Raw genomic sequence first — 55,754 nt, 5'->3', positions numbered from 1 at the left:
CCAAATTGCTGTCATGAACCCGGACCTCAGCGGCAGGGCCTACACCGGCGAAGTCCGGCTCACCGCGATCACCCCGGCGGGCACCCCGCCGGGGCAGCAGATCCTGCCGATCCCCGACGTTGAACTGTGAACGGTCACACGCCCGCCCCGACCATCGACGAATTGCTTGACCGCGCAGTACAAGCGATCAACCGCGGCGACCGCGCCACCGCCAACGCGCTCGCCGGGCGGGTACTCGAAGTCGACGACAACAACCTCGACGCCGAGGAACTGCTGGCCACTCCTGCCGGCGGCGGAACGATCCGGCGGCTGACCATCATGTTCGCCGATCTGGTGGACTCAACCGCCCTGTCGACCCGGATCGAACCGGAGACCTACCGCACGGTCGTCGGGCGTTACCGCGACGAGGTGCTGCGCAACGTCAACCGCTACGACGGCCATATCGGTTCCACGAAGGGCGACGGGCTGCTGGCGGTGTTCGGCCATCCCACACCGCATGAAGACGATGTCGGACGAGCGGTACGGGCCGGCCTCGACATCACCAACGACGTGGCTGCGCTGAGTGAACGGGTTCGCCGGCGGTTCGGCTTCGATATCGATGTGCGGGTCGGCATCCACCGCGGTCTGGTCTATCTGGACACCGAGCAGGACGACGTCTACGGGCTCGGCGCCAATCTCGCGGCAAGGATATGCAGCCTGGCCCAGCCCGGCACTGTTGCGGTGTCCGATGCGGTCGCACGACTTGTCCGGGACAGCTTTCAGCTTGAAGCGCGAGAACCGCAGGCAGTCAAGGGAGTTGACGGCTTGGTTGGCCACTATCGTGCGGTTGCCGAACTCGACCCGACGAGGCATGCGCTTGGCCCGCTGGTCGGTCGCCAACGGGAGGTCGACTACCTGCGTGATGCCTGGTCCCAAGCTGTGGTCGGCACGTTGAGAAATCCGGGCGTGGTTTTCGTCGGTGAGGGCGGAATCGGCAAGAGTCGCTTGGCCGCAGCGGCCATCGAGATGGCTGTGGCGTCGCACGCTGTCGTGCTGGAGATGTTCGGTTCGCCGTTTCACACCGACACGGGTCTGCGCCCGGTGCGGAAACTGCTCGAACGACGATGCGGTATCGACGCCACATCCGATCCGGCCCAGCGGCTCGCGAAACTCGAAGCAGAAATCACACACGTTGGGCTGGATCCGACGGCGATGGTCCCGATGTTGGCGCCGGTGCTCGCCATACGGCCCGAGGCAGGTTATCGACCAGCCCTGGTCGAAGGCAGCAAGCTGCACAGCCAAATCGCCACCGCCGTCTACAACTACCTACTGGCGTGCATGGGCAACGGGGCCGCCCTTATGGTGATCGAAGATCTGCACTGGTTCGATCCCGACACCATAGAAGTAGTCCACCAACTAATCGGCGCGGACACCGGTCGCCTACTGGTCGTCGTCACCGGGCGCGAGCATGTTGCGTGGCCGGACAATGTGCGCATCTTCGATCTGCGACCGCTCACCGACGAGCAAGCCGATGAGCTGATCCTTGCTCTCGATCCCGCGATGACGTCGCATGCACGCGACGAGGTGCGGCACCGCTGCGACGGGATACCACTCTACATCGAAGAGGTCATGGCCAAAATCCTAGAACAGCAAGTGGATTCAGAGGTGACCCAGGTTCCCGACACCCTGTATGAGGCGCTGTTGGCACGGCTGCCCTCGAACAGGAACGCCGTCCTTGTCGCGCAGGCGGCTGCGATCGTCGGTGGTGTCGTCGATCGCGGCTTGCTGCTATCGATCGTCGATCTGGCCCAGGACGACCTGGACCAGGCGATTGGCGAACTCACCGTTAGCGGCGTGCTTCAACCGGTGCGCAATGACGTGTGGCGCTTCCGTCATGAACTTCTGCGGGAGGTAACCACCGAGTTGGTCCCGCCCAGCCTGCGTGGCCGGCTGCACGGCCGGGTCGGCGACGTGCTGGCGGCGGCGTCGACCACAGGCAATCCCGAATGGCGTTTGGTGGCCCACCATTACGAAGAGGCCAAGCGGTATGACGCCGCAGCGTCAGCTTACGAACATGCATCCGCTGTGGCCCGGCAGCGTGGCGCTCTCGGCGAGGCCCGTAGCTACCTTGCTCGAGCGGTGGAGAACATCGAGCGGTCGGCACCGGGCCCTGAACGCGACGAGCATGAAATCGCGTTACGACTGCAGCGCGGGTTTCTCGCATCGGTGGCACTGGGACATGCCAGCGCCGAGGCCGCCGCTGATTTCGAGCACTGCTTGCGGTTGATCGGCACGAGAGTCAGTCCTCAGCTATACGCGACGTTGAGTGCGCTGTGGAGCTACTACACCGCGCGCGGCGAGCTGCGGCGAGCGACAAAGCTGGCTGAGTCGCTACGGTCCAGGCTGGCCGACATGCCGCCGTGGGCCCGTGCGGTGAACAAGCTGTTGTTCGGCGGCCTGGCGTGGTTTCGCGGTGATTTCGCGGATGCCCGAGCTCTTAACGAAGCGTCTGCGACGATGGCCGGCGAGATGGGAGAGCCCCGAGTCGAGGATGCGTGGTTCTTGCCCAACGAGCCGTTCGCGACGATCTACACCTACCTTGCGGTGTCGCGGTTCATGGAAGGTGATTTGGCCGGAGCCGAAGCCGCATTCGGACAGACCCGTCGCCGCTGCGAAATATTGAGCTTCCCGCACGGCATGTTCAGCCTGGCCTATGGAAAGTCGCTGGAGACCTGGCTGCGCATCGAGGCGGGCCAACTGGACCGTGCCGCTGAGCTTGTCGCAGAACTCGCCGAATTGGGCAAGCAGCACGGCTTCGACGAATGGATGATGGTGGCCGCGACGCAGGACGCCACCGTACGGTCGGTCGCTGCGCTGGCGAGCGACGAGCCCGACCCCGCGATGCTGCAGGCGCTTATCGAAACCATGACCGCGGTCGTGCAGACCTGGCGGGCCTACGACCTGAAGGTTTTTCTGATGTGCTACGACGCGGTCTTGGCACGGCTGCTCAGCGCCGCGGGCCGGCAGGACGCCGCCCGTGACCGAGTTCGGATTGCGTTGGAGCTGGCCGACGAGACCGAAATGCATTTCTACGACTCAGAACTGCTGCGGGTGCAAGCCCACACATCCGACGACCCGCAGGTATGCCATTCAGGCCTTCGCGAGGCCGTCGAACTGGCGCGTGTGCAGGGTGCGGTGATCTTCGAATTGCGGGCGGCCGCAGACGACTTCGAGCTTGTCGGGGAATCTGCGCGCGCCGCTTTGGCCGACGCGGTCGGCCGCTTCCCGCCCGAGCAGTCCTGGCCCGAGCTGACACGCGCACGGGCGCTGCTCGGGTGAGCCGGCCCGGGGGTCGGGTGGCCATCCTCGGCGCAGGTATGGCCGGATTGAGCGCCGCCTGGCGGCTCAGCGAGCCGGGCTGGCGGGACCGGTTCGATTCGATCACCGTCTATCAGCGGGGCTGGCGACTGGGCGGCAAGGCAGCGTCGAGTCGGGGCGAACACGGGCGGATCGAAGAACACGGCCTGCATGTGTGGCTGGGCTCCTACGAGAACGCGTTCTGGCTGCTTCGGCAGTGCTACGCCGAACTCGACAGGGCCGCAACCGATCCGCAGGCACCGATCCGCACCTGGGACCAGGCCATTGTCGCGTCCGACAATCTCGGCCTGGCCGACCGAGCACAGGACGACTGGTCGGTCTGGCTCGGCCGGTTCGCCCGCAACCGCGAACTGCCGGGCGAACCTGAGGGCACCGGCCGGGAACTCACGGTTGTCGGGTTTCTTCGCCGGGCACTTCAGCTGGTACTCGATTTCACCGACTCGATGGGTGAGCCAGCCGCAGTCGGTCTTGTGCTCTCCACGTCACCCGATCCGCCGGCGCATATCCGGTCGGTCGAGGTGGTGCGCCGCGGCGCGACGGCTGTACTGGCGGCGCTGGCCGATCCACCGCCAAGACGCGCTGAAAGCGGCCTCGTAGACCGGATTCTCAACGCGATTCGGGTCGCTCTCGACTACGACCATCGCCCCGACCACAAGCGGGCGTGGCTGCTGCTGTCGCTGTTGACGGCCACGGTCCGCGGGCTGATCGCCGACAACTTGGTCACCGACCCGCGCGGCTTTCGAGCGATCAACGACGAGGATTTCGGTGACTGGATCCTTCGTCATGGCGCTCACCCCGACGTGCTCGAATTCCCGTTGGTGCGTGGGCTTTACGACATGGTGTTCGGCTACCGCGACGGTGACCGGAGCCGGCGCGCGTTCGCTGCGGGGCTGGCCGTGCTGTGGACGGGCAACTTGCTGTTCCAATACAAGGGCGCGCTGTTTTGGAAGATGACGGCCGGAATGGGCGACGTCGTGATCGCCCCCTTGTATCAGGTGCTGCGACGTCGGGGTGTCACGTTCGAGTTTTTCCATCGCGTCGATGCCTTGCACCTCGATGCCGCGAATCAGGCCATCGACGCGATCACAATGGGACGACAGCTGCGCCTCGCCGATGGGGTCGACCATTACGAACCGCTCGTCATGGTGCGCGGCCTTCCGGTCTTCCCGAATGCGCCGGTGGCTGGTCAACTGAATCGAGACGCCGAAACCTCTTGGCTGGAATCGCATTTCGACAAGCGCGACGACGCCGAAACACGGGTGCTGCGCAGGGGCACCGACTTCGACCATGTTGTGCTCGCGGTGTCGCTGGGCATGATGGATGTCGTGGCCGGTGAACTCATCGCGGATCGACCCGAGTGGCGGGAGATGACAACGAAGGTCCGCACCGTCGCCACTCAGGCATTTCAGATTTGGCTGCGCCCAGACGAGGCCACGTTAGGGTGGCGCCATCCGGGAGTGACCACAAGCGGCTATGTGGCCCCGTTCGATACCTGGGCGTCGATGCCGCAGACGTTGTGGGCAGAGGACTGGCCCGACGACGACCGGCCGGGTGCTGTCGCCTATTTCTGCGGCGCGTTGCGGACGCCGCCGAACACAACCGAAGACAACCTCGAGTACGTCCGCCGCTGCGAAAGTCAGGTGAGCGCCGACGCCGTCAGATATCTCGACAACCACCTACGGCTCTACTTCCCCCGTGCAAGCACCGAGCGTGGTTTCGCTTGGCACCTGCTGGCCGGCGTCGACGGGCGGCGTGGCGCCGATGCGTTGGCAACACAGCATGTGAGCGTGAACATCGACCCGTCGGATCGCTACGTCCAGTCGGTGCCGGGAAGTGATCGGTACCGCCTGCGCCCAGACGAAAGCGGTTACGACAACTTAGTTTTGGCGGGCGATTGGACCGATTGCGGGATGAACGCCGGCTGCATCGAGGCCGCTGTGATGTCGGGCTTTCAAGCGGCGAACGCCCTATTGGGCCGTCACCGCTACCACCGGATACGGGGCTTCTACATTCCGTGAATTGTCATGCCGGCACCATAGGCAGGGTTAACCGGAAGGCCGCCCCGCAGGGCTGCGGAAGGCATTCCAACGTGCCGTGGTGCGCTTGCGCCAGTGCTCGGGCGATCGGCAGGCCGAGGCCGGCCCCGCCGGAGTCGCGGTCCCGCGAGTCGTCAAGGCGAACCAATCGGTCGAAGACCCGCTCGCGGTCAGCCTGCGGAATGCCCGGGCCAGAGTCGATGACCGTCACCACAGCGTTTTGATCGCGGGTTTCGAGGCACACCGTGATGTCGCCGCCAGGCGGGGTATATCGACGAGCGTTGTCCAACAGGTTGGACAGGATCTGCGCGATTCGGCTGGGATCCGCACGGATGGGCAGCTGGTCGTCGTCGCCGACCAGCCGCACGCTCAGGCTCGGGGCCAGCATCGCGGCTCGGTCCACCTCGGCGGCGACAATGTCAACGAGGTCAACCTGCTCGTTGGGCAGCAAAACCCCCGCATCGATGCTGGCGATGTCGAGCAGGTCGGAGACTAACCTGGTGGCGCGACGAGTTTCACGGGCCAGCAGTGCGGTGTATCGGCGTCGCCGAGCGCTCGTAGCGTCGTCGGCGTCGCTGGTTGCTTCGGTGCTGGCAGTGAGTTGTTGTGCCACCGCCTGGATGCCGGCCACCGGGCTCCGTAACTCATGCGCCGCGTCAGAGAGGAACTGCCGAGTCTTCGCTTCGGCTCGCTGAGCGGTCTCGGCGGCCTGCCGGGCGTTGGTCTCGGCGTCCTCAAGCGCGTCGAGCATGTTGTCGAAAGCGGCAGCTGCGTGGCCGAGCTCGGTTTTCGGCCGGTCCGGCCGGAGTCGGCGCCCCCGGTCACCGTAGGTGATCCGCTGGGCTGTTGAGGTAATCCGCTGGAGGGGGGCCAGCGCGCGTCCAACCGCGAACCTGACCAGCACGGCGACCACTACCAATGTGACTGCGCCGCCGACGAGTAAGTCGCGCCGCAGCTTGGCCTGGCGGGCATGGATCCCGGTCGTGTTCGCCACCATGGTGAGTTTCGAACCATCACGCAGAACGCGCGTCACCGTCTTGGTGGTCCGCTCGTGGCGGGACGCCGGTGGCGGTGGTCCCTTCGGCGGCACCGGCGGTGGCGCGTCGGGTACGAGCGTGCGGTCACCGTAGCTGGTGCCGTTTCGGTCGATCACCTGCACCCGGATTTGGCGTCCTTGCAGCTGGGTGACGATCTCGGCCGGCCCGACCTTGGCCTTGACGAGATTTGCGGCGCGGACGATGCCATCGTCCAGCCGGGCCTCGAGGTCACGGTTGAGCTGCACGCCGACCACCTCGTCGATAGTCACGCCGAGCACGACCAGCAAGACCGCGATCACACCGACCGTCGCCACCGTCACACGTCGGCGCAGCGACGGAGTCGGTGTGGTCGTGGCGGTCATGGATGACATGCCGACAACTGGTAGCCGATTCCCCGGACCGTGTGCAGCATCCGAGACCCGTGTGCCTCCAGCTTGCGACGCAGCGCGCTGATATAGACCTCGACGAGGTTGGCGTCGTATGCGTCGTATCCCCATACTGCCGCCAGGATTTGATCCTTGCTCACGGTCCGGCCCCGCTGTTCGACGAGGTAAGTGAGCAGCTTGAACTCGGTGCCGGTGAGATCCAGTACTGCACCGCAACGACTGACCACGCCGGCTTCCACATCCAACACAAGGTCACCGACCTGCATGGCCGACGGCACTCGTCCTCGCCGCCGCAGCACTGCGCCCACTCGCGAGACCAACTCGGCCACGTCGAACGGTTTGACCACGTAGTCATCAGCGCCGGCGTCTAGCCCACGTACGCGGTCATGAAGCGCGTCTTTGGCGGTGAGCAACACGATGCCGGTGTCACCGTAGCCGCGGACCACGTCGATGAGGGCGAAACCGTCTCGGCCGGGCAGCATCACGTCAAGCACCACCAAATCGGGACGAAACGCGGCCAGCACGTCCTCCAGCCCACGACCGTCCGTCCGTCCACCGCTGACATATCCGGCGTCGGCAAGCGCCTCGACGACCATCTCGCGGATGGCGCCGTAGTCCTCCACCACCAGCACCCTGGGCGGGCTTGTGTCCGAGTGATGCCGTGGGGCTTTCTGCACACCGCTATTGTGACCGCTTTCCTGAAAGGAGCCTGAGCAAAACGCGCCGTTCAGCCCTGTTTTCAGCTGCGCTTCAGCTTTGCCTCGGACCCTCTGCGTCTAACCGACCACCACAATCCCGGCGTGGGGTCTTCGCCGCATCTGAAGAGGAGGGAAAGCACATGTCATTCCTGACCATACAACCGGAAATGCTGACCGCTGCGGCCGGCGACTTGGACGGTATCGGCTCGGCGATGGCAGCCGCAAACACGGCAGCGGCAGCCCCGACCACTGGGCTGATTCCCGCCGCCGCCGACGAGGTGTCGGCGCTGACCGCAGCGCAGTTCGCTGCGCAGGGCGAGGTGTATCAGGCGGTCAGCGCCCAGGCCGCGGCAATTCATCAACAGTTCGTGACGACCATGACGGCCGCCGCCGCGTCGTATGCCGCCACTGAGGCTGCCAACGCGGTCGCGGCAGGGTGAAACCTGGAGGTGAGCAATGGATTTCGGAATGCTGCCACCAGAGATCAACTCCGCCCGAATGTACGCCGGTGCGGGATCGGGCCCGTTGTTGACCGCCGCGGCCGCCTGGGACGCGCTGGCCGTTGAATTGCACTCCACTGCCGCTTCCTATAGCTCAAGGATCGCGGCGCTCACAGCGGACTCGTGGTCGGGTCCGGCGTCGGCATCGATGACCGCAGCAGCCGCACCGTTTGTGGGATGGATGAGCACCACCGCCACCCAGGCCGAGCAGACGGCTAACCAGGCGCGCGCAGCCGCAGCCGCCTATGAGGCGGCGTTTGCGCTGACGGTGCCACCGCCGGTGATCGCGGCCAACCGCAGTTTGTTGATGACGCTGACCGCGACGAATTTCCTGGGGCAGAACACCCCGGCGATTGCGGCCACCGAAGCCCAGTACGGCGAGATGTGGGCACAGGATGCCGCCGCCATGTATGGCTATGCGGCCTCGTCGGCAACCGCCTCGACGATGAATCCCTTTGCACCGCCGCCACAAACCACCAACGCGGGCGGACTGGCCGGTCAGGACGCGGTGGTCGCCCAAGCCACCGGCACATCCGCCGCTACGAGCACGCAGATGACACTGGCCCAGACGATGTCGACGGTGCCGGCGACGCTGCAGGGGCTCAGCTCCCCCCTCTCGTCGACGTCGTCCTCACCGTCTACGCCCTCCACGGAGCTCACGTCGTCGATGAACAACCTGAAGAGCTTCATGTCGCCTATGCAGCAGCTGGCGATGATGCCGATGCGCGGCATGTCGATGATGAACTCGTTCAAGTCTCTGATGTCGACGAGCGGGGGTGCCGCCAAGGCAGCTCCGGCGGCGGCATCGGCTCTGAAGCGCGGGCCCAGTTCGTGGGCCGGTGCTTTGGGCTCGGCCGGCACGGCGGCCCCGGGTATCGGCGGGACCGGCGGAGCAGTGTCGGCGGGGGTAGGCCGGGCGACATCGATCGGTCCGCTGTCGGTTCCGCGGGCATGGTCGGCGGCGGCCCCGGCGATCAACCCTGTCGGCACCGGTTTTCCGAACACCGGCCTTGGCTCCGTCCAAGGGGTTTCGGTACTACCCATGACGCCGCTGAAGACTGTGGGCGGGCAGGACACGCCGACCCTGGACGACCTGCCGGAGAAGCTCCAGAGCCTGCTAGCGGGTTTCCCCGGGCACGGCGGGACCGGTTCTGGTCCTCGATACGGGTTCCGTCCCGCTGTGATCGCCCACCCGCCGGCCGCCGGATAAACAGAAGGGAGAACCATTCAGGCCGTTTCACATTGGCCACGTGTGGGGTGCATCGTATGCCGCCGATAGGCAGGCGCTGACCGAGATCATTCGTCGAAAGGAGGCAGTGAAATGACTACCCGATTCATGACCGACCCGAACGAGATGCGCTCGATGGCAGGTCGTTTCGATTTGCATGCTCAGACGGTGGAGGACGAGGCCCGCAAGATGTGGGCATCCTCGCAGAATATTGCCGGTGCCGGCTGGAGCGGGTCTGCGCAGGCCACCTCCTACGACACCATGGGTCAGATGAACCAGGCGTTTCGCAACATCGTCAACATGCTGCACGGTGTCCGTGACGGGCTGATCCGCGACGCCAACAACTACGAACAGCAAGAGCAGGCGTCCCAGCAGATTCTGAGCAGTTAACACATTGTTAGCCAAGCACTTTCACGTTAGGGGAAGACGATGACGATCAATTACCAGTTCGGCGATGTGGACGCCCATGGTGCCACCATTCGGGCGCAGGCCGCGGCGTTGGAGGCCGAGCATCAGGCGATCATCCGTGATGTGGTTGCGGCTGGGGACTTCTGGGGTGGCGCCGGATCGACGGCGTGCCAGGAGTTCATCACCCAGTTGGGCCGCAACTTCCAGGTGATCTACGAGCAGGCCAATGCTCACGGCCAGAAGGTGCAGACCGCCAGCAGCAACATGGCCAGCACCGACAGCGCTGTTGGCTCAAGCTGGGCCTAACGCTCAGCGATCGCGTGGCCCAATGTGGTTCACCCTGGTGACGATGCTGCGCGCAGCTCATTGGCCAGATCGCCACGGTCACCGACGGTGACGCCGCCCAAGCCAAGCCAGGAAGCCATCACCGTTAATTCACCGGCCAGTGCTGCGGCCACCTTCGACGGCGCGTGCTCCGGTTCGGCGAATGCACCGACGACGTGCAGGGTGTTCGCGGCACGGTCGGCCTTCAAGTCGACTCGCCCGACCAGCTTCCCGTCGAGCAGAAACGGCCACACGTAGTAGCCGTAGCGTCGCTGGGCCGCGGGCGTGTAAATCTCGATGCGGTAATGGAAGCCGAAGATCCGCTGCACCCGCGGCCGGAAAAAGACCAGCGGGTCAAAGGGGCACAACAACGCTGTTCCGCGATCACGCCGCGGGATCGGTTGTCGGGCATGAAGGTACGCAGGCGCCGACCAGCCGTCCACGTCGACGCGTTCCAGCTCGCCGTCGGCGACCAGCTTGGCGATCGCCGGCTTGACCTGGGCGGCGGACAGCCGGAAGTAGTCGCGGATGTCGGCCTCGGTGCCCAGCCCGAGAGCGCTGGCTGAGCGCAGGGTGAGTTCGCGGATTGCTTCGTCGTCGTCAATCTTTCGCGCCAATACGTCGGGCGGCAGCACCCGCTCGGTCAGGTCGTAGTGGCGGGCGAAGCCGACGCGGGTGGCTGTCGTGAGCACGCCGGCGGCGAAGAGCGCCTCGGCGACCCATTTGGTGTCGCTGCGGTTCCACCAGGGCCCTTTGGCGCGCGGCGACTCGGCGGCGAGGTGTGCTTCGATCTGTCCGGCGGTGCAGGGTCCGAGTTGCGCGACCGCGGCGACGATGTCGTCGGCAAGTCGTGGGTTGGCCTTGACGATGTGGGTGCCCCAGCGGCCGTGGCGGTACTGGCGCATCCGCCAGCGCATGAGCGGCCAGTCGTCGACGGCCATCAGCGCGGCCTCGTGTGCCCAATACTCCACCAGCAGCCGCGGACTGCGCGCGGAGTGGTCCCAGGCCGCGCGGTCGAGTACGTCGCGGTCGTAGGGCCCGAGCCGGCTGAACACCGGCGCATAGTGGGCGCGCACCACTACCGACACTGAATCCAGTTGCAGCACCTGGATTTTCGAGATCAGCCGCCGCAGATGGGCGCGGCTGATCCGGCTGCCAGGCACCCGTTCGCTAAACCCTTGGGCCGCAACGGCTATTCGGCGAGCCTGCGCCGCGGTCAACCTACGGTTTCGGACCAGCACGCCGCCGAGAATACCGATCGTTATCGGCTGCGATCAGCGGGCGTTACCCCGCGCTGGTTTTCTGCTCGAACGGCACGACGACACGGGTGCCCGACGAATCGTTTCGTTGCCGGTATGCCGACTCGAGCGTGGCCGGGACCGCTTCTACGTTGCGGTACACGTCCATCAGCTCCTCCAGGACCTTGATCCGTTGCAGATTCGCCTCGTCCGCCGCGCGCCGGGCCTGCTCACGGTAATCATCAGCCTCCCGCTTGGCGTCGGCGAGTAGCCGGTCGCGCTTTTCCGTAGCCTCCTGCCACGCGTCGTCAATCGCCGACTGTGCTTCAGCGCGCATCCGGGTCAGTTCCGCATCGAGATTTCCCCTGGCTTCAGCGCATTCGGCTTCTAGGGCGCTTCGTTGCGCTGCCATGTCCGCCAGCAGCTCGTCATGCTTTTGGCGCGCGGCCTCGGCCTCGGACTCAATTGCCGCGACCAGCGCCGCTACCTCTGCTTTTGCCTCTGCCTGCATCTGGGCAACCTCATCGACCGTATGCCGCACGATTTCCGCCATGCGATGCGCCATCGCGCGGGGAGATTGCGAGGTTTCGTTGAGTACGGCGATCTCTTTACGGAGCGCAGCTACTTCATCGCCGGATGCCTTCTGCTTGGCCCTTAGGCTCTCGACCTCGTCCAGCAGCGACTGCTGCTCGGTGGTCAACTCCTCGATATATGCCTCAACCGCCAGCGGATCGTAGCCCAAGAGGGAGCGCGGGAACGTGCGTGCGGGTCTGGCTCTCACTGCCGATTCCCCCTTCTGAAACCCCTGGTAGACACTCTAAAATCGACCCAAGCCGAGTATGTCACGGTTTGCCGGGTGCTGGTCGTAAACGCCGGTAGCTGTGGAACCGATATCGCAGCCCCGTGCGGCTGGTCAGCCACTCCCCCGTCGTGCCGATCCATGTCTCGTCGAGCACCGGCGCCAGCACGTCGCCGTCGTCGGGCACCAGATCGATCTCGACCTCCGTGACCTCACACCGGGTGGCCCGCGGCATCGCCAGCGCGTAGGTCTGTTGCCCGCCGATCACCCAGGTCTCCTCGTCGGTGAGGGCCTGCTCCAGGGTGCCAACCAGTTCTGCGCCGTCTGCCACATAGTCAGTTTCGCGGGTCAGTACGACATTTCTGCGGCCTGGCAGCGGCCGCACCGACGCGGGCAGCGACTCCCAGGTGAGCCTTCCCATCACCACGGTGTGGCCCATGGTCAGTTCCTTGAACCTGGCCTGATCCTCCGGCAGCTGCCAGGGGATTTTGCCGTCGCGCCCAATGATGCCCGACGTCGACTGAGCCCAAATTAAGCCCACGGTGCTCAACGGCGCCGCTCCTCCTCATCGTCCCCTCGCAGGCTGGGGACCCCCGCGCTCTGCATCGTCGCCGACGCGCGTCATACCGCGACGGGCGCTTTGATCGCCGGGTGCGGGTCGTAGTTCTTGATGACGATGTCGTCGTAGGTGTAGTCGAAGATCGAAGCGCGTTGCGCGAGAAGCAGTTCCGGATACGGCCGCGGGTCCCGGCTGAGCTGCAGGCGCACCTGCTCGACGTGGTTGTCGTAGATGTGGCAGTCGCCACCGGTCCAGATGAACTCGCCGACGTCGAGCCCGGCCTGTGCGGCCATCATGTGGGTGAGCAGCGCGTAGCTGGCGATGTTGAACGGCACGCCCAGGAACAGGTCGGCACTGCGCTGGTAGAGCTGGCAGCTCAGCCGCCCGTCGGCGACGTAGAACTGGAAGAGCACGTGACACGGCGCCAACGCCATCCGTGGAATCTCGCCGACGTTCCACGCGGAGACGATGATGCGCCGTGAATAGGGGTCGCTGCGCAGCAGTTCCAGCGCGTTGCTGATCTGGTCGATGTGATCGCCTGACGGGGTGGGCCAGGATCGCCACTGCACACCGTAGATCGGGCCAAGATCGCCTGTGGGAGAGGCCCATTCGTCCCAGATGGTGACCCCGTGTTCGTGTAGCCAGCCGATGTTGGAGTCGCCGCGCAGAAACCACAGCAGCTCGTTGATCACCGATTTCAGGTGCACCTTCTTGGTGGTGATGAGCGGGAAGCCGGCCGCCAGGTCATAACGCATCTGGTGGCCGAACAGGCTGCGGGTCCCGGTGCCGGTGCGGTCGGCTTTCGGCGTGCCCCGTTCCAGGACCAAGCGCAGCAGATCCTCGTAGGGCGTGGGGATGGGCACGCCCTTAAGCCTACGTTGGAGTCGAGGTAGTAGAACGGTAGCCATGCCGCACATCACCGACACCATCACCACCAACGACGGCACCTGCACCGTCCACCTGTTCACCCCCGAGGGCGAAGGCCCCTGGCCCGGAGTAGTCATGTACCCCGACGCCGGCGGGGTGCGTGACACCTTCTACCAGATGGCCGCCAAGCTGGCCGACTTCGGATACGCCGTGCTGCTGCCCGACGTCTACTACCGCCACGGCGACTGGCAGCCGTTCGACATGAAGACCGCCTTCAGCGATCCGGAGGAGCGCAAGCGGCTGATGTCGATGATCGGCAGCGTCACGCCCCTCAAGATGGACATCGACGCCGGTGCGTTCTTCGACTACCTCGCCGGCCGCGACGAGGTTCGCGGCGACCGGTTCGGTGTCTGCGGCTACTGCATGGGTGGCCGTACATCGCTGGTGGTGGCGGGTCGTCAGCCCAATCGAGTTGCGGCCGCGGCGTCCTTCCACGGGGGCGGCCTGGCGACCGATAGCCCGGACAGCCCGCATCTGCTGGCCGACCAGATCCAGGCGGCGGTGTACGTCGCCGGAGCCGAGAACGACGGCTCCTTCACGCCCGAGCAGGCCGAACAGCTCGACAAGGCGTTGACCGCCGCCGGCGTGGAGCACACGATCGAGACGTATCCCGCCGCGCATGGCTTCGCGGTTCCCGACAACCCACCGTATGACGAGGCCGCCGCCGAGCGGCATTGGGCGGCGTTGCGGGACTTCTTCGGCGCCAAGCTGTCCGGATAGTCGGCGCGCCGACCATGCACGTCGACGCGATGACGACGCCCAGACCGCTGGGCCAGATCGGTGACCTTGCCCGCCGAACGCAGTCGGCTGGCTTCTCCGGTCTGCTGTTTACCGAGACCGGCCGCACCGCCTATCTCAACGCCGCCGTGGCCTCGCAGGCCGCGCCCGGGCTGGAGTTGTCGACGGGTGTGGCGGTGGCGTTTCCGCGTAGTCCCTTCGTCACTGCGACCACGGCGTGGGAACTTGCCGAAGCAACTGGTGGGAAATTCCGGCTGGGTCTGGGGACACAGGTGCGCACTCACGTCGTGCGCCGCTACGGTGTGGCCTTCGATCGGCCCGGACCACGGCTGCGCGATTACGTGCTCGCGGTGAAGGCATGCTTCGCGGCGTTTCGGACCGGGAAGCTCGATCACCACGGCGAGTTCTACGACCTCGACTTCATTACTCCCCAGTGGAGCCCGGGACCCATCGACGCGCCCAACCCCAAAGTCGATGTCGCGGCGGTCAATCCGTGGATGCTCCGGATGGCGGGCGAAGTGGCTGACGGCGTGCATGTCCATCCGATTGCCGAGCCCGGCTACCTCAACCGGCATGCCGTGCCGGGCATCGCCGCAGGAGCGAAGAAGGCCGGGCGCCCCGCATCGGACATCGCCGTGATCGTGCCGGCGATGACGATCGTCGGCGACACCGACGAAGAGCGCGACAAGGAAAGAGAACAGGTGCGAGCCAGCCTGGCCTTCTATGGAAGCACGCCCAATTATGCGTTCATCTGGGACGAGGCCGGGTTCGAGGGCACGACCGCTCGGATTCGAGAGAAGCAGAAGGCCGGCGACTTCGCCGGCATGGCGGCCCAGATCACCGACAAGCACCTCGCCGTGTTCGCCACCGAATCGACGTGGGACGGCTTGGCCGACGCGCTGATCGACAAATACGCCGGCACCGCCACCCGGTTGGTGCTGTACAACGCGCTGACCGATGAGGATCGCGTCGAGCGGTATGGGGAGGTGGCCCGACGGATCAGCCGCCGATCAGCCGCTGCATGAATTCGGGGTAGCGCGCGCCCTGCACCGTGATCTGTGTTGCCGCGTCGTCGATTTCGCGGAGGTCGTCGGCGGTGAGCTCGACGTCGGCTGCCCCGATGTTCTCCTCCAGCCGCTCGAGGCGGCGGGTACCGGGAATGGGAACGATCCACGGTTGCTGCGCGAGCAGCCAGGCCAGCGCGATCTGTCCGGGTGTCGCGTGCTTGCGCGCCGCGATCGTTTCCAGTAGGTCAACCACGGCCTGGTTGGCGGCTCGGGCGTCGGTGGCGAACCGCGGAATGGCGTTGCGGATATCGGTGCGGTCGAATTCGGTTTCTGCGCCGATACTTCCGGTGAGGAAGCCTTTCCCGAGCGGGCTGTACGGCACGAAGCCGATGCCGAGTTCCGCACATGTGGGCAGCACTTCGGCCTCCGGCGCGCGCCACCAGATCGAATACTCGCTTTGCACTGCCGTGACCGGTTGGACCGCGTGGGCCCGCCGAATCATCTCGGCGGATGCTTCCGACATGCCGAAATGCTTGACCTTGCCGTCCCGGATCAACTCCTTGACCGTCCCGGCCACGTCCTCGATAGGTACTCGTGGGTCGACACGGTGCTGGTAGAGCAGATCGATGGTCTCCACGCGCAGCCGCTGCAGCGACGTGTCTGTGACCTGCCTGATGTTCTCTGGCCGGCTGTTGAGGCCCGCGATGCTACCGGTCGCCTCAAAGGCGAACCCGAATTTGGTGGCAATGACGACTTGACCCGCGAACGGCTCCAGGGCCTCCCCGACCAGTTCTTCGTTGTCTCCGTAAGCTTCGGCGGTATCGAAGAAGGTAACACCGCGCTCGACGGCTGCGCGGATCACCGCGATCATGTCGTCTCTGGGTCCCGACGGGCCGTAGCCGCGGCTCATTCCCATGCAGCCCAACCCGATGGCGGATACTTCGAGGCCGTCGCCGAGGATGCGCTTGTCGATGGTCAACTCCTGTCGTCGTGCGGCAGGTCGACCAGTTCGGCCAGCCAGGCGCGATGCCGATAGCCGGTGCCTAGCGCCAGCTGATCGCTTTTCGCCCGCTTCAGGTACAGATGCGCGGGGTATTCCCAGGTCATTCCGATGCCGCCGTGCAACTGAATGCATTCCTCGGCGGCATGCACCGCCACATCGCTGCAGTAGGTCTGCGCCATGGCCGCGGCGACGGCAGCGTCGAGATCGCTCCGCGCGCAGGTGTCGGCGGCGTAGCGGGCTGCCGCGGCAGCGGAGCTGACTTCCAGCCACAGATCGGCCATCCGATGCTTGATCGCCTGATATGACCCGATCGCACGGCCAAACTGCTTGCGCTGCTTGATGTAGTCGAGAGTGGTGTCGAAACACCACTGCGCGACGCCGAGCTGCTCGGAGGCCAGCAGCGCCGCACCAGTCTGCAGCGCCGCCTCGAGCGCCGCTTCCGCCGACCCTGTACCGGCCAGAGACGACGACGCCCCCGAAAACCGAACGTTCGCAAGGGGTCTGGTCATATCGAGCGCCAATATGGGCGACACCTCTACTCCCGCATCGGCGCACGAAACGGTGTGCAGTTCGAGTCCGTTAGGCCCTGTTGCCGGTACCACCAGCACGTCGGCTTCGGCTGCGCCCGCAACGCTGGTGACCTCTCCGGTCAGGCCGCCAGCACCTGTGCTGACGCCGGTTACCGAGTCGCCCGGCGCGGTGGACAGCGGCACTGCCAGCGCCGCGGTGACCTCACCGGTGGCCAGGCCCGTGAGGGTGTCGGTTTCGCCGGCCTGCAATAGCGCGACGGTCGCGAGTACCGCGCTGGACAAGTACGGCACCGAGGCTACGGCCCGGCCGATCTCCTCCAGCACCACGGCAGCCTCTCGAGCGCTCGCCCCGGCACCGCCCAGCTCGTCGGGCACCAACAATCCCGCTACCCCAAGGTCTGCGGCGAGCTCCTTCCACACACCCGAAAAATCCGGCGGCCCAGGGTCATACAAGCGCATCACTGCTTCCGGCGGGCACCGGTCGGCGAGTAGCTGGCGGACACTGTCGCGCAGCGCTTCCTCGGTGTCGGAGTACAGCAGGTCTGAGTTCATCGGTCCAGGTCCTTCCAGGCGACCTCTTTGTCGACGCGGTGTTCAGGCGGCAGGCCAAGAACCCGTTCGGCGATGGTGTTTCGCAGAATCTCCGACGTGCCACCCTCGATCGAATTGCCGCGCGCGCGTAGGTAGCGATATCCCGGCTCTCGCCCGGTCAGGTCGACCGTTTCCGGTCGGCGCATGGTCCAGTCGTCGTAGCGCAACCCGGCTTCCTTGTGCAGTTCCAGCTCGAATCCCGAAATCGCTTGCGCCAGACGGGCGAAAGCTATCTTCATTCCCGCGCCCTCGGGTCCGGGCTGCCCGGCGGCGAGTCGCTGGCGCAGCCGCTCACCCGTTAGCCGGGTGACCTCGGCTTCCACCCACAGTCGCATCAGGTCGTCGTGCATCGCGGAGTTGCGCAGCTGCGGTTCGTTACGCCAGGCTTCGGCGACCTTGCCGATCATTCCCCCTTCGCGGGGAACTCCGGGCCTGTTGCCGATGGCGACCCGCTCGTTGTTGAGGGTGGTGGTCGCGACCTTCCAGCCGCCGCCCACCGGGCCGAGCCGGTTGGCGTCGGGTACCCGGACGTCTGTGAGGAACACCTCGTTGAACTCGGCCTCGCCGGTAATCTGCCGCAGCGGCCGGATCTCGATGCCGGGGTCGGTCATGTCGCACAGGAAATACGTCAGCCCTTGGTGTTTGGGCACTGTCGGATCGGTGCGCGCGACAAGGATTGCCATCTGGGCGTGCTGCGCCATTGAGGTCCATACCTTCTGCCCGTTGACGATCCAGTCGTCACCGTCGCGCACGGCCCGGGTGGCCAGCCCCGCCAGGTCCGATCCGGCGCCCGGTTCGCTGAACAGCTGGCAGTAAAGGTGTTCGCCGGTGTAGAGCGGGCGCAGGAACGTTCGCTTCTGTTCGTCGGTTCCGAACGCAGCGATCGTCGGAGCCGCCATGCCCATTCCGATGATGTTTCGTCCCCCACCGGGCGGCGGCGCGCCCGCCGCGGCCAGTTGGCTTTCGACGCGGCGCTGGAACGTCCGCGGCAAGTCCAGTCCCCCGCAGCCGGGAGGGAAGTGCACCCATGCCAGCCCTGCGTCGAAACGTGCGCCGAGGAACTCCCGCGGATCGCTGGTCGCAGGGTCGTGTTGCTCGAGCAGTGTCCGCACCCGCGAGTCGAGGTCTTCGGCGATATCAGTGCTCATGTCGCTCTCCGTTCAGATTCCAGCGTCCTCGGCTACTTCGCGAGCCTTGCGGACCAACGCGTCGATTCGTTGCACAGTCGGCGTGCCCGCGGGGGCCTTGTTCTTGGGTTCGTCCATGGCGCGGCGCATCACGCCCTCGGCGATGATCGCAACCTTCCACAGCCCCAAGGCATGCCAATACTTCAATGTCTGCGCATCACGCCCGGTTTCGGCCAGATACACCGCTGTCATTTCGGCGCGGTCCGGGAACCCTTCGAGCGCAGCGGCGGCGAAGCTTCCGGCCCATTCGTCCTCTCCCGGTTCGGGCCAGTACGCCAGCAAGCTGCCCATGTCGGCCAACGGCTCACCGAGTGTGGACAGCTCCCAGTCCAAGACGCCAACCACTTCTCCGGTCGTGTGCGACGTAATGACGTTGCGCAGATGAAAGTCGCCGTGCACCAACGTCAGTTCCTGTCGCTGCGGCGCGGCGGCGATCAGCCGTCGGGTCAGCTCGTCGAGGTCGGGCAGCTCCCGGGTTTTCGACAGCTGCCATTGTCCGGCCCAGCGTTTGAGCTGACGCTGGGCGTAAGGTTTGTGGCTGGCCAGATCGGCCAGGCCGACTGCGTCGATGTCGACGGCGTGAATCTTGGCCAGAGTCTTCGCCATCGAGAGCCCGATTTGTCTGCGGCGCTGGGGAGTCAGCGATTCCGCTTTTTCCATCCGGTCGATCACCAGGCCGTCGACGTACTCCATCAACAGCAGCGGCACCTGGTTGGCGTCGCGGGTCAGCCCGTACACCTTCGGCGTCGGCACCGGCGTGTCCTGCAGCGCGGACAGAATCCGCGCCTCGCGCGCCACGTCGTGCGCCGACGCCAACAACTGTCCTAACGGCGGGCGGCGCAGCACCCACTCGCGGTTCTCGGCGTCGCGCACCAGGTAGGTCAGGTTCGACTGTCCCAGCCCGAGCCGCTCGAAGCTCAACGGGCCGGTGAACGCGATCCCGAGCTGTTCGAGCCAGTCGCCGATAGCCACTGGTTCGATGCCGAGGACCGCGCTAGTCACCAGAGCCGGTCCGGAACGCCTGCGCGTTGCCAAGGAGCTGGCCGCCGTCGATCACCATGGCCTCGCCGGTGATCCAGCTCGCGGCGTCGGAGACCAGGAACGCGACCGCGCCGGCAACGTCGACCGGATCGCCGACGCGGCCCAGCGGCGTGGTGGCCGCCAAAGCGTCTTCGTTGTTCTTCCACAGCGCCTCCGCGAGGCGGGTGCGCACCACCCCCGGGCAGATGGCGTTCACGCGGACTCGCGGTGAAAGCTCCAGCGCGAGTTGCTTTGTGACGTGGATCAGCGCGGCTTTCGTGGCGTTGTACATGCCCATGTACGGCGCAAAATGCATGCCGCCGATCGACGCCGTGTTGACGATGGCGCCGCCGTGCTCACCCATCCACGCCTTGACGGCCAGCGACGTCCACAACAGCGGCGCCCACAGATTGACGTCGAAAACCTTGGCGAAACGGCCGTGGTCCTGCTCGATCAGCGGACCGAAAGCCGGGTTGGTTCCCGCGTTGTTGACCAGGATGTCGATGCTGCCGAATCGTTCCAGTGCCAGGTCGATACAGCGTTGTGCCGCAGCTTCTTCGACGGCATGGGCCGCGACGCCGATAGCATTAGCGTCGACCTGTGCGGCGGCCGCGTCCGCATTCTCCTGCTTGCGTGACGTCAGCACCACATTGGCCCCGCCCTCGGCCAGTCGCTGCGCGACCGCCAGCCCGATCCCGCGCGAAGCACCGGTAACGATCGCGGTGCGGCCGGTGAAGTCTTCAGTGCTCATGTGCGCTGCTCCTCCTCATCGCTTCGCTCTGCATCGTCGACAGCGCGGTCATCGCGTGTCTCCTAACAGGCTGCGCTGGTAGCGGCGCATACCGCGCAGCCAGCGGTCATAGTCGGCGGCCTTTTGACGGTACATGTCCAGCACTTCCGGATGGGGAAGGATCAAAAACCGCTCCTCCTCGATGGCCGCCAGCACGCTGTAGGCGACGGCTTCCGGCTCCAGCACGGCACCTGCGGTGGTGACCGCGCGGGTGGCGAGATCGCCCAGCGGATCGCCCGACTGTTCGCCGGAGTAGAGCAGTTTGGTGTTCACCCCCATGGGACACAGACAGCTCACCTGGACTCCCTTGTCGCCGTAGGTGACGTTGAGCCACTCGGCGAAGCCGACCGCCGCGTGCTTGGTGACCGAGTAGGTGGCCGAGCCCAGTTGGGTAAGCAAGCCGGCCGCCGACGCGGTGCTGACGAAGTAGCCCTCGCCGCGCTCCGCCCAGCCGGGCACGAGCAATTGCGCGGCACGGATGTGTGCGCGCAGGTTGACGTCGAGGCTTCGGTCCCAATCGTTTTCGCTGACGTCGAGGCCGGCGGCGCCGGTGATGCCGGCGTTGGCGAAATACATATCGACGGGGCCGAATTCCGTTTCCGCGAGCTTGATCAGCCGCTGGATCTCGGCGGTGTCGGATACGTCGGCGCCCGTACTGACCGCGGCACCGGACCGCTGGGTGTTGACTTGTTCGGCGACCGCATCCGCGGCTTTGGCGTCCAGGTCGGCGACGACGACCCGCGCGCCTTCGCGCGCCAGTCTCGTGGCCAGTGCGCCCCCGATGCCGCCGCCACCGCCGGTGACGATGGCAATCTTCTGGTCGACTTTCACCGTTGAGTCCTTTCAGCGACGGGCTAACCGGGTGATCCACGCCCGGGAGTCGGCGGGATCGATGACGTCATCGAGTTCGAAGGTCGTGGCCGAGGTCAGCGCTTTGCCGTGCTGATAGGCCGCCTCGACCAGTTTCTCGAACAGCTGTTGCCGCTCGGCCGGGTCAGCGACGGCGGCCAGCTCCTTGCGGAAACCGAGCCGCACCGCGCCTTCCAGCCCCATTCCGCCGATCTCGCCGGTCGGCCAGGCAACGGTGAAGTCCGGCGCATGGAATGACCCGCCCGCCATGGCCATTGCACCCAGCCCATATCCCTTGCGCACGACGATCATTCCGAGCGGCACGGTCAGTCGCGCGCCAACGACGAACAGGCGGCCGAACCGCCGGACGGCTGCTTCCTTCTCCGCGTCGGGGCCCACCATGAATCCCGGTGTGTCGCACAGCGAGATGATCGGCAGACCCGATGATTGGCACAGGTTGAAAAAATCCGCGGTCTTGTCGGCGGCCTCGGCGTCGATGGCTCCGCCCAGATGGTGACTGCTGTTGGCTACCAACCCATATGCCACACCCTCGACCCGGACCAGCGCGGTCACCACGCCGACCCCGTAGTCGGGGCGCAGCTCGAGGACGGAGCCGACGTCCACGACTGATTCGATTACCCGGTGGACGTCGTAAGCACGCAGCCGATTCTCCGGCACCACATGGCGGGCGAGCCGCGGATCAGGGGCCTCCCAATCCCCAATGCTGCCTTGGAAATACGACAGGTACTGCTTCGCCAGCGACACCGCGTGCGCTTCATCATGGGCGACCAGGCTGACCACGCCGTTGCGTCGCTGCACGTCGATTGGGCCGATGTCCTCGGGCCGGTACACGCCAAGCCCACCACCTTCGATCATCGCCGGTCCGCCCATGCCGATGTTGGCGTCGGGGGTCGCGATGACCACGTCGCACACTCCGGCCAGCGCGGCGTTGCCGGCGAAGCAGCGCCCGGACACGATCGACACCAGCGGCACTTGGCCGTTCAGCGCAGCCAGCGTGCGGAAGGTCGGCACGTCGAGCCCGGCGATGTTGCCGAGGTCGGTGTCACCCGGGCGTCCTCCGCCGCCTTCGGCGAACAGCACCACCGGCACCCGCTTGCGTGCGGCCAGCTCCAAGACCCGATCGGTTTTGGCGTGGTTGCGCATGCCCTGCGTGCCCGCGAGCACCGTGTAGTCGTAGGAGAACACCACCGCCTCAGCCCCGCCGATGGTCGCAAGGCCTGCGACAAGCCCGTCGGCGGGCGTGTTGGCGATCAGGTCTTCTTCCGAGCGGCGGCTGCGCTGCGCGGCGATCGCGAGCGCGCCGTACTCGACGAAGCTGCCCGGGTCGACCAGATCGGCGATGTTCTCCCGCGCGGTGCGGCGGTTTTGTTTGTGCCGCTTGGTTACTGCCTCGGGTCGCGCTTCGTCGAGGGTGAGGAGGTGTCGGTGCCGCACCTCGTCGAGGTCGGCCCGTGGCCGGTCCAGGTCCTGTTCGGCGGCCGTGCTGGCGTCGGTATCCGCGCCGGTGCGACTGAATACCACCAACGGATCACCGGTTCCGACGACCTGCCCGGGCATCACGAGGTTACGAACAGTGCGGAGGGCGTCCGGCGCGGCGAGCGCGTGCTGCATCTTCATCGCCTCCAGCACCGCCACCGGCCCGCCCGCAGCAAATTCGGCGCCTTCGGGCGCGACCTCGATCACGGTGCCGGCCATCGGTGCGCGCAGCACTCCTTCACCCGGATACAGCTCGGGCGTGATAACTCGAATCTCCGATTGGCGGGCCATCGCGGTAGCTGCCAACTCGGGAAGCTTGGCGTCGAGAAAGCCTGTCGTGACAGCGCCGGATTGAATGTCGTTGGTGGACAGGATTTCTCGCAGCAGCGAGCTGTTGGTTCCGATGCCCTCGATGCTGAAGTCGGCCAGCGCTGTTCGCGCCTTGCGCAGGACCGCCGGAAACGACGTCCCGTGCACATGGGTGATCACTTTGGCCAGCAGTGAGTCGTAGCGCGGACTGGGAGTGAGCCCGGGCCGGCCGTAGGTGTCGACGCGCACCCCGGGGCCGCTGGGTGGCGTGAATGCGGTCAGGGTGCCCGCGGTCGGTATCACCGATCCGTCAGTGTCGATCGTCTCCATATTCACGCGGGTCTGGATCGCGATTCCCCGCGCCAACCCTGGCTCGCCCGTGACATCTGTGCCGTGAGCGGTGATTCCGGCGGGAAGACCCAGCTGCTCGAACGCGGCGCCGTCGGCGATGGCGAGTTGGGTCGCCACCAGGTCGATCCCCGTGACCTCTTCTGTGACGGTGTGCTCCACTTGGATTCGTGGATTGACTTCGAGGAACACGAAACGATCGCCGGCAACCAGGAATTCGACGGTGGCCAGCCCGCGGTAGTTGAGCTGGCCAAACAGCCGCGCTGCGTTTTCGTGGAGGGCGCGGCGCGTCTCGTCTGAAAGTGCTTGTGCAGGCGCGATTTCGACGAGCTTCTGGTAGCGCCGCTGGACGCTGCAGTCGCGGTCGCCGAGCGCGAGAGCATGCGGCCCGGTGGCGACGATCTGCACCTCGATGTGGCGTGCGTCGTCGAACAATGCCTCGGCGAAGACGGCGCGCTTGCCGAATCCGAGTTGCGCTTCGGCGGCGCAGTGGCGGTAGGCATCGTCGATCTGGTCTGCGCTGCGGACTACCCGAAGCCCACGGCCTCCACCACCGCCAAGCGCTTTGATCATGATCGCGCCGCCGTGTATGGCGAAAAACGCGTGAACGTCTTCGAGGCTGCTGGGCCCGTCGGTCGCGGCCAGCACCGGCACCCCCGCGTCGATCGCAGCGCGGCGGGCCGCGGACTTGTCACCGAACAGCTCGAGCAGGTCGGCATCGGGGCCGACAAACCGGTATCCCGCGGCGGCGCAGGCCCGCGCGAATGCGGCGTCCTCGCTGAGGAATCCGTAGCCTGGATGGATCATTGAGGCCCCGGACTTTTTGGCTGCCGCCAGGACCGCGGCATGATCCAAGTACGCGGCGGGGCCGGCGCCCGGCAAGCCGATCGCTTCGTCGGCCGCGTGCACATGCGGGCTGTCGGCGTCGTCCTCGGCGTATATCGCGGCGGTGTCGATGCCCAGTTCTATTGCGGTGCGGATGATTCGAAGTGCAATCTCGCCGCGGTTGGCGATCAGCAGCGTCATGTGGCTCCGTCACTCCATCAGTGTGGCGGCCAGCGTGCCGCCCAGCTCATAGGCCCGCTCACGCACCGCGGCGTCGATGCCGCCGACGACTTCCAGTACGTCGGCGGCTTTGGTCAGCGACAGTCCGGTGGCCACTTTTTCGACAGCCGTTGCGGCGCCGACGGTGTCGTTGTTGCCGTGCACCCACAGGCCGTACGGCCGGCCCGCGACGTGGTCGAGGCTCGGGTAGTAGACGGTGTCAAAGAAGTGCTTGAGCGCTCCCGACATGTACCCGAGGTTGGCAGTAGTCCCGAAAAGGTAGCCGTCGGCCTCGAGCATGTCCGGGACGGTGGCGGCCAGCGCCGGGCGGACCACCACGTCGACGCCTTCGATGTCCGGGTCGTTGGCGCCGGCGAGTACGGCCTCGAGCAGTTCACGCGTGGCGGGCGACGGCGTGTGGTGAACAACCAGAAGAGTTTTGCTCATCGTCCGCCCTGCAGCTGGACGGCCTTTTTCATGGCTTCGCGTGCGCGGCCGCGGTCACCGGCGTAGTCGTAGGCGCGGGCCAACCGGTACCAGCGCCGCCAGTCGTCCGGATTGTCTTGGATTTCGGCGCGGACGGTGTCGAACAAGACGTCGGCGGCCTGTCGGTCGATGCGGCCGGACGGCCGTCGTGGCAATGCGCTGACGTCGAGTTCCATTCCGTCGTCGGCAATGAGGCGGGCGAGTTTCTGGTGGGCGAACCCGGCGCGCAGGGTTGCGATCATGGCCCACAGGCCGATTGCCGGCAGAACCAGCAGCGCTACCCCGAGACCGATCGCGGCGCCTCGGCCGGAGCCGATCAAGACGACGGCGATCCGGGTGAGCAGCACAAGATACACCAGCAGCGCAGCGCACATGAACGCGATGAGCAGCTGGATGCGCAGGGCGCGTGGGGATTTCGTCATCGCAAGTTGAGCAAGGGCTCGATGCCGACCGTCAGGCCGGGACGTTCCTTGATGTGGCGCACCGCCAGCAGGACGCCGGGTACGAACGAGGTCCGGTCGAGGCTGTCGTGGCGGATGGTCAGCGTTTCGCCTGCCATGCCCAGTAGCACTTCCTGGTGGGCGACCAGTCCGGCCAACCGTACCGAGTGCACGGGGATTCCGTCGACCTCGGCTCCGCGGGCGCCAGGCAGGCTCGTGCTGGTGGCATCGGGGTTGGGCGGCAAGCCTTTTCGTGCTTCGGCGATGATTTGGGCGGTGCGCGTGGCGGTGCCCGACGGGGCGTCGGCCTTATGCGGGTGGTGCAGCTCGATAACCTCGACGGAGTCGTAGAACGGCGCCGCCTGCTTGGCGAAGTGCATGCACAGCACCGCCCCGATCGCGAAGTTCGGCGCGATCAGCGCGGCGGTGCCGGGTTTGGCGGCCAGCCATGAGCGCACTTGCTGGAGCCGCTCGTCGGTAAAGCCCGTGGTTCCGACGACCGCGTGAATTCCGTTGTCGATCAAGAACTCGAGGTTGTCCATGACGACGTCGGGGTGCGTGAAGTCGATGACCACCTCGGTGTGGCTGTCGGTGAACAAAGTGAGCGGATCACCGGCGTCGACTTCGGCGGATAGCGTCAGATCGTCGGCGGCCTGCACGGCCTGCACCATGGTCGAGCCGACTTTGCCTTTGGCTCCCAGCACGCCTACCCGCATAGGTGCAGCGTAGCCCGGTGACGATGCGGGTCGGGATGGTAGCGGGCCGCAGGCCTGGGGATAAACGCGGAACTGTGGACAAACCGACCAAAGGTGGCTTGGGCGGTGATCGATGTCGGGGGGCGCGGCTACTATCTCGAACATGAGTTCGACTTGCCTGGCTGCTCCGCCGGAGGTGACGGCCGCCTTAGAGGCGCTCGAGGCGGCGGTGGCCCGGGTTCGCGAGTTGAACTTCGACAACTACGAGCCCGCGGTGCGGCTGCGCGCCTTGGAGCGGCTGGAGACCTCACGGCGCCAACAAGCCGTGGCCAGCCATGACCTGATCGCGAGCCTGGCCAAAGAAGAGTTTGCCGATATCGGCGGGGTGCCCCACAAGGTCATCGCCGACTGGCTGCGCATCAGCTGCACCGAGGCCCGCCGACGCATCCACAACGCCGAACAGCTGGCCCCCCGCCGCACGCTCACCGGACAACCCCTGCCACCGCAGCTACCGGCCACCGCACACGCGTGGCGCACCGGAGTGCTCGATGAGCAGCATCTGCGCGTCATTCAAAGCTTCGTGCGCGACCTGCCCGAAATCACCCCGGCGACCACCGTCGAGCAGGCCGAGCGGTTCTTGGCCGAGCAGGCCGCCAACCTACGCCCCGACCAACTCGACAAGCTAGCCGACCGATACGCGGTCCTGATCAACCCCGACGGCAAATTCTCCGACACTGATCGGGCCCGCCAACGCGGCTTCACCTGGTGCGCGCAACGCCGCGACGGGATGAGCATCGGCAAACTCATAGCCTCCCCCGAACTGCGCGCCAACCTCGATGCCTGGCTGGCCCGGTTCGCCGCCCCCGGCATGTGCAACCCCGACGACGAAACCCCTTGCGTCAGCGGCCAACCCGAAGACGAGGCAGCGAGCAAGGATCGGCGCAGCCATGCCCAGCGTCAACACGACGCCCTCAACGCGCTCGTGCGGGGCCAGCTGGGCGACCCCAACCTCGGCGTGCACAACGGATTGCCGGTCACAGTGATCGTGTCCACCACGCTCAAGGAACTGAGCGCCGGCACCGGGCACGCAATCACCGGCGGCGGAACCCTGCTGCCGATGCGCGACCTGATCCGCATGGCCGCCCACGCCTACCACTATCTGGCCGTCTTCGACGACCACGATAGCCGCCCGCTATATCTGGGCCGCACCAAACGCATCGCCTCACCGGACCAGCGAGTGGTGTTGTACGCAAAAGATCGCGGCTGCACGGCACCCGGATGCGATGTGCCCGGCTACTGGTGCGAAGTCCACCACACCGAAGACTGGGCGCGCGGCGGGCACACCAACATCGACAAGCTCACCCTGGCCTGCCACCCCGACCACACCCTGGCCGAAAACGGCTGGCGCACCATCAAACTCGCCAACGGCCAAACCCAATGGATTCCCCCACCCCACCTCGACCACGGCCAACCCACAACCAACAACTACCACCACCCCGAACGCTACTTCGGGCGAGAAGAAGACGTGCAGGACGACCCATAGCGGTACTCAGCAGGGTCAGTGCGAAAGGTGATTCCCGAACCATGCCCTCAAAGGGCGAAACCGGCCGCGTGACGCGGTCACACGCCGGCCATTGAGCGGCCTCTAAGCACGAGTTCGACCCGATCTAATAACTCGCTTGGGTTTTCGTAGACGCCGTCTTTCCAGACCAAGAGTGCGTTGAGAAGGTTCATCGGTTGAACCGTCAGTCGCAGGCCGAGTACCACCGTCTTGCTGGTGTCACCGCCCACCTCCACCGAGCGGTAGGTGATTGCGACTTGCAACCACTGACCACTCACCGGCTGCGGGGTGAGCTTGGGCTCGACCGACTCGACCAGCTCACGGCGGATTTCGGTCAATTGACTACCGCGCTCGGCCAAACGGAAAATCAGGGTCGACGGGGTGATACGGAGAAGACATCGACGCCACATCCGAACGATGCCGTAGACGGTCAGCGGGGTCACACCCAAGATGATGATGCCGACCGGCCGTAGCCACCCCGGATTGCCGGGTGCGAACCCCGCCGCAACAGCGGCGACCCCCATGAGGGGAACCAGCACTAGCGCGCCGTACGCGTTGCCCTCAAACCAGGGAATGTAGCGGCAGATAATCTCGTTCCCGGAGCGGCTGACCGCGGCACGGAAAATTCGGCGCTGCCCGACGAGGATGATGCCGCCGGTCACAGCAATGCCGAGGCATAGGTACCAAGGCGACCCAATCAGCACATTGATGCCCGCCAACAGGCACAGGGCGCCGCCGAAGGCGTAACGGAGCACGGGCCTCCGACGGCTTTTCCTCCTGCCGCCGGCCATCAGTGATCATCTCGCGTTGCGATTACCGGGGCGCGTTGGTGACCGGACGGCGCTGGACCGGCCGCGGCACCCCTCCGGACGGTCAGCCGGACATGTGACCGGTCGACGGGTGAATCGTGTCGCGCGGTTACCGTCAGTTGCGCGATCAGCGTCTCATGGCCAGCCGTGATGATCCGGGACTGTGACGCGCTGTCGATGGTGCCGAGCTCATGAGTGATCTGCATTGCGAGTAATGCCTGAACCCCGACAGATTCACCGCCCGGGCTCATTTCGCGGCGTACCTCATGACATCCCGGCGCCGACTGCAACTGCTGCTCGGCCAGCATCGCGAACACTTCAGCGGGGTTCAGGGGAGCCTTCACGCGATGCATTGTCAACACCGCGTTGGCACAAAACACGTCGATGCACGGATCGTCGCGCCACGCCCACACTCGCACACCGGGGGCCGAATCAAAGGGCTCCCAGCCCGGCGGTACCCCCACCTCAACGATGAAACCGGCGAACTCGTCGACCGGTGAGACAGCGAGGCCATGCTTCTCTGTGTACTCATCGAATCGCATCGCCGTCGCCTTACCCGAGACTAAAGATCGACTCCACGCCGTGCACCGCAGTACCGACCGCATCCGCGACCGGATGCCACGCCGCTTCGACCCCCTTAGATGCCACGAAGGCGGCGACTGCTCCGGCACCGGCGCCGACCACCAGACCAACCGCGGTCCCTGCCCCGGGAAACGCCGAACCGATCAGCGCACCCGTCTCCGCGCCAGCCCACAGCCCGGCGGCGACACCTGCGCCCTCGCGGGTGACGGCCTCGGCCACCGAGTTTCCGTCATGGATGTCGGACATGACCGCGGGTACAGCGCTGGCCGCACCAACCACCCCGCCGATGCGCGAGAATCCCTTCAGTTCGAATCCGCCGACCTTTGGATTCTCAAACCACTTCAACAGGCCGGGATCAGCCTTACCGGGCCCCGTGCCAGGGGATTCGTTGATCGCCTTGAGCGTCGTCTGACGCACACCCTCGGCGGTACCACCGGCCACCGCACCCGCACCCCCGATCGCCACATCCCCCTTCGTCACGGCGAGCCCGGAACCCTCGCCGGGGTGGTCGGCCGTTGCCGGCGTCGGAGTTGACGGCAATCGCGCAGCGCCACCGTCGGCTCCAGCGCTTTGGGCCGTACCGTTCGCGGTCGGCTGCTCACCGGTCTGCTTGCGCGGCGGAGAGTTGGCGCCAGCGCCACCGTCGGTACCGAGCTCGCCGTCGCCGACGGCGGCGCGCATCGCGGTGGCAAGTTCGTGGTCGGTGGTGTGCGCCTTGACCTTCACCGTGTCGAGATCGGTTTGAAGCATCTGGCGCTGTAGCTCAGCTTCCTCCGGCCCACCGGTAACCTTCCATTCCTCGGTGATGGTGAAGCCCAGTGTCTTGGCGCTCTCATCGATCGCACTCATCATTGCCTTGCAGGTTTGTACGTCCGCCGAGGCCGTGCCCACCGCGGCGGCCACGTGCGTCGACTCGTGGCCGTCTTTGTCGATATCGGTGCGCAGCCTGCCCAGGCTGCTGTGAAACGCCGAACCCGCCTCGCCCTGCCACTCGGCAAGCAGCTGACCCGTCTGGCCCACGTTCTCCCCGAACACGCCCAGGGTCGTTGCCCGGTTGGTGGCGACCTGGAATACCTTCAGCACCGCGGCGGCGTCCCACCGACGCACGTCGTCGGGAGTCAGGTCGCTCACGGCTCGAGCGCCGAAAATTCCTGCGCGCTGTGTCCCTCGTTGGCGCTGAAGGCTGTCCCCGCCGTGGCCATGTGGTACGACAGCCCACCGACACGGCGCTTGTGCTCGGTGTGACGGGTCTCCCAGCGCGCCATCACTTCCGACAGCGCCTTAGCCGACTCGCCGATCCAGCCCGGCGCGGCATCAGCCAGCTGGTCCTCGTGAACGATGAAGGCAAGCGCGGCGTCGCCCACCGAGGCTTCCAGGTGGGTGCTGCCCGCCGCCACCGCCACCGGGTCGACGTTGACAAACTCCGCTGCCATCAGCTCACCTCCCACCATGACTACGGCGGATTGTAGCGATGTTGGTTATCGCCGGTGTACACGTGCGCTGCCGCTCAGCGCCTACCGCCTCACGTCGCGCAGGAGTGAGAGAACAGCAATACCGGCCACGAAATGAGTGCCGCCACTAAGGTCACCAATGCGTCGTGCCCCTGCTCGACCTGCGCTTGACGCAGTCCCTCATCGTGCGCGCCGGCGACGATCGCGCCGACCACCAGATAGGGGATCGCACCTAGCAAACCCATCTCGAGCAAGGCGCCGATACTGACTTGAGAGTTCACCAGGCGACGCAACATCGTGAGCAGATAGGGCGTCTGCCCGGGATGGGGGAGGTCGTGGTCGGGCGAACCGTGCATGGGCATCAGGAGTCCTCGCCGATTAGGTCAGGCAGACGCCGCCGAACGCGAGTGCCGGCCACAGCGCGATTGATCCGAATAGGGAGACCATCAGCCGCAGACCCTGCAGTTGTTCCAAGTAAGCGGTGTGGGTGCTGGCCCAGACAATGCCGACCGCGAGGTACGGCGCACCCAATAGCAGTGCGCCGCAGGCGAGTTCGACGACCGTGAGCTGAAAGTTCAACACGCGTTCGAGCAAGTTGAGCATGAACCCGCTTCCAGTTGAGCCAAGCTACAGACAGCCTTTACGTTAACGACCATTCTGAAGCCGCGGTCGACTTTCACATCCTCTAGATCGGCGCTCCCCCGCGTAGATGCTCGAAGATCAGTGATGTCTGGGTGCCCGCGACGTCGGCATCGGCATTGAGGTTCTCCACTACGAACGACCGCAGGTCTTCGGTGTCGCGGGCCGCGACGTGCAGGATGAAATCGTCGGGGCCGGCCAAGAAATAGACGTCCATCACCTGCGGCTTGCGCCGGATCTGCTGGATGAAGCTGCGGATCTTGCCGCGGGCATGGGATTGCAGGTTGACCGCGATCATCGCCTGCAACGGCAACCCAATGGCGACTGGATCCAGGTCGGTGTAAAACCCGCGGATCACACCGAGCTCCAGCAAACGTCGAACCCGGCCGTGACAGGTCGACGGGGCGAGACCCAGCTTCTCCGCGAGCGCGCTGTTGGTGATCCGGGCATCGGCGTGGAGCAGACTCAAGATTTTGCGGTCCACGGCATCGAGATCAACTGGCCGAATATCCTTCGCTGCCGCACCCCCAACGTGTGCTCGATCAGTCAAATCTGCAGGCATACGGGGCAGTCTAGAGAATTATCCACAGCAGGATTAGCGGAGCTGCCGAACTTTCTTCACAATTGAAGGAGGTCTTTTTCACCGAGCTCTGGCAAGGAGCGACCATGCGTGTCGGTATCCCGACCGAGACCAAGAACAACGAATTTCGGGTTGCCATCACCCCTGCCGGCGTCGCGGAACTCACGCGTCGCGGCCACGAGGTACTCATCCAGGCCGGTGCGGGCGAGGGCTCGGCCATCGCAGACACCGATTTCAAGGCAACAGGCGCGCAACTCGTGAGCAGTGCCGAGGAGGTATGGCCGGCTGCCGACCTGGTGCTCAAGGTCAAGGAGCCCACCCCCGTCGAGTACGCCCACATGCGGCGCGGTCAGACCTTGTTCACCTTCCTACACCTGGCGGCCTCGCGGTCATGCACCGAAGCGCTGCTGGCATCGGGAATCACGTCGATCGCCTACGAGACGGTACAAACCGCCGACGGCGAGCTGCCGCTCTTGGCGCCGATGAGCGAGATCGCCGGGCGGCTCTCCGCCCAAGTCGGCGCTTACCATTTGATGCGCACCCACGGCGGTCGCGGCCTGTTGATGGGTGGTGTTCCCGGCGTCGAGCCGGCCGATGTCGCGGTGATCGGCGGCGGCACCGCCGGCTACAACGCCGCACGGGTCGCCAGCGGCATGGGCGCCCACGTCACGGTCCTCGATATCAACATCGACAAATTGCGGAAAGTCGACGCTGCGTTCCGCGGCCAAGTCCGCACCCGATACTCCTCGGCCTACGATCTCGAAGACGTCGTCAAGCGCGCCGACCTGGTGATCGGAGCAGTCCTGGTGCCCGGCGCCAAAGCGCCAAAACTGGTGTCGAATCCCCTTGTCGCACAGATGAAATCCGGCGCGGTGCTGGTAGACATCGCCATCGACCAGGGTGGCTGCTTCGACGACTCACAGCCGACCACGCACGACAATCCGACCTTCGTGGTGCATGACGCGGTGTTCTACTGCGTCACGAACATGCCGGCTTCGGTGCCCAAGACGTCGACGTCTGCGCTGACCAACGCGACCATGCCGTATGTGCTCAAGCTCGCCGACCACGGCTGGCAAGCCGCATGCCAGTCCGATCCCGCACTGGCCAAAGGACTTTCGACGCATGACGGTGCACTGCTGTCCCGGCAGGTTGCCGCCGACCTGAATCTGGCATTCACCGATCCGGCGACAGCGCTCGGCTGATGTCACACGTCGCCGAGTGTTGCGACGATTTCCGCGGCCGGCCCGGAGCGGGCGGCCGCGAATCCCGTTCCAGCCCAAAGGTTCATCCCATGTGGGTCGTCAGCGGCGGCGGCAGCCTTGCGGATCGGCGACGTCATGTGGTTGACCTCTGGATAACCCAGCGGCGCGACGTCATCGAGCAGACGGGTGAAGTCATTTTCCAGTCCGCGCGCGTAGCGCCCCGAAAACGCCCGAGTCACCAGCGTTCTGCCGAATTGCGGGTTCTGAAGCGCGGTGCGATGCGCAGCGCTGGTGCCCGCTTCGTCACTCAACAGCAGCGCGGTGCCGACCTGCGCGGCGACCGCTCCCCTGTTCAGCACACCGGCGACGTCCTCGGCGGTACCCAGACCGCCCGCAGCGATGAGCGGAACATCGTGCGCGGCGCGGATTCGGCCCAGCAGTTCACCCAACGACTCGGTGCCCGGGCTCATGTCCGGCGCAAACGTGCCGCGGTGCCCACCGGCATCCGGACCCTGAACCACCAGGCCGTCCGCTCCGGCGGCCACGGCTATCCCGGCCTCATAGGTCGACGTCACGGTGACGAATAGCAAGATCCCCTGTGCGCCCAACCGCCGCAGCACATCCGGGGACGGGGCACCGAAGGTGAACGACACCACCTCAGGCCGGACCTCGGCGATCACGTCGAGCTTGTCCAGCCAGCCGTCGTCATCACCGAAACGGGGCTGACCGACCTCGACCTCGTAGTGCTCGGCGATCTCGTCGAGTTCGTCTGCGTAGCGGTCCAACTGCATGTAGTCGGCGACGCTGGGCTGCGGCACGAACAGGTTGACCCCAATCGGGCCCGTGGTGGCCGCGCGGGCTGCCGCGATGTCGTCGGCCAAGCGCTCCGCGGTCAGGTATCCGCCGGCAACGAAACCAAGGCCGCCGGCATTGGTCACCGCGGCCGCCAATGCCGGCGTCCCAGGACCGCCGGCCATCGGCGCCCCGACCACCGGTACGTCGAGATCCCAGAAGCCCAAGACCATGGGGTTACTGTACTATTGCTTGAAGCTGTTGGGGCACCGCTCGTTTCGAGTGATACGGTCCCAGAACCGCGACACCATAGGATTTGCGGAGTAGCCGGCGCGCGACCGCGTTGACCTCGTCGACGGTGACGTCGTCGAGCTCTTGCAACGTTCGTTCGATGCTGCGGTGCTCGCCGTAGTTCAGTTCGCTGCGGCCGATGCGGTTCATCCGCGAACCCGAATCCTCCAGGCCGAGCACCAACCCGCCGCGCAACGACCCCTTGGCTATCCGGCACTCGGCCTCGGTAATGCCGTCGCGTGCCACCGTATCCAGTACGTCGCACGTCACCCGCGCCACCTCACCGAATCGCTCGGGCAGGCAGGCGGCATATACCGACAGTGCTCCGCTGTCGGCAAAAATGTCCAGCGACGAGTAGACGGAATAGGCCAGCCCCCGGGTTTCGCGAACCTGTTGGAACAGCCGCGAACTCAAGCCGCCGCCGAGCGCGGTGTGCAACACCGACAGCGCCCAGCGATGCTGCCAATGCCGGCCCGGCGTGCGCACGCCCAGACACATATGGGTTTGTTCGGCGTCGCGGTTGGCCACGGCTAAGCGCGGGCGCCCGGTCACCCGGCTGGTGCCTTTGCGCGGCGCCACCGGCCGGCGCCCGCGGATCAACCGCGGTCCGAAATGTTCGCGCACCAACGCCACCACCTCGTCGTGGTCGACATTGCCGGCCACCGCGACCACCATCCGCTCGGGTGTGTAGCGGCGCAGATGAAACGAGTGCAGCTGAGCGCGCGTCATCGCCGACACCGATTGCACAGTGCCGATCACCGGTCGACCGACCGGGTGGTCACCGAACAAGGCACCCAAGAACAGATCGGCCAGAGTGTCCTCGGGATCGTCGTCGCGCATCGCGATTTCCTCAAGCACGACATCGCGTTCCAGCTCGACATCCTCGGCGGCGCAGCGGCCGTTGAGCACCACATCGGAAACCAGCTCGATCGCCAGCTCCAAGTCGCTGTCGAGCACATGCGCGTAATAGCAGGTGTGCTCCTTGGCGGTGAACGCGTTCAGCTCCCCGCCGACGGCGTCCATCTCCTGCGCGATGTCGACCGCCGTGCGAGTCGGCGTTGACTTGAACAACAAGTGCTCCAGGAAGTGAGCGGCCCCGGCGACGGTGGATCCCTCGTCACGCGAGCCGACACCGACCCACACACCGACCGACGCGGACCGCACCGCAGGCAGGTATTCGGTCACCACGCGCAGACCGCCGGGCAGTGTCGTGCGCCGTAGCGCGGTTGAAAGCTCGCCGCTCTGCTGGCCCCGGCGCAGGGCGCCCGCCTTAACTACTGGCCGTCGCGGCATCGGTTTCCGTCGGCGACGATGCGGGCCGGTCACCGGCCCGCTGAGGAGCCGACGCATCGGGAGAGGCGGCCCCCGAACTGGCAGCACGATCGGCGGATTCGTCGTCGCCGAGCGGGATCAACGAAATTTTGCCCCGCTTGTCGATGTCGGCGATCTCCACTCGCAGCTTGTCGCCCACGTTCAGGACGTCCTCGACCCGGGCGATGCGCTTGCCCTTGCCGAGCTTGGAGATATGCACCAGGCCGTCACGTCCAGGCAGCAACGACACGAACGCGCCGAAATCCGTTGTCTTGACCACGGTTCCGAGGAACCGCTCGCCGACCTTGGGCAGCTGCGGGTTGGCGATCGCGTTGATGCGCTCGATCGCGGCCTCCGCGGACGGCCCGTCGGTGGCACCGACATACACGGTGCCGTCGTCTTCGATGGAGATCTGCGCGCCGGTTTCCTCGGTGATCGCGTTGATGATCTTGCCCTTGGGCCCGATCACCTCGCCGATCTTGTCGACCGGCACCTTGATGGTGGTGACCCGCGGTGCGTACGGACTCATCTCGTCGGGTGAGTCGATGGCCTCGGCCATGACCTCCAAGATCGTCAAGCGGGCGTCGCGAGCCTGGGAAAGCGCACCGGCGAGCACCTGTGACGGAATCCCGTCGAGCTTGGTGTCCAGTTGCAACGCGGTGACGAAGTCGCGTGTGCCGGCGACCTTGAAATCCATGTCGCCGAACGCGTCTTCGGCGCCCAGGATGTCGGTCAGCGTGACGAAGCGGCGCTCGGTGCGGCCGTCAACCTCGACGTCGTCGGACACCAGGCCCATCGCGATGCCGGCCACCGGCGCCTTGAGCGGCACCCCGGCGTTGAGCAGCGCCAGCGTGGACGCGCACACCGACCCCATGGACGTCGAACCGTTGGAGCCCAACGCTTCCGAAACCTGGCGGATCGCGTACGGGAATTCCTCGACGCACGGCAGCACCGGGATCAACGCCCGCTCGGCCAGCGCACCATGCCCGATCTCACGCCGCTTGGGCGAGCCGATCCGGCCGGTCTCTCCGGTGGAGAACGGCGGGAAGTTGTAGTGGTGCATGTAGCGCTTGGTGGTTTCGGGTCCCAGCGAGTCGATCTGCTGGGCCATCTTGATCATGTCCAGCGTGGTGACGCCGAGAATCTGGGTCTCGCCGCGCTCGAACAGCGCGCTGCCGTGCGCCCGTGGCACCACCGAGACTTCAGCGGACAGCGCGCGGATGTCGGTGATGCCGCGGCCGTCGATGCGGAAATGGTCGGTCAAGATGCGTTGGCGCACAAGTTTTTTGGTGAGCGCCCGAAACGCAGCGCTGAGTTCTTTTTCCCGACCGGGGTAGGTGTCGGCGAGCCGCTGCAACACCTCGACCTTGATCTCGTCCGTGCGGTTGTTGCGTTCAGCCTTGCCGGAGATGGTCAGGGCGGCGGACAGCTCGTCGGTAGCCACCGAGGCCACCGAGTAGTAGACGTCGTCGCCGTAGTCGGGGAACAACGGGTAGTCACTGGTCGGCTTCGCGGCGGCGTCGGCGAGTTCCTGCTGGGCGGCACACAGTGTGGCAATGAACGGCTTGGCAGCCTCGAGGCCTTCAGCGACAACGCTTTCCGTCGGCGCTTGCGCACCGCCGTTGATCAGTTCGATGGCGTTTTCGGTGGCCTCGGCTTCCACCATCATGATCGCGACGTCGGATTTGCCGTCGTGGGTGCCCACGACCCGGCCGGCCACCACCATGTCGAACACCGCTTGCTCGGTTTGCTCGACGGTCGGGAACGCCACCCAGGTGCCGTTGATGAGCGCGACCCGGACGCCGCCGATGGGACCCGAGAACGGCAGCCCGCCCAGCTGGGTGGACGCCGACGCGGCGTTGATCGCCAGCACGTCGTAGAGCTCGTCGGGATTCAGGCTCAGGATCGTCACCACGACCTGGATCTCGTTGCGCAACCCGTCGACAAACGACGGGCGCAGCGGACGGTCGATGAGCCGGCAGGTCAGGATCGCATCGGTGGAGGGTCGGCCCTCCCGGCGGAAGAACGAGCCGGGGATGCGCCCGGCGGCATACATGCGCTCCTCGACGTCGACCGTGAGCGGGAAGAAGTCGAACTGCTCCTTGGGGTTTTTGCCGGCAGTGGTCGCCGACAGCAGCATGTTCTCCTCGTCGAGGTAGGCGACGACGGAGCCGGCGGCCTGCAACGCCAACCGGCCGGTTTCGAAACGAATGGTGCGGGTGCCGAAGCTTCCGTTGTCGATGACGGCGGTCGACTCGAACACGCCCTCTTCAATTTCTGTGACAGACATGAACGTCCGTGCAGCCTCTCTGGGTATTCAGCTGTTTCGCGAGGTCACGCAAAACCCGGAGGGACCAGGGAAAACCTGGAGATACTCAGCCTGGATGCGGCTACGGCCGTCGATCGAAGCGGCCGGTACAAGCCCGGCCGCCACTACCGAAGACCGTCCGATACAGACTCGACCTTCTCTCGTTGGTGGTCCTGTCGTGACCCGCTGGGACGGTGCGCGCGGATTGCGCGACCGCACCTGCTCGGACCGATACGGCCCAGAACGCCCCTACTCTACACCGCCTAGCTGCAGCTTCTGACCAAACCGGGCGCGGTGGGCTGGGGCGCTAGGTGACGTCTTCGACACACACGGCGAATCCGCGCTGCGCGTAGGCGTAACCCACGCCGCTGATGCACTGGTCGACGCTGACCGGGTCCCTCAGGCCGGTGAGAATCTGGGTGGCGCGCTGGCGGTGCGGCACGGACTTGTCATTGCAGTCCACCCGGAAGGGGTCGGTCGTGTGCCGCGGGTCGACACTCATGCAGCCGCCCACGACCCAGTCGACATCCAGACAGGCGGTGTTGCCGGAGTCGCGGAATCCGGTGCGCATCGAATAAGAGGAGTCGACGTCGCCCGGGCACTGCTCGCGGCTTGGGACCGTGGCTGCCACCTTGAAGTTGGACGTCCGGCTACCGCAGGCCACCTTGGTGGCCACCGGCCGCTGGGCGGTGCCGGCGAGCCGCAGGCAGTCGCCTACCCGCAGGTCGGCGGTGTTGGCCGCGGGAAAGCATCCGCACAGGGTAAGTGCGATTGCCGTGACGGCCGCCGCGGCCAGGGTGCGCATCGGCTAGGTCAGCGACGCAGACCCAGCCGCTCGATGAGCGAGCGGTAGCGCTCCACATCGATCTGGGCCACGTATTTGAGTAGGCGGCGGCGCCGTCCCACCAGCAGCAGCAATCCCCGCCGCGAGTGGTGGTCATGCTTGTGGACCTTCAGATGCTCGGTCAGGTCGGCGATACGTTTGGTCAGCAACGCGACCTGCGCTTCGGGAGACCCGGTATCGGTCTCATGCAGGCCGTAGGTGTTGAGGATTTCTTTTTTCTGCTCGGCTGTCAGCGCCACGAATTTCTCTCCATCATTCGGTCCGCGAGTTTCAGTTATCGCGTGGCGACCCGCTGCGCCCGGCAATGCCGCGCTTGCGATCGCCACGATCAGGCGCGGCCGCCGCGAACTGCAGCACGCACCGTGTCGCCGGGAAGTCTAGCAGCGGAAATCTAGCCCGTGGCCAGCAGCGTGCGGGCCCGGTCGGTGTCGTCGTTCATCGCGGCGACCAGGTCGCGCACCGATTCGAACTTGCGCTGTCCGCGGATGCGCGCCACGAAGTCCAGCGCCACATGCTGCCCGTACAGGTCGGCGGTGGCGTCGAGGACATATGCCTCGACCGTGCGGGTGCGCCCCGAAAACGTCGGGTTGGTGCCGATCGACACGGCGGCTTTGTAGCGCTCACCTGGCACGACGGTGCCGGTCGCCGGCCCGTGCCCCAGCACGGTGAACCAGGCGGCGTAGACCCCGTCGGCCGGGATGGCGGAATACACCGGCGGCGCCACGTTGGCGGTGGGAAAGCCCAGCTGCATGCCGCGCCCGTCGCCGCGGACCACCACACCTTCGACGCGATGGGGCCGACCCAAAGCCTCTGCCGCAGCCACCACATCCCCCGCGTCGACGCAGGAGCGGATATAGGTAGAGGAAAACGTCACGGTTTCACTGTCGTGGCGCTCGGCCACCAGCGACATCGCCTCGACCGCGAAGCCGAACCGCTCCCCGGCCCGTCGCAGGGTGTCCACGGTGCCGGCAGCTTTCTTGCCGAAGGTGAAGTTCTCCCCCACCACGACTTCCACCACGTGCAGGTGCTCGACCAGCAGCTCGTGGACGTAGCGCTCAGGGGTCAGCTTCATGAAATCGGCGGTGAAGGGCATCACCAGAAATACGTCGATACCGAGCTCCTCGACCAGCTCGGCGCGGCGGGCCAGTGTCGTCAACTGCGCCGGATGGCTGCCGGGGAAGACCACTTCCATCGGGTGCGGGTCGAAGGTCATCAGCACTGTCGGCACCCCGCGTGTCCGGCCGGCTTTGACCGCGTGCGCGATCAGTTCGGCGTGTCCGCGGTGCACCCCGTCGAACACGCCGATCGTGAGTACGCATCTGCCCCAGTCCGTGGGGATCTCGTCTTGTCCCCGCCACCGTTGCACAATCGCAAGCCTACGGCTCTGGGCAGTGTGCGGCGGCGCCTGGGAGTGCGTGCGCCGCGCCTGCGTCCAGCGCGTCGACTCTGCGCACATGTCGCGATCCGGCCGCTTAAGCACGCCACCACCGCAGTTTCGATGCAGCCGCGCGACGGCCCCGTATGAGGCCGGCGTTGCTTAAACTTCCTGTTGTGCGCCCCGACAACGAGCCTGGCGAGCTCACCGCGGTTGCCCAGGACTACCTGAAGGTCATCTGGAACGCGCAGGAGTGGTCGGTCGACAAGGTCAGCACCAAGATGCTGGCCGAGAAGATCGGGGTGTCGGCTAGCACCGCATCGGAGTCCATCCGCAAACTCGCCGAGCAGGGTCTGGTCAACCATGAGAAATACGGCGCGGTGACGCTGACGGAATCGGGGCGGCGTGCGGCGCTGGCGATGGTGCGCCGACACCGGCTGCTGGAGACTTTTCTGGTCAAGGAGCTCGGCTACAGCTGGGACGAGGTGCACGACGAGGCCGAGGTCCTCGAGCACGCGGTCTCCGACCGGCTGGTGGCCCGCATCGACGCCAAGCTCGGCTTCCCGCAGCGTGATCCGCATGGCGACCCGATACCGGCCACCGACGGACAAGTGCCGACGCCGCCGGCGCGTCAGCTATGGGCCTGCCGCGACGGCGACGCCGGCACGGTGGCCCGGATTTCAGATGCCGATCCGGAGATGCTGCGGTATTTCGACAGCATCGGGATCAGCTTGGATTCGCGGCTGCGGGTGCTGGCCCGCCGCGAGTTCGCCGGGATGATCTCGGTGGCCATTGAATCGGGTGAATCACCCGAGGGCGCGGCCAGCACTGTCGATTTGGGCAGCCCGGCCGCCCGCGCGATCTGGGTGGTGTCCAGCTAGATCAGCGCTCGGCGCGCTGATACGCGGTGACGACGGCGGCGCCGCCGAGCCCGATGTTGTGTTGCAGCGCCGCTTTCACGTTGTCGACTTGCCGCTTGTCGGCGGCGCCGCGCAGCTGCCAGGTCAGTTCGGCGCACTGCGCCAGGCCGGTGGCACCGAGCGGGTGTCCTTTGGAGATCAGGCCGCCTGAGGGGTTGACCACCCAGCGCCCGCCGTAGGTGGTGTCGCCGTTGTCGATGAGCTTGGGGGCCTCTCCCTCTCCGCACAATCCGAGCGCTTCGTAGAGCAGCAACTCGTTGGCCGAAAAGCAGTCGTGCAGCTCGATCACCTGGAAGTCCTGCGGCCCAAGGCCGCACTGTTCGTAGACCCGTTGCGCGGCCTGCACATTCATGTCGTAACCGATGAGGTTCTTGGCGGAGCCGTCGAAGGTCGAGGCGAAGTCGGTCGTCATCGCCTGACCGACAATCTCGGTCGCCTGGCCCGCCAGCCCGTGCTTGTCGACGAACGACTCGCTGGCCAGGATCGCCGCGCCGGAACCGTCCGACGTCGGAGAACACTGCAGCTTGGTCAGCGGATCGGAGATCATCCGCGCGGCCAGGATGTCGTCGAGTGTGTAGGACTCCTGGAACTGCGCGTACGGGTTGTTCACCGAGTGCTTGTGGTTCTTGAAGCCGATCTTCGCGAAATGCTCAGCGGTGCTGCCGTATTGGCGCATGTGTTCGCGACCGGCGGCGCCGAACATCCAGGGTGCGACGGGCATCGCGAACTCGTCGATCTCGGCCATCGCCTTGACGTGTCGGCCCATCGGCGACTCGCGGTCCTGGGCGCCACCGGACAGCGAGCCTGGTTGCATCTTCTCGAAGCCGAGCGCGATGGTGCAGTCGGCGAGCCCGCCGCGGATGGCCTGCGCCGCCAGGAAAAGCGCCGTAGAGCCGGTCGAACAGTTGTTGTTGACGTTGATGATCGGAATCCCGGTCATGCCCAGCTCGTAGAGCGCCCGTTGCCCGGACGTCGAATCGCCGGCGACATAGCCGACGTAGCCCTGCTCGACCTCGGTGTAGTCGATGCCGGCGTCCTCGAGCGCCTTGGTCCCAGACTCGCGCGCCATGTCGGGGTAGTCCCAGCCCTCACGACGGCCGGGTTTCTCGAACTTCGTCATACCGACGCCGACCACGTACACCTTGTTTGCCATTGCCCTAGCGTACGGCGGGTGTCTATAGGTTAGCCGGGCGGAGCACAACCACTGACTTCGTCCGCGGCCCGTCGTCGCACAGCAGCGCGATCACCCGATCACCAGCCGCGGCGGCGTACACGCCGTCGATCCCGGCGGCCGAAAGGGGGCGCCCGTGGCTGACCGCATCGGCCTCCTCGGCGGAGAGCTCGCGCCGCGGAAACACCAGCAGACACGTCTCATCGAGCGTGTGGCTGAGCCGCGGCCGCTCGGCGAGCTCGTCGAGCGAAAGCGCGTGCTCGATCCCGAAACGGCCGACGCGGGTGCGCCGCAGCGCAGTCAAGTGCCCGCCGACGCCGAGTGCGTCGCCGAGGTCGCGGGCCAGAGCGCGGATGTAGGTTCCCGACGAGCAGTCCACCTCGACGTCGATGTCGACCAGCTTGCCGTGGCGGCGGGTGGCAATCAGCTCGAACCGGTCGACATGCACCGGGCGGGCGGGCAGGTCGACGGGCTGGCCTTCTCGGGCTAGCCGGTAGGCTCGCTGGCCGCTGACCTTGACGGCGCTGACCACCGACGGCACCTGCATGATGTCGCCACGCAGCCCTGTCATCGCCGCGACGATCGCGGCATCGGTAACGTGCCCGGCTGAAACCTCTTGCACCAGTTGACCATCCGCGTCATCGGTCGACGTTGACTGGCCCAGTCGGATCGTCGCCGCATACGACTTGGAAGCGCCCGAGAGCAGACCGAGAATCTTGGTGGCCCGCTCGATTCCGATCACCAGCACACCGGTGGCCATCGGATCCAGCGTCCCGGCGTGGCCCACCTTGCGGGTGGCGAAGATGCGTCGACAGCGCCCGACCACATCGTGGCTGGTCATCCCGGCCGGCTTGTCGACGACGACGATGCCCGCGCTCATAGCAGGATCGCGGTGAGCACCAAGCCGTTTCTTACTAACCACCGTCCGCGCAGCGCCGTCAGCGGTGGCCCCGACAGGGCGGCGCCGTCGATGAGAACCTTGGAGACGAACACGCCGGTGCTGCCTTCGGGATCGACGTCGAAGACGATGTGGGCATCTTCGAAACCCAGCCAGCGCCGCGTCAGCGGAAACCACGCCTTGTAGGTAGCCTCCTTGGCGCAGAACAGGATTCGGTCCCAGTGCAGGCCTTCGGGCAGCGCAGCGATTTCGTGGCGTTCCTCATCGAGCGTGATCGCGTCGAGCACACCGTCCGGCAGGACGTCGTGCGGTTCGGCGTCGATGCCCACGGAACGAACCGCGGGACTGCGACCCACCACGGCGCCGCGGTAGCCGGTGCAGTGGGTCAGGCTGCCCACCACGCCTTCGGGCCAGCATGGTTCGCCCTTGTCGCCCTTGAGGATTGGTACCGGCGGCAGGCCGAGTTTGCCGAGCGCAATTCGGGCGCAATGACGTGCGGTGATGAACTCGTTGCGCCGCTTGGCAACTGAACGCGCTATCAGCGGTTCTTCCTCGGGCAGCGGCGCCAGACCCGGTGGGTCGGAGTAGACCTCCTCGAACGCGAGGTTGTCGGCATCGCCGGGCAATACCGACGACAACACGGTTGGCTCGGTCATCGCCGTTGCCGCAGCCGTTCCTGGAACCGCTCGGCCCGGGCTCGCATCTCCGGAGTGATCACAAAATGCCCGCCGAACTCGTTGAGATAGCCGGGCGCGTACTGCGGATCCGGCAGCACTTGGCGCAGCCAGGCATACGGCTTGCGGCGGCGCCACTCTCGCGGGTAACCGACCGACACCTCTTCGAAGCGCACCCCGTCATACCAGGTGGTGCGGGGAATGTGCAGGTGTCCGTACACCGAGCAGGTCGCGTTGTAGCGGGTGTGCCAGTCGGCGGTTTCCGTGGTTCCGCACCACAGCGAAAACTCCGGGTAGAACAGCGCGTCGCAAGGCTCACGCACCAGCGGAAAGTGGTTGACCAGCACAGTCGGCGTCATCCAGTCCAACTGTTCGAGCCGGGCGCGGGTGGTGGCCAGCCGCTCGCGGCACCACGCCTCCCGGGTGGGGTACGGTTCGGGTGAGAGCAGGAATTCGTCGGTGGCCACCACGTTGCGTTCCCGGGCGATCGCCAGGCCCTCGGCTTTGCTGGCCGCCCCCTCCGGCAAGAACGTGTAGTCGTAGAGCAAAAACATCGGCACGATGGTGGCCGGTCCGCCCCGCTCGGTCCACAGCGGGAAGGGATGCTCGGGTGTGACGATGCCCATCTCGTCGCACATGTTGACCAGGTAGTCGTAGCGATCACGGCCGAACACCTGCATCGGATCCCGACCAGTGGTCCACAACTCGTGGTTGCCGGGCACCCAGATCACTTTGGCGAATCGTCGGCGCAGCACATCGAGTGCCCAGCGGATTTCGTCGGTGCGTTCGGCAACGTCGCCGGCCACGATCAGCCAGTCGTCCGGCGACGAGGGATGCAGCGACTCGGTGATGGGCTTGTTCCCGAGGTGGCCGGTGTGCAGGTCGGAGACCGCCCAAAGCGTCGGCTGGCCGCCGTTTGTCTGGTCCCGGGATGCCACGACTCCCCAGCCTAACGGTCCGCCGGCCATACCCTCGGCCACGTCGTCCCTAGAACTAGAACAGGTTCTTGTTTCCGCTGTGCCTGCATCGACCCGGCTTGTACACCCCGACAATCAGATCGAGTCAGGGGATGTGATGGTCACCAAGCTGGGTCTGCTCGCGCTGGGTGCGCTGCTCACCGCCGTGGTCTTGTGTGGCAGAGCGCGCCGCCAGCGCCGCCCAGTACTGGGTGTTGAAGCCGACCTGGCGCAACAGCTACTGGTACATCTCCTGCATGGTGACGTTCAAGACCAGCTACGGGGTTATTCAGCAGTCGCTGTTCTATTCGACCGTGTACTCCTCGCCGGATGTCGATTGTCCATCGACGAATCTGCAGCGCGCACAAGATCTTTCGCCTTACTACGTCTTCTGACGCCACCCGCGCACAGCCATGTACCGGCGTCGTTGTGCTAGCCCCATAACCTGAGGTGGTGAGTTCCACACCCGCCGGACGTGCCAGTCGGATGCTGCGCGGGCGGGCGAATCGGATCGCCGGCCATGCACTCGGCCGGCTGTTGCGCCTGCCTGAGCCCACCTGCGGATACACGGTCAGCACCGTACGGATCCCGATGCGCGACGGAGTCGAGCTGCTGGCCGACCACTATGCACCCACGTCAGAGCCCGCTGGCACCTTGTTGGTGCGCGGACCCTATGGCCGCGGGTTTCCGTTCTCGCTGGTATACGCCGCGACGTACGCGGCCCGCGGCTACCACGTAATTCTGCAGAGTGTCCGCGGAACGTTCGGCTCGGCGGGTGTTTTCGAGCCGATGATCCACGAAGCCAGCGATGCTGCGGACACTGTCGCCTGGCTGCGTCAGCAGCCCTGGTTCACCGGTCGGTTCGCCACCATCGGTTTGTCGTACCTGGGATTCACCCAGTGGGCGCTGCTGCGTGATCCGCCGGCTGAGTTGGCCGCGGCCGTCATTACGGCCGGCCCGCACGACTTCAACGCATCGGTGTGGGGCACCGGGTCGTTCGCGGTCGCCGACTTCCTGGGCTGGAGCGATCTGATTGCCCACCAGGAAGATCGGGTGCGGCTTCGGATCGCCGTCCGCCAGCTGCTTGCTTATCGGCGGGTGTCGCGCGCGGCGGGCGGGTTGCCCATGGGCGAGGCGGCCCGCGCGCTGCTGGGCGAAGCGGCACCCTGGTATGAGTCCTGGCTGGAGCACACCGAACCCGACGACCCGTTCTGGGAGCCGCTGCGTTTCAACGCGGCGCTGGACCGCGTGCAGGTCCCGGTGCTCCTGATCGGTGGCTGGCAAGACATCTTCATTCGGCAGACGCTGGAGCAGTACCGCCACCTGGATCGGCGAGGTGTCCACGTGGCGCTGACGGTCGGGCCGTGGACCCACACCCAACTGCTCACCAAGGCGCTTGCCACCGTCACCCGCGAGTCGCTGAGCTGGCTGGATTGCCACCTTCGCGGCACGAGCGCACAACCGCGGCCTAGCCGGGTCCGGGTGTTCGTCACCGGTCAAGGCTGGCTCAACCTGCAGGACTGGCCGCCGACGACTACCGAGCACACGCTGTATCTACAGCCCGGCGGCGGTCTGAGGGCGACGCCACCTTCGACGACGGCACCGCCGGCGTCGTTCCGGTACGACCCGGCCGACCCGACGCCGACTATCGGCGGTCGGCTGCTGTCACGGGATGGCGGATACCGCAACGACAACCGGTTGGCGCGCCGCGGCGATGTGCTCAGCTTCACCGGCGACCCGCTCACCGCTGATCTGTGCGTGCACGGCGTTCCCGTCATCGAGTTGGGGCATACCTCGGACAATCCGCACGTCGACGTCTTCGTAAGGGTGAGCGAGGTCGACGCCCGGGGCCGATCAGTCAACGTCAGCGACGGCTACCGGCGGCTCTCCGACGGAGCGAATACGGTCCGCATCGAACTGGACCCCATTGCCCACCGGTTCCGCGCGGGCTCGCGCATTCGCGTGCTGGTGGCCGGCGGCTGCCATCCCCGCTATGCGCGCAACCTCGGCACCGGCGAGCCGCCGCTGACGGGCCGACAACTCAAGCACGCCACCCACATGGTGCACTTCGGCACCTCCCGGATTGTGCTTCCAGTCTCCTAGCCAGCGGGGTCAGCCGACGGCATCGCGGACGCGGCCGACAACCTCCTCTAGCGCGGCATCGTCGTGCACCGGGGCGGCCAGCTTCGGCGTCACCGCTAGCTGCACCCAGCTGCTGCAGCCCGCGTAGTCGGGTGTGCGAAGCAGCGACACCGGCTCAGCCAGTGGCGTGGCCGATACCACCAGCACCGCCAGCCGGTGCTTGGGCCGGAAGTCGAGCCGATCTGCGCGCACCGATTCGGCCGTCCAGATGTGCAGGTCGGCGATGGCGTCGATGTTCTCCGGCCGGTTAACCTGCAGTACTGCAACGACTTTCGCTGCGGCCCGCACCACGACGTGGTCATCGGTGCTGTCGGCGGCTGCGAGCGCAAGCAGGTCTTGGTGTTCGGGGCGGACGCGCTCGGCGTGGCTGTGCGCGACGGTCGGGAACAGCAGGAACTCCCGGGCCGCTACTTCGAAGCGCTTTTCGTGAATGCCGCCTTTACGCAGCAGCACGGTTTGGCGACCGTCGAGCAGCGCATGCACCACCGCGCTCCATTCCTTGAGCGCGGGGACGGTCGCGGTCTGGGTCATCGCGCCGCGAGCCGGGCTGCGATGTCCGGGCGGCGCAGCGGTGGAATGGTTTTCGGGGGCTGGCGCCGCGGTGGCAGGGCCTCCAGCAACCGGGTCGTCACCGCGGCGACCTCGGCGACCGCAGCCTCGAACACCTCAGTGTTGGCGGGTGACGGGTGGGTGATGCCGCTGATCTTGCGCACATATTGGCGCGCGGCCGCTTCGATCTCCACGGCTGTGGCCGGCGGCTCGAGTCCGCGTAATTCGGTGATGTTCCTGCACATGCCTCAACGATAGGTGCGCGGCTACCACACCGTGACCTGGCGCGGATGGCGGTGGCTCCGCAGCCGCCGGTCCTTGGTTACTAGACGCCAGCCATGTTCAATAGCCGTGGCATAAATTAACCGGTCTGCAGGATCGCCAGGAAACGACGAGGGCAGCGCCACCGCGGTGGCAGCGACGGCTGGAGTGATGCCCACGGTGCGGACGTGATCGGCGAGCTGCTGAAGCCAGGATGTCACCGGAATCGTCAGTTGGATGCGTTCGTGTTCGGCAAGCCACGCCAGTTCGAACCACGTAATGGCGGCAACCGCAAGCTCATTGGCCTGTTCGATGGCCCCGCTTGCAGCCTGACTCAGACGCCGGGGCTCGGCCGACCACCAATGCACCACATGGGAATCGAGCAGAATCGTGGTCATGGCAGGTTCCAGGACACCCCGGTACTGAAGAGCGCCTCTTCGTCGACGGCCGTCATCGCCACATTGGATAACCGGCCCTTGAGCGCGTGAGAACCGGTCGCTCCTATCAGCCGAGCCACCGTACGGCCGTGCTTGGTGATTTCGATTTCTTCGCCTCCCGCCACCTCGTCGAGCAAGGCAAGGATCTTCGCCTTCACTTCGGTAGCGGTCATAATCCTGGTCATATAGACAGAATACCGGTCCGCAACCGCGCGCATGGTAGTGGTCGCCAACCGGCGGCTACGGTGATGCGATGAGCAACATGCTGCTGATCGACACCGACGAGCGGGTCCGCACCCTGACCCTGAATCGACCCGAATCGCGCAATGCGCTCTCGGCGGCGCTGCGCGACCGGTTCTTCGCCGCCTTGGCTGAGGCCGAGACCGACGATGACGTTGACGTCGTCATCCTCACCGGCGCCGACCCGGTGTTCTGTGCGGGGCTGGACCTCAAAGAGCTCGGTGGGCAGTCGGCGCTGCCCGACATCTCGCCGCGCTGGCCGGCGATGACCAAGCCGGTGATCGGAGCTATCAACGGTGCCGCGGTCACCGGTGGGCTGGAGCTGGCGCTGTACTGCGACATCCTGATCGCCTCGGAACAAGCCCGGTTCGCCGACACGCATGCCCGAGTAGGGCTGCTTCCGACCTGGGGACTGAGCGTGCGGCTTCCACAGAAGGTAGGCGTCGGGCTCGCGCGCCGGATGAGCCTCACCGGCGACTACCTGTCCGCCGACCACGCGCTGCGGGCCGGCCTGGTCACCGAGGTGGTGCCGCACGAGCGGCTGCTGCCCGCCGCCCGTGAGGTCGCGGCATCGATCGTCGGCAACAACCAACAAGCAGTGCGGGCATTGCTGGCGTCGTATCACCGCATCGACGAATCGCAGACCAGCGCAGGACTATGGCTGGAAGCCGCTGCGGCACGGGAGTTTCGGACCAGCGGCGACGACATCGCCGCCAACCGGGAAGCGGTGCTTCAGCGCGGACGCGCACAGGTGCGGTAGATACGTCGGACTACTGTTGCCGGGGCAGGGGCTATTAACTCATGCGACCACAGTTATTTCCACTGACAAACAATCCCCGAGGACATATGCCTTCGGCCAATCGCCGACACGTACCGCTTGAGCCAGGGCTTCTACTAATGGGCTGCTGGCGCCGAGCTCAGCCAACCACGCAGACAACGTTGTCACTATGTCATCTTCCGACACTTGCACTGTGTGCCCATCATGCAAACGATCGGTCAACTGGTAGACAGTCGCCGTTCGCTTTCCGCCCGCCTGCGACTTGCCTTGCGCATCAAGCCCTATGCGGCCGCCCGACGTGATGGCGAGTCTCATAGAAACCGGCGTCGGACGGCCTGCCCGCCGGCCACGGCTCATCTTCTTCCTGAAGGACGACTTGGACCAGCCGTAGACCGATCGGGCAACACCGAATTTTTCATAGTGCTCGGTAGCCGTAGTGGGCGACCCGCCTGCGGTAGTAGTCATAAAGGCATCCTTCGAGGAAACCGGCGCCTTATCACGAGTAGTGCGCTACCCGACTTCGCAAATAGGACAGCCAGTGTCGCGCACGGTCGAGATCGAAAACGACAGCGTGGCGCTGGGGAGGCACCACTGGGTCAAGGCCGCTGCCGATAGATCGCAGTGGTAGCGATCACCCGACTGGGGTAAGTACCGCCAGGGCGCGGTAACCGTTGTGGCCGTGCGGCGTCAGGCCCCGTTGTCGAGCCACCGTAGCAAGAAGATCCCGTAGCATACTGCGCTCTTCGGGGCCAAGGCCGGCGGTGAGCTGGCTTTCGTGCTGTCGCCTAAGCCCGGAAAGCTTGCGCATCACCTTCTTTCCCTCATCCGTGAGGTAGAGGGCGTGCAGGCGGCGGTCACCGGGGTTGCGGCGGCGCTCGACGTACCCGCGCTCCTCGAGCTCGTCGACGTAGGCGACGAGACGACCGGGCAGCACGCCAAGGTGGGCGCTAAGGGCATGCTGGCTGCGGCCCGGCATTGCGGCGATGGCGCGCAAGATGCCCGCCTGCGTCATTGTCAGTTCGATCGTTGCCATCTGGTCGGCGAACAGAGTGGCGGCGTGATGGCCGAGTTGTGCCAGAAGAAAACCCACACCATCCGTCTGCGCCAGAGAAGATTCAGCCATTGTGGAACCATCACCTCCCGTTTCCCTCAGGGTCAGGTTCCGCTTTTAATGCCGGGATGTGCACGAGTAGTGCACTACCTATCTTCGGCCCGCCTGGCCACCTCAACTACGTGTTATGCATCGGGACTTTATGACCCCTTGAGCTAGTGTCAGCAGATTAGACACGGGTCGAGTGGTGGGGACGCCCAGATAGAGTAGTGGGCTCAGCCAGCAGTTTCGAGAAGCTTCGCAATCCGCTTCGCGCACTAGTTCTTGCGCACGAGGTCGATGACTGCCCATCGCCTGGTGTCGGCGAAGTAGCCGAGGAAACATGCTTGCAAGCTTTTCGCAAGTGCCTCTACGGTGAACAAATCGGCCAATGGAAAACTGCTGCACGGGAATTTCGTTTATACCAGTGCGTTTTCGGTCTGCTGCGCCCTGTCTCTAACGCGTGTCAGTTGGCCAGCTCCGGGATGGCCAAGACTCGTTGCCGAACGCTCGTCGCGACGTAGTAACAACGTTTTATATCCCTGACCGCTCCAGGCTAAGTAGGTGGATGAGCTGGTCGCGATGGTTGATGCTGAGTTTGACGAAGATGCGGTAAAGGTGTCCCTCCACCGTCCGCCACGAGACAACCAACGGGTCTGCTGCACAAACGGGTGACAGTTTCGGTTAGGCGGCCTGACGGACCGGTGTGGTCATGATTGCCTCGAATTCGACGGGGGTCAATCGGCCCAGACCGACCTGCCGGCGTCGGCGGTGGTAGGTGCGTTCGATCCAGGTGACGATGGCGATGCGCAGCTGCTCGCGTGTGTCCCAGCGTCGACGGTCCAAGACGTTCTTCTGCAGCAGGCGAAGAAGGATTCCATGGCCGCGTTGTCACCGGCAGCCCCGACACGGCCCATCGATCCGACCATGTCGTGGCGGCCTAGGGCGCGAACGAACTTTCGGCTGCGAAATTGCGACCCGCGGTCGCTATGCACCACGCAGCCAGCGACATCGCCGCGCCGTGCCACCGCACTATTGAGGGCCGTGGTGGCCAGTCGTGACTTCATCCGAGAATCGATGCTGTAGCCGACGATGCGGGTGGAAAACACGTCCTTGATCGCACACACGTACAGATTGCCTTCGTCGGTGCGGTGTTCGGTAATATCAGCCAGCCACAACTGATTTGGTGCATCCGCGGTGAAATCCCGACCCACCAGATCATCATGCACCGGCGGGCCGACTTTGCAGTTCTTGCCGCGTTTGCGCTTACCGAACACACTCCACCAGCCGTTGTTCGAGCAGATCCGCCAGGCGGTGCGCTCGGCCATCGGCTGCCCGGCGTCGCGGGCCTCGGCGAGCAGAAAGCGGTAGCCGAACTCCGGATCGTCGCGGTGGGCGTCAAACAGAGCGTTGGCCCGATGCGCCTCGAGGTAACCGGCGCCGGTCACGGGGTTGGCCAGCCCGCGGTAGTAGGGCTGGCGGGCGACCTTGAGAACCCGGCACGTCACCGCGACGGGGATTCCGTCGGCGGCGAGCTCTTTCACGACCGGGTAAAGCCTTTTCCCGGCAGGTTCGACTGCGACAAATATGCCGCTGCCCGGCGTAGGACCTCATCTTCCCGCTCCAACAGCCGGTCCCGGCGACGCAGCTCGCGTAGCTCAGCCGACTCCCCAGTCGTCTTGCCCCGGTGTGGCCCCGTCGTCGATATCGGCTTGGCGCAGCCATTTCCACAGTGTCATCGGGTACACCCCGCAATCAGTGGCGATCTGCTCGATCGTCACCCCGTCTTCGCGGTTGCGGGCGACCCGGACAACATCGTCGCGAAACTCCTTGGGATAGGGCCTTGCCATGGTGAGATCCTTCCAGCCCGCCCATGTGGGCAAGCCATCTCAGTTATCACCTATCCGTGCAGCAGACCCCAGCCTCGGCGAGCGCACGAGCTAGTGTCGATTTGCCGGTCCCGGCCTCGCCGACCAACAAGACGCGGTCAAATTCCGCGTCATCCTCGAGCGCCGCCAACGCCTGGCGGACCTCGTCATCGCGGCCCACCAGCGGCCACCCCGACCCGCTGCTGCGCGGTTGCACCCGAACGTCGAACCTCCCCGTCTCTGGGCAGACGCTACCTCGACTCCGCGTACGGTTTGCCCAGAATTCAAAACTGCTAGCAAAATTTGGCAAGCCGTTAATTCGACACCGGTTCAATTAAGCGCTTCGGCCGCAAGCCATTTGCAATGCATGGATCTCGTGACCACGATCTGGCGAAGGTCATCCTGGCGTCAAAGCAGTCCCGCGTCCCGGCGCCCATGGTCGACGTCACCGAGCGCGACAGCCATGACGTCACACGAGAGCCAGCGCCGCACTACCGGACGTTGAAAGGCCTCCGCTTCGGGAAGAAGGCAACTGTTCCACGTCGCTCGTAGAGTTCACCGGCGTGCGTGCGTCACCCACCTATCCAGGGCGTGGTAACCAGGGTCGGTATGCGGCGTAAGGCCCAGCTGCTGGGCTACCGTCGAAAGCAGATCGCGAAATGCGCAGCATTTTTCCGGGTCGAGTCCTGCGGTGAGCTGGTCGTCGTGCTCGCGTGCCAGACCCGCAACCTTGCGCATCAGCTTCCTTCCCGCCTCGGTGACGTGGAGGGCGTTCCGGCGACGGTCACCGGTGCTGCGACGACGCTCGATATACCCACGCTCCTCGAGGTCGTCGAGGTAGCCCACCAGGCGGCCGGGCACTAGGCCGAGGAAGGCGCTGAGGTCATGCTGGCTGCGGCCCGGCTGTGCCGCGATGGCACGCAGCATGCCGGCATGTGCCGCGGTCAAGTGGATGGTCGCGAGCTGTTCGGCGAAGACCGTGCTGGAGTAGCAGCCGAGTTGCCGCAATAGGAAGCCCACGCTCTGGCTGTAGTCGGGTACGGATAGCGCCCTCACCTGCTGATCATCTCATACCGAATGGTTCAGGAACGGTTATTTGTTGCAAACGATTGCCGTACCTGATCAATCACAAAATTACACGATAATGGACCAGTAACTCACATCGGTACTAATCGATGTTCGTTTTGCTATAGCGTTTGCTCCGCTTATTGGCTGCGGAAACTTTGCGACTCCTGTTACAGCGGCTCTTTACCGTGTTGACATATCCGTATTCCGGGATCTAGCATTCCGCCATTCAGACTGAACAGGTCGCCTAATGACTGGAGGCGGATGTGAGCCAGAACAAACGCGACGACCGTAGCAGCGACCGCTGCCGATGGGCGGCTGATGCTGAGGATGGCGATGGCAAGCTGCCTGCCTCGCAGGTCAGCGAGAGGTATCAGGGTGCTCGGGCATGCCATCCTCGCGGCCGGCCCAGCCAATTTCGGTTCGCCGGTCTGGCGCAGCCGACCGATGCTGCGACTTCGGATAAAACCTGGATAAGGGGAACAACTCAGTAATGCCGATTGCTGTTGATCCTTTGAAGGAGTGAGCCAATGCCGTCTCGAGCTGTCGTTCTGGAGAGTCTGTCGATGCGCAGAAGCAATTTGCTTCGTACTGCATGCGCGATTGCTAGCCGGAATTCGTCTACAACAGCATCGACGACGGAGGCCATTCGGGCGGCGGCAAATGAGGTGCCGGTGTTGACGGTGGCGCAATTTTCTGCGCATGCCGTCATCAATCGGGTGACGAGCGCCATGGCAGCGCAGGTCCACGACCTGTCGGGCAAGCCGGGGATGGTTCCCCGGACTTTTGGGACGCAGACGTCTGCCTTGGCGATTACGAGCGGGCCCGGTCGCGCAAACCGCGGCCGGGCTTGGCTCGCCTATCGCAATGAATGTCCTAGTGAGCGGGTCAGTGAGGAGGAAAGCACATGTCGTTTGTGACCACGCACCCAGAAATGATGACGGCGGCGGCCCTGGATTTGCAGGGCGTCGGTGCACAGATGGCGGCCAGTAATGCCGCGGTGGCAGCCCCGACCACGGGGGTGGTTCCCGCGGCTGCCGATGAGGTCTCGGCGCTGACCGCGACGCAGTTCGTCGCGCACGCCCAGATGTATCAGGCCGTCAGCGCACAGGCGGCGGCGATTCACCAGATGTTCGTCACCACGCTGGGAACCAGCGCCACCTCCTATGCGGCCACCGACGTCGCTAACGCGACCGGCTAACGAGAAGCGGTTTTAGCGATGGACTGGATGATGTTTCCGCCGGAGTTCAACTCCGCGCGGATGTATGCCGGTCAGGGCTCGGGGTCGATGCTCGCCGCCGCGGCCGCCTGGAATGGGTTGGCCGCCGAGTTGGAGATGGCGGCCAGCTCGTATCAGTCGGTGGTCTCGGGGCTTACCGCCGGGCCGTGGCTGGGCCCGTCGTCGATAGCGATGGCGGGCGCGGCCGCCATCTATGTCGGGTGGATGCACGCCACCGCGGCGCAGGCTGCAGAGACCGGCGGCCACGCCATGATGGCCGCGTCTGCGTTTGAGGCGGCGCATGCGGCAACGGTGCCCCCGCCGGTGATCGCCGCCAACCGTGCCCTGTTGATGGCGTTGGTGGCGACGAACTTCCTCGGGCAAAACACCCCGGCGATCATGGCCACAGAGGCCCACTACATGGAAATGTGGGCCCAGGACGCCGCGGCGATGTTCACCTACGCCGCGACATCGGCGGCAATCACAGCGAAGGTGACGCCGTGGCTGCCGGCGACGCAGAACACCAACCTGGGTGGGCTGGCCGCCCAGCACGCCGCGGCGGCAGGAGCCGCCGTCGGCGCCGCCGGCACCCATGCGCAGACCATCGCGATGGGCTCGCAGGTGCTCTCCGCGGTGCCCCAGGCTTTGCAGTCAGCGGCATCACCCGCGGCGTCGAGCTCGTCGGGGACCGGGGTATTGGGCGGCCTGCTTTCGTCGTCTATGGCGCAGTCCCTGCTGCTGCAATGGGCGAACCCCGCGACTCTTTCCCTGTTGATTTATCCGGCCACCTACGGCTTGATGCTGCCCACCCAGATGATGGGCACGTTCTGGCAGATGGCACACACGGGCGTGGCGGCGCCGATAGTCGGCGGTATTGGCGCCAATGCTGCCAAGCCGTTGCAACTGATGCTGCCCCGACTAGGTGGGCTCGGGCCGTCGGCGGCCCCGGCAGTGGCCGCAGGGATGGGTCAGGCCAACTCGCTGGGGGCGCTTTCGGTGCCGCAGAGCTGGACCGCGGCCACAACGGTTCCCGCGCCGATGCTGGGCGGTGTGCCGTTGGCGTCGCCGTCGGCGTTGGCGGCCACCGAGTTTGGCGCCGGATCAGGCTACCCCATGCTGTTCGGGGGGCTGCCGCGGGCCGCGGCCGCGGGCGCAGGGGGTACCGGCGGGTCTAAATACGGGGCGCGCGCTAGCAGCGTGGTGGCGCGGCCACCGGCCGCCGGATACCCCCCGCTGCCGGAATCTCCGCCAACTCCTGCTGCCGGACTTCCGCCAGCGGTTCCCGGATATCGGCCGGCCATCGTGTACCTGCCCACCAACGGACATGCGCAGCTGCCGACCAACGGACATGCGCCGGTTGACGCGCTGGCCGACGTGTGACGGGAAGGAGGGCCATTCATTTCCTTTCGAGATGCAGCGACCACATTTTTCCGATCAATCCCACTAAGGAGACATTGAAGTGCCTACGCGTTTTATGACCGATCCTGATCAAATGCGGGCGATGGCAGGCCGTTTCGACGTGCACGCCCAAACCGTAGAGGACGAGGCCCGCCAGATGTGGGCATCCTCGCAAAACATCGCCGGTGCCGGCTGGAGCGGAACCGCCCAGATGAGCTCCTACGACACCATGGGCCAGATGAATCAGGCGTTCCGCAACATCGTGAACATGCTGCAGGGTGTGCGCGACGGGCTGATCCGCGACGCCAACAA

The 55,754-nt window shown here is 65.7% G+C and carries 59 protein-coding genes and 2 pseudogenes (2 of these 61 running past the window's edge); 19 read left to right on the top strand and 42 right to left on the bottom strand.

Going from position 1 to position 55,754, the window contains the following annotated elements; genetic code table 11:
* The 3 genes in view from G6N15_RS16700 to G6N15_RS16690 are tightly spaced (each overlapping or abutting the next) and all read left to right on the top strand, a layout consistent with a single transcriptional unit that may run on beyond the window.
* Positions 1-130, top strand: the 3' end of a protein-coding gene (locus G6N15_RS16700; RefSeq protein ID WP_083087719.1) for a hypothetical protein. Its footprint begins 389 nt before the window's first position; only the last 130 of its 519 coding nucleotides appear in the window; the start codon falls outside the window, past its left edge; the stop codon is at positions 128-130.
* Positions 127-3,318 (top strand): ATP-binding protein, encoded by a 3,192-nt coding sequence (locus G6N15_RS16695; RefSeq protein WP_083087718.1) that lies wholly within the window; start codon positions 127-129, stop codon positions 3,316-3,318. The genes G6N15_RS16700 and G6N15_RS16695 overlap by 4 nt, the downstream gene beginning before the upstream one ends.
* Positions 3,315-5,375, top strand: coding sequence for an FAD-dependent oxidoreductase (locus G6N15_RS16690; protein ID WP_083087717.1), 2,061 nt, complete (start codon positions 3,315-3,317; stop codon positions 5,373-5,375). Before G6N15_RS16695 ends, G6N15_RS16690 begins: the two co-directional genes overlap by 4 nt.
* Before the next feature lie 4 nt (positions 5,376-5,379).
* On the opposite strand, the gene G6N15_RS16685 is transcribed toward G6N15_RS16690, so the two are convergent.
* Together G6N15_RS16685 and G6N15_RS16680 are read right to left on the bottom strand one after the other, a co-directional pair.
* The gene (locus tag G6N15_RS16685) at positions 5,380-6,792 is read right to left on the bottom strand and encodes a sensor histidine kinase (protein WP_083087716.1); all 1,413 of its coding nucleotides are present in this window, start codon (positions 6,790-6,792) and stop codon (positions 5,380-5,382) included.
* Entirely contained in the window at positions 6,789-7,493 is a 705-nt protein-coding gene (locus tag G6N15_RS16680) for a response regulator transcription factor (protein ID WP_232070259.1), read from the bottom strand. The genes G6N15_RS16685 and G6N15_RS16680 overlap by 4 nt, the downstream gene beginning before the upstream one ends.
* A 161-nt stretch (positions 7,494-7,654) precedes the next feature.
* Here G6N15_RS16680 and G6N15_RS16675 point away from each other — a divergent pair, with 161 nt between their 5' ends.
* From G6N15_RS16675 to G6N15_RS16660, 4 genes are all read left to right on the top strand, one after another.
* Positions 7,655-7,954 (top strand): PE family protein, encoded by a 300-nt coding sequence (locus G6N15_RS16675; RefSeq protein WP_083087714.1) that lies wholly within the window; start codon positions 7,655-7,657, stop codon positions 7,952-7,954.
* 16 nt (positions 7,955-7,970) lie between these two features.
* Positions 7,971-9,224, top strand: coding sequence for a PPE family protein (locus G6N15_RS16670; RefSeq protein ID WP_083087713.1), 1,254 nt, complete (start codon positions 7,971-7,973; stop codon positions 9,222-9,224).
* A gap of 111 nt (positions 9,225-9,335) precedes the next feature.
* Positions 9,336-9,632 (top strand): WXG100 family type VII secretion target, encoded by a 297-nt coding sequence (locus G6N15_RS16665; RefSeq protein WP_083087712.1) that lies wholly within the window; start codon positions 9,336-9,338, stop codon positions 9,630-9,632.
* 39 nt (positions 9,633-9,671) lie between these two features.
* Positions 9,672-9,956: a WXG100 family type VII secretion target gene (locus tag G6N15_RS16660; protein ID WP_083087711.1), complete on the top strand. Its 285-nt coding sequence runs from the start codon at positions 9,672-9,674 to the stop codon at positions 9,954-9,956.
* A gap of 29 nt (positions 9,957-9,985) precedes the next feature.
* On the opposite strand, the gene G6N15_RS16655 is transcribed toward G6N15_RS16660, so the two are convergent.
* The 4 genes from G6N15_RS16655 to G6N15_RS16640 all read right to left on the bottom strand — a co-directional run bounded on the left by G6N15_RS16655 (position 9,986) and on the right by G6N15_RS16640 (position 13,433).
* The gene (locus G6N15_RS16655; protein ID WP_372506487.1) at positions 9,986-11,215 is read right to left on the bottom strand and encodes a winged helix-turn-helix domain-containing protein; all 1,230 of its coding nucleotides are present in this window, start codon (positions 11,213-11,215) and stop codon (positions 9,986-9,988) included.
* A gap of 43 nt (positions 11,216-11,258) precedes the next feature.
* The gene (locus tag G6N15_RS16650; RefSeq protein ID WP_083087710.1) at positions 11,259-11,993 is read right to left on the bottom strand and encodes a DivIVA domain-containing protein; all 735 of its coding nucleotides are present in this window, start codon (positions 11,991-11,993) and stop codon (positions 11,259-11,261) included.
* A 61-nt stretch (positions 11,994-12,054) separates the two neighbouring features.
* A complete protein-coding gene (locus G6N15_RS16645; protein ID WP_083087709.1) occupies positions 12,055-12,561 on the bottom strand; it encodes a dihydrofolate reductase in 507 nt (168 codons plus the stop codon).
* Positions 12,562-12,632: 71 nt separating this feature from the next.
* Positions 12,633-13,433, bottom strand: coding sequence for a thymidylate synthase (locus G6N15_RS16640; RefSeq protein ID WP_083087708.1), 801 nt, complete (start codon positions 13,431-13,433; stop codon positions 12,633-12,635).
* A 43-nt stretch (positions 13,434-13,476) separates the two neighbouring features.
* Here G6N15_RS16640 and G6N15_RS16635 point away from each other — a divergent pair, with 43 nt between their 5' ends.
* Both G6N15_RS16635 and G6N15_RS16630 read left to right on the top strand, forming a co-directional pair.
* A complete protein-coding gene (locus G6N15_RS16635; protein ID WP_083087707.1) occupies positions 13,477-14,217 on the top strand; it encodes an alpha/beta fold hydrolase in 741 nt (246 codons plus the stop codon).
* Positions 14,218-14,231: 14 nt separating this feature from the next.
* Positions 14,232-15,260 (top strand): TIGR03617 family F420-dependent LLM class oxidoreductase, encoded by a 1,029-nt coding sequence (locus G6N15_RS16630; RefSeq protein ID WP_083087706.1) that lies wholly within the window; start codon positions 14,232-14,234, stop codon positions 15,258-15,260.
* On the opposite strand, the gene G6N15_RS16625 is transcribed toward G6N15_RS16630, so the two are convergent.
* Genes G6N15_RS16625 through dapB form a run of 10 tightly spaced genes read right to left on the bottom strand, consistent with a single transcriptional unit; the run spans position 15,235 to position 26,052 of the window.
* On the bottom strand, positions 15,235-16,215 hold the full coding sequence (locus G6N15_RS16625) for an aldo/keto reductase (protein ID WP_083087746.1): 981 nt from the start codon (positions 16,213-16,215) through the stop codon (positions 15,235-15,237). The genes G6N15_RS16630 and G6N15_RS16625 overlap by 26 nt on opposite strands.
* 2 nt (positions 16,216-16,217) lie before the next feature.
* Positions 16,218-17,327 carry an acyl-CoA dehydrogenase family protein gene (locus tag G6N15_RS16620; RefSeq protein WP_083087705.1) on the bottom strand — a complete coding sequence of 370 codons (1,110 nt, stop codon included), beginning with the start codon at positions 17,325-17,327 and terminating at the stop codon, positions 16,218-16,220.
* A complete protein-coding gene (locus G6N15_RS16615; RefSeq protein ID WP_083087704.1) occupies positions 17,324-18,514 on the bottom strand; it encodes an acyl-CoA dehydrogenase family protein in 1,191 nt (396 codons plus the stop codon). Before G6N15_RS16615 ends, G6N15_RS16620 begins: the two co-directional genes overlap by 4 nt.
* A gap of 12 nt (positions 18,515-18,526) precedes the next feature.
* Positions 18,527-19,555, bottom strand: a complete 1,029-nt coding sequence (locus G6N15_RS16610; RefSeq protein ID WP_372506486.1) for a phosphotransferase family protein — start codon at positions 19,553-19,555, stop codon at positions 18,527-18,529.
* Positions 19,548-20,324, bottom strand: a complete 777-nt coding sequence (locus G6N15_RS16605) for an SDR family oxidoreductase (protein WP_083087744.1) — start codon at positions 20,322-20,324, stop codon at positions 19,548-19,550. The genes G6N15_RS16610 and G6N15_RS16605 overlap by 8 nt, the downstream gene beginning before the upstream one ends.
* 48 nt (positions 20,325-20,372) lie before the next feature.
* Positions 20,373-21,194, bottom strand: a complete 822-nt coding sequence (locus tag G6N15_RS16600) for an SDR family oxidoreductase (RefSeq protein ID WP_083087703.1) — start codon at positions 21,192-21,194, stop codon at positions 20,373-20,375.
* 12 nt (positions 21,195-21,206) lie between these two features.
* A complete protein-coding gene (locus tag G6N15_RS16595; RefSeq protein WP_083087702.1) occupies positions 21,207-24,392 on the bottom strand; it encodes an acetyl-CoA carboxylase family protein in 3,186 nt (1,061 codons plus the stop codon).
* Positions 24,393-24,401: 9 nt separating this feature from the next.
* Positions 24,402-24,857, bottom strand: a complete 456-nt coding sequence (locus tag G6N15_RS16590) for a flavodoxin family protein (protein WP_083087701.1) — start codon at positions 24,855-24,857, stop codon at positions 24,402-24,404.
* Positions 24,854-25,318, bottom strand: a complete 465-nt coding sequence (locus tag G6N15_RS16585; RefSeq protein WP_083087700.1) for a tetratricopeptide repeat protein — start codon at positions 25,316-25,318, stop codon at positions 24,854-24,856. The genes G6N15_RS16590 and G6N15_RS16585 overlap by 4 nt, the downstream gene beginning before the upstream one ends.
* Positions 25,315-26,052, bottom strand: a complete 738-nt coding sequence (gene dapB, locus G6N15_RS16580; RefSeq protein ID WP_083087699.1) for a 4-hydroxy-tetrahydrodipicolinate reductase — start codon at positions 26,050-26,052, stop codon at positions 25,315-25,317. The genes G6N15_RS16585 and dapB overlap by 4 nt, the downstream gene beginning before the upstream one ends.
* A 142-nt stretch (positions 26,053-26,194) precedes the next feature.
* Between dapB and G6N15_RS16575 the strand changes: the two genes are divergently transcribed.
* The gene (locus G6N15_RS16575) at positions 26,195-27,574 is read left to right on the top strand and encodes an HNH endonuclease signature motif containing protein (RefSeq protein WP_083087698.1); all 1,380 of its coding nucleotides are present in this window, start codon (positions 26,195-26,197) and stop codon (positions 27,572-27,574) included.
* Positions 27,575-27,651: 77 nt separating this feature from the next.
* On the opposite strand, the gene G6N15_RS16570 is transcribed toward G6N15_RS16575, so the two are convergent.
* From G6N15_RS16570 to G6N15_RS16540, 7 genes are all read right to left on the bottom strand, one after another.
* A complete protein-coding gene (locus G6N15_RS16570; protein ID WP_083087697.1) occupies positions 27,652-28,383 on the bottom strand; it encodes a hypothetical protein in 732 nt (243 codons plus the stop codon).
* The gene (locus tag G6N15_RS16565; protein WP_083087696.1) at positions 28,383-28,943 is read right to left on the bottom strand and encodes an LpqN/LpqT family lipoprotein; all 561 of its coding nucleotides are present in this window, start codon (positions 28,941-28,943) and stop codon (positions 28,383-28,385) included. The genes G6N15_RS16570 and G6N15_RS16565 overlap by 1 nt, the downstream gene beginning before the upstream one ends.
* Before the next feature lie 10 nt (positions 28,944-28,953).
* Positions 28,954-30,114, bottom strand: coding sequence for a hypothetical protein (locus tag G6N15_RS23320; RefSeq protein ID WP_232070258.1), 1,161 nt, complete (start codon positions 30,112-30,114; stop codon positions 28,954-28,956).
* Positions 30,111-30,416 (bottom strand): RNA 2'-phosphotransferase, encoded by a 306-nt coding sequence (locus G6N15_RS16555; RefSeq protein WP_139797834.1) that lies wholly within the window; start codon positions 30,414-30,416, stop codon positions 30,111-30,113. Before G6N15_RS16555 ends, G6N15_RS23320 begins: the two co-directional genes overlap by 4 nt.
* An 89-nt stretch (positions 30,417-30,505) precedes the next feature.
* Positions 30,506-30,796, bottom strand: coding sequence for a hypothetical protein (locus G6N15_RS16550; RefSeq protein WP_139797833.1), 291 nt, complete (start codon positions 30,794-30,796; stop codon positions 30,506-30,508).
* Between the two features lie 16 nt (positions 30,797-30,812).
* Entirely contained in the window at positions 30,813-31,037 is a 225-nt protein-coding gene (locus G6N15_RS16545) for a hypothetical protein (protein WP_083087693.1), read from the bottom strand.
* 82 nt (positions 31,038-31,119) lie between these two features.
* Positions 31,120-31,635, bottom strand: a complete 516-nt coding sequence (locus tag G6N15_RS16540) for an HTH-type transcriptional regulator AldR (RefSeq protein WP_083087692.1) — start codon at positions 31,633-31,635, stop codon at positions 31,120-31,122.
* A gap of 104 nt (positions 31,636-31,739) precedes the next feature.
* Here G6N15_RS16540 and ald point away from each other — a divergent pair, with 104 nt between their 5' ends.
* Complete coding sequence (ald, locus tag G6N15_RS16535; protein ID WP_083087743.1) at positions 31,740-32,855, top strand: alanine dehydrogenase; 1,116 nt, start codon at positions 31,740-31,742, stop codon at positions 32,853-32,855.
* A gap of 2 nt (positions 32,856-32,857) precedes the next feature.
* Here the strand turns inward: ald and G6N15_RS16530 are convergent, their stop codons facing one another.
* The 6 genes from G6N15_RS16530 to G6N15_RS16505 all read right to left on the bottom strand — a co-directional run bounded on the left by G6N15_RS16530 (position 32,858) and on the right by G6N15_RS16505 (position 39,767).
* Entirely contained in the window at positions 32,858-33,880 is a 1,023-nt protein-coding gene (locus tag G6N15_RS16530) for a nitronate monooxygenase (protein ID WP_083087691.1), read from the bottom strand.
* Between the two features lie 4 nt (positions 33,881-33,884).
* Positions 33,885-35,231: a M16 family metallopeptidase gene (locus tag G6N15_RS16525; protein WP_083087690.1), complete on the bottom strand. Its 1,347-nt coding sequence runs from the start codon at positions 35,229-35,231 to the stop codon at positions 33,885-33,887.
* Complete coding sequence (locus G6N15_RS16520) at positions 35,209-37,539, bottom strand: polyribonucleotide nucleotidyltransferase (RefSeq protein ID WP_083087689.1); 2,331 nt, start codon at positions 37,537-37,539, stop codon at positions 35,209-35,211. Before G6N15_RS16520 ends, G6N15_RS16525 begins: the two co-directional genes overlap by 23 nt.
* A gap of 325 nt (positions 37,540-37,864) precedes the next feature.
* The gene (lppU, locus tag G6N15_RS16515) at positions 37,865-38,362 is read right to left on the bottom strand and encodes an LppU family putative lipoprotein (protein WP_083087688.1); all 498 of its coding nucleotides are present in this window, start codon (positions 38,360-38,362) and stop codon (positions 37,865-37,867) included.
* An 8-nt stretch (positions 38,363-38,370) separates the two neighbouring features.
* Positions 38,371-38,640, bottom strand: a complete 270-nt coding sequence (rpsO, locus tag G6N15_RS16510) for a 30S ribosomal protein S15 (RefSeq protein WP_083087687.1) — start codon at positions 38,638-38,640, stop codon at positions 38,371-38,373.
* 152 nt (positions 38,641-38,792) lie between these two features.
* On the bottom strand, positions 38,793-39,767 hold the full coding sequence (locus G6N15_RS16505) for a bifunctional riboflavin kinase/FAD synthetase (RefSeq protein ID WP_083087686.1): 975 nt from the start codon (positions 39,765-39,767) through the stop codon (positions 38,793-38,795).
* 185 nt (positions 39,768-39,952) lie between these two features.
* Here G6N15_RS16505 and mntR point away from each other — a divergent pair, with 185 nt between their 5' ends.
* Complete coding sequence (mntR, locus tag G6N15_RS16500) at positions 39,953-40,657, top strand: manganese-binding transcriptional regulator MntR (protein ID WP_083087742.1); 705 nt, start codon at positions 39,953-39,955, stop codon at positions 40,655-40,657.
* Position 40,658: 1 nt separating this feature from the next.
* Here mntR and G6N15_RS16495 read toward each other — a convergent pair whose 3' ends face one another.
* Genes G6N15_RS16495 through G6N15_RS16480 form a run of 4 tightly spaced genes read right to left on the bottom strand, consistent with a single transcriptional unit; the run spans position 40,659 to position 44,407 of the window.
* Positions 40,659-41,849, bottom strand: a complete 1,191-nt coding sequence (locus G6N15_RS16495; RefSeq protein WP_083087685.1) for a lipid-transfer protein — start codon at positions 41,847-41,849, stop codon at positions 40,659-40,661.
* Positions 41,850-41,871: 22 nt separating this feature from the next.
* A complete protein-coding gene (truB, locus tag G6N15_RS16490) occupies positions 41,872-42,747 on the bottom strand; it encodes a tRNA pseudouridine(55) synthase TruB (protein ID WP_083087684.1) in 876 nt (291 codons plus the stop codon).
* A complete protein-coding gene (gene pptT, locus G6N15_RS16485; protein WP_083087683.1) occupies positions 42,744-43,421 on the bottom strand; it encodes a 4'-phosphopantetheinyl transferase PptT in 678 nt (225 codons plus the stop codon). Before pptT ends, truB begins: the two co-directional genes overlap by 4 nt.
* Positions 43,418-44,407 (bottom strand): metallophosphoesterase family protein, encoded by a 990-nt coding sequence (locus G6N15_RS16480; protein WP_083087682.1) that lies wholly within the window; start codon positions 44,405-44,407, stop codon positions 43,418-43,420. Before G6N15_RS16480 ends, pptT begins: the two co-directional genes overlap by 4 nt.
* 185 nt (positions 44,408-44,592) lie before the next feature.
* Between G6N15_RS16480 and G6N15_RS16475 the strand changes: the two are divergent.
* Both G6N15_RS16475 and G6N15_RS16470 read left to right on the top strand, forming a co-directional pair.
* Positions 44,593-44,790: pseudogene (locus G6N15_RS16475) on the top strand (DUF3558 domain-containing protein); the annotation flags it as partial.
* 91 nt (positions 44,791-44,881) lie between these two features.
* Positions 44,882-46,498 (top strand): CocE/NonD family hydrolase, encoded by a 1,617-nt coding sequence (locus G6N15_RS16470; RefSeq protein WP_083087681.1) that lies wholly within the window; start codon positions 44,882-44,884, stop codon positions 46,496-46,498.
* 9 nt (positions 46,499-46,507) lie between these two features.
* On the opposite strand, the gene G6N15_RS16465 is transcribed toward G6N15_RS16470, so the two are convergent.
* From G6N15_RS16465 to G6N15_RS16450, 4 genes are read right to left on the bottom strand one after another with little or no spacing between them, the layout of a single operon-like run.
* Positions 46,508-47,068, bottom strand: a complete 561-nt coding sequence (locus tag G6N15_RS16465; protein WP_083087680.1) for a DUF1802 family protein — start codon at positions 47,066-47,068, stop codon at positions 46,508-46,510.
* Positions 47,065-47,331 carry a DUF2277 domain-containing protein gene (locus tag G6N15_RS16460; RefSeq protein ID WP_083087679.1) on the bottom strand — a complete coding sequence of 89 codons (267 nt, stop codon included), beginning with the start codon at positions 47,329-47,331 and terminating at the stop codon, positions 47,065-47,067. The genes G6N15_RS16465 and G6N15_RS16460 overlap by 4 nt, the downstream gene beginning before the upstream one ends.
* Before the next feature lie 21 nt (positions 47,332-47,352).
* Positions 47,353-47,745: a type II toxin-antitoxin system VapC family toxin gene (locus tag G6N15_RS16455; RefSeq protein WP_083087678.1), complete on the bottom strand. Its 393-nt coding sequence runs from the start codon at positions 47,743-47,745 to the stop codon at positions 47,353-47,355.
* Positions 47,742-47,957 carry a type II toxin-antitoxin system Phd/YefM family antitoxin gene (locus tag G6N15_RS16450; RefSeq protein WP_083087741.1) on the bottom strand — a complete coding sequence of 72 codons (216 nt, stop codon included), beginning with the start codon at positions 47,955-47,957 and terminating at the stop codon, positions 47,742-47,744. Before G6N15_RS16450 ends, G6N15_RS16455 begins: the two co-directional genes overlap by 4 nt.
* An 80-nt stretch (positions 47,958-48,037) precedes the next feature.
* Between G6N15_RS16450 and G6N15_RS16445 the strand changes: the two genes are divergently transcribed.
* On the top strand, positions 48,038-48,784 hold the full coding sequence (locus tag G6N15_RS16445) for an enoyl-CoA hydratase (RefSeq protein WP_083087677.1): 747 nt from the start codon (positions 48,038-48,040) through the stop codon (positions 48,782-48,784).
* 39 nt (positions 48,785-48,823) lie between these two features.
* Here G6N15_RS16445 and G6N15_RS16440 read toward each other — a convergent pair whose 3' ends face one another.
* From G6N15_RS16440 to G6N15_RS16420, 5 genes and pseudogenes are all read right to left on the bottom strand, one after another.
* Positions 48,824-49,087 carry a hypothetical protein gene (locus tag G6N15_RS16440; RefSeq protein WP_083087740.1) on the bottom strand — a complete coding sequence of 88 codons (264 nt, stop codon included), beginning with the start codon at positions 49,085-49,087 and terminating at the stop codon, positions 48,824-48,826.
* A gap of 346 nt (positions 49,088-49,433) precedes the next feature.
* Positions 49,434-49,925, bottom strand: coding sequence for a MarR family winged helix-turn-helix transcriptional regulator (locus tag G6N15_RS16435; RefSeq protein ID WP_083087676.1), 492 nt, complete (start codon positions 49,923-49,925; stop codon positions 49,434-49,436).
* Between the two features lie 651 nt (positions 49,926-50,576).
* Positions 50,577-51,742: pseudogene (locus G6N15_RS16430) on the bottom strand (IS3 family transposase).
* A gap of 46 nt (positions 51,743-51,788) precedes the next feature.
* Positions 51,789-51,941, bottom strand: coding sequence for an AAA family ATPase (locus G6N15_RS16425; protein ID WP_083087739.1), 153 nt, complete (start codon positions 51,939-51,941; stop codon positions 51,789-51,791).
* 374 nt (positions 51,942-52,315) lie between these two features.
* Positions 52,316-52,816: a MarR family winged helix-turn-helix transcriptional regulator gene (locus tag G6N15_RS16420; RefSeq protein WP_083087675.1), complete on the bottom strand. Its 501-nt coding sequence runs from the start codon at positions 52,814-52,816 to the stop codon at positions 52,316-52,318.
* Positions 52,817-53,355: 539 nt separating this feature from the next.
* On the opposite strand from G6N15_RS16420, the gene G6N15_RS23845 reads away from it, so the two are divergent.
* From G6N15_RS23845 to G6N15_RS16400, 4 genes are all read left to right on the top strand, one after another.
* Entirely contained in the window at positions 53,356-53,745 is a 390-nt protein-coding gene (locus G6N15_RS23845; protein ID WP_083087674.1) for a PE family protein, read from the top strand.
* Positions 53,733-54,026, top strand: a complete 294-nt coding sequence (locus tag G6N15_RS16410) for a PE family protein (protein WP_083087673.1) — start codon at positions 53,733-53,735, stop codon at positions 54,024-54,026. The genes G6N15_RS23845 and G6N15_RS16410 overlap by 13 nt, the downstream gene beginning before the upstream one ends.
* Positions 54,027-54,044: 18 nt before the next feature.
* Positions 54,045-55,424, top strand: coding sequence for a PPE family protein (locus tag G6N15_RS16405; protein WP_083087672.1), 1,380 nt, complete (start codon positions 54,045-54,047; stop codon positions 55,422-55,424).
* Between the two features lie 79 nt (positions 55,425-55,503).
* Positions 55,504-55,754 carry the 5' portion of a WXG100 family type VII secretion target gene (locus tag G6N15_RS16400; protein ID WP_163748113.1) on the top strand. It continues 46 nt past the right edge of the window, so 251 of the gene's 297 nt are visible here — the first part of the coding sequence; its start codon is at positions 55,504-55,506; the stop codon falls past the right edge of the window.

Source organism: Mycobacterium noviomagense (assembly GCF_010731635.1).
Classification (GTDB): Bacteria; Actinomycetota; Actinomycetes; order Mycobacteriales; family Mycobacteriaceae; genus Mycobacterium; species Mycobacterium noviomagense.
Note: the sequence above shows the minus strand (reverse complement) of the source record. Positions and strands in the feature narration are given on the sequence as shown.

Excerpts from the sequence above, each read along its gene's own strand:
- G6N15_RS16685 (WP_083087716.1), bottom strand. The coding sequence starts at position 6,792 with ATGACCGCCACGACCACACCGACTCCGTCGCTGCGCCGACGTGTGACG.
- G6N15_RS16675 (WP_083087714.1), top strand. The coding sequence starts at position 7,655 with ATGTCATTCCTGACCATACAACCGGAAATGCTGACCGCTGCGGCCGGC.
- G6N15_RS16670 (WP_083087713.1), top strand. The coding sequence starts at position 7,971 with ATGGATTTCGGAATGCTGCCACCAGAGATCAACTCCGCCCGAATGTAC.
- G6N15_RS16665 (WP_083087712.1), top strand. The coding sequence starts at position 9,336 with ATGACTACCCGATTCATGACCGACCCGAACGAGATGCGCTCGATGGCA.
- G6N15_RS16660 (WP_083087711.1), top strand. The coding sequence starts at position 9,672 with ATGACGATCAATTACCAGTTCGGCGATGTGGACGCCCATGGTGCCACC.
- G6N15_RS16635 (WP_083087707.1), top strand. The coding sequence starts at position 13,477 with ATGCCGCACATCACCGACACCATCACCACCAACGACGGCACCTGCACC.
- G6N15_RS16630 (WP_083087706.1), top strand. The coding sequence starts at position 14,232 with ATGCACGTCGACGCGATGACGACGCCCAGACCGCTGGGCCAGATCGGT.
- G6N15_RS16620 (WP_083087705.1), bottom strand. The coding sequence starts at position 17,327 with ATGAACTCAGACCTGCTGTACTCCGACACCGAGGAAGCGCTGCGCGAC.
- G6N15_RS16615 (WP_083087704.1), bottom strand. The coding sequence starts at position 18,514 with ATGAGCACTGATATCGCCGAAGACCTCGACTCGCGGGTGCGGACACTG.
- G6N15_RS16605 (WP_083087744.1), bottom strand. The coding sequence starts at position 20,324 with ATGAGCACTGAAGACTTCACCGGCCGCACCGCGATCGTTACCGGTGCT.
- G6N15_RS16595 (WP_083087702.1), bottom strand. The coding sequence starts at position 24,392 with ATGACGCTGCTGATCGCCAACCGCGGCGAGATTGCACTTCGAATCATC.
- G6N15_RS16590 (WP_083087701.1), bottom strand. The coding sequence starts at position 24,857 with ATGAGCAAAACTCTTCTGGTTGTTCACCACACGCCGTCGCCCGCCACG.
- G6N15_RS16585 (WP_083087700.1), bottom strand. The coding sequence starts at position 25,318 with ATGACGAAATCCCCACGCGCCCTGCGCATCCAGCTGCTCATCGCGTTC.
- dapB (WP_083087699.1), bottom strand. The coding sequence starts at position 26,052 with ATGCGGGTAGGCGTGCTGGGAGCCAAAGGCAAAGTCGGCTCGACCATG.
- G6N15_RS16575 (WP_083087698.1), top strand. The coding sequence starts at position 26,195 with ATGAGTTCGACTTGCCTGGCTGCTCCGCCGGAGGTGACGGCCGCCTTA.
- G6N15_RS16570 (WP_083087697.1), bottom strand. The coding sequence starts at position 28,383 with ATGGCCGGCGGCAGGAGGAAAAGCCGTCGGAGGCCCGTGCTCCGTTAC.
- G6N15_RS16565 (WP_083087696.1), bottom strand. The coding sequence starts at position 28,943 with ATGCGATTCGATGAGTACACAGAGAAGCATGGCCTCGCTGTCTCACCG.
- G6N15_RS16555 (WP_139797834.1), bottom strand. The coding sequence starts at position 30,416 with ATGGCAGCGGAGTTTGTCAACGTCGACCCGGTGGCGGTGGCGGCGGGC.
- G6N15_RS16550 (WP_139797833.1), bottom strand. The coding sequence starts at position 30,796 with ATGCCCATGCACGGTTCGCCCGACCACGACCTCCCCCATCCCGGGCAG.
- G6N15_RS16545 (WP_083087693.1), bottom strand. The coding sequence starts at position 31,037 with ATGCTCAACTTGCTCGAACGCGTGTTGAACTTTCAGCTCACGGTCGTC.
- G6N15_RS16540 (WP_083087692.1), bottom strand. The coding sequence starts at position 31,635 with ATGCCTGCAGATTTGACTGATCGAGCACACGTTGGGGGTGCGGCAGCG.
- ald (WP_083087743.1), top strand. The coding sequence starts at position 31,740 with ATGCGTGTCGGTATCCCGACCGAGACCAAGAACAACGAATTTCGGGTT.
- G6N15_RS16530 (WP_083087691.1), bottom strand. The coding sequence starts at position 33,880 with ATGGTCTTGGGCTTCTGGGATCTCGACGTACCGGTGGTCGGGGCGCCG.
- G6N15_RS16525 (WP_083087690.1), bottom strand. The coding sequence starts at position 35,231 with ATGCCGCGACGGCCAGTAGTTAAGGCGGGCGCCCTGCGCCGGGGCCAG.
- G6N15_RS16520 (WP_083087689.1), bottom strand. The coding sequence starts at position 37,539 with ATGTCTGTCACAGAAATTGAAGAGGGCGTGTTCGAGTCGACCGCCGTC.
- lppU (WP_083087688.1), bottom strand. The coding sequence starts at position 38,362 with ATGCGCACCCTGGCCGCGGCGGCCGTCACGGCAATCGCACTTACCCTG.
- G6N15_RS16495 (WP_083087685.1), bottom strand. The coding sequence starts at position 41,849 with ATGGCAAACAAGGTGTACGTGGTCGGCGTCGGTATGACGAAGTTCGAG.
- truB (WP_083087684.1), bottom strand. The coding sequence starts at position 42,747 with ATGAGCGCGGGCATCGTCGTCGTCGACAAGCCGGCCGGGATGACCAGC.
- pptT (WP_083087683.1), bottom strand. The coding sequence starts at position 43,421 with ATGACCGAGCCAACCGTGTTGTCGTCGGTATTGCCCGGCGATGCCGAC.
- G6N15_RS16480 (WP_083087682.1), bottom strand. The coding sequence starts at position 44,407 with ATGGCCGGCGGACCGTTAGGCTGGGGAGTCGTGGCATCCCGGGACCAG.
- G6N15_RS16470 (WP_083087681.1), top strand. The coding sequence starts at position 44,882 with ATGCTGCGCGGGCGGGCGAATCGGATCGCCGGCCATGCACTCGGCCGG.
- G6N15_RS16465 (WP_083087680.1), bottom strand. The coding sequence starts at position 47,068 with ATGACCCAGACCGCGACCGTCCCCGCGCTCAAGGAATGGAGCGCGGTG.
- G6N15_RS16460 (WP_083087679.1), bottom strand. The coding sequence starts at position 47,331 with ATGTGCAGGAACATCACCGAATTACGCGGACTCGAGCCGCCGGCCACA.
- G6N15_RS16455 (WP_083087678.1), bottom strand. The coding sequence starts at position 47,745 with ATGACCACGATTCTGCTCGATTCCCATGTGGTGCATTGGTGGTCGGCC.
- G6N15_RS16450 (WP_083087741.1), bottom strand. The coding sequence starts at position 47,957 with ATGACCGCTACCGAAGTGAAGGCGAAGATCCTTGCCTTGCTCGACGAG.
- G6N15_RS16445 (WP_083087677.1), top strand. The coding sequence starts at position 48,038 with ATGAGCAACATGCTGCTGATCGACACCGACGAGCGGGTCCGCACCCTG.
- G6N15_RS16435 (WP_083087676.1), bottom strand. The coding sequence starts at position 49,925 with ATGGCTGAATCTTCTCTGGCGCAGACGGATGGTGTGGGTTTTCTTCTG.
- G6N15_RS23845 (WP_083087674.1), top strand. The coding sequence starts at position 53,356 with ATGCCGTCTCGAGCTGTCGTTCTGGAGAGTCTGTCGATGCGCAGAAGC.
- G6N15_RS16410 (WP_083087673.1), top strand. The coding sequence starts at position 53,733 with ATGTCGTTTGTGACCACGCACCCAGAAATGATGACGGCGGCGGCCCTG.
- G6N15_RS16405 (WP_083087672.1), top strand. The coding sequence starts at position 54,045 with ATGGACTGGATGATGTTTCCGCCGGAGTTCAACTCCGCGCGGATGTAT.